The sequence below is a fragment of the Thermosulfuriphilus sp. genome, assembly GCF_054026695.1.
In genome coordinates, this window is record NZ_JBPMLP010000040.1 from 1 (window position 1) to 56,552 (window position 56,552).

At 51.4% G+C, this 56,552-nt stretch carries 54 protein-coding genes and 1 tRNA gene (1 of these 55 running past the window's edge); 26 read left to right on the forward strand and 29 right to left on the reverse strand.

Annotated features, from left to right (window positions below; translation table 11 throughout):
- From ACXJJX_RS06165 to ACXJJX_RS06175, 3 genes are all read left to right on the forward strand, one after another.
- Positions 1 to 184, forward strand: a 184-nt coding sequence (locus ACXJJX_RS06165) for a hypothetical protein (protein WP_456433217.1), incomplete at its 5' end; no start/stop codon positions are given.
- 1,200 nt (positions 185 to 1,384) lie between these two features.
- Positions 1,385 to 2,578, forward strand: coding sequence for a pyridoxal phosphate-dependent aminotransferase (locus tag ACXJJX_RS06170; RefSeq protein ID WP_456433219.1), 1,194 nt, complete (start codon positions 1,385 to 1,387; stop codon positions 2,576 to 2,578).
- Positions 2,579 to 2,589: 11 nt separating this feature from the next.
- Entirely contained in the window at positions 2,590 to 3,861 is a 1,272-nt protein-coding gene (locus ACXJJX_RS06175; RefSeq protein ID WP_456433221.1) for a phenylacetate--CoA ligase family protein, read from the forward strand.
- An 8-nt stretch (positions 3,862 to 3,869) separates the two neighbouring features.
- Here ACXJJX_RS06175 and glgP read toward each other — a convergent pair whose 3' ends face one another.
- On the reverse strand, positions 3,870 to 6,413 hold the full coding sequence (gene glgP / locus ACXJJX_RS06180) for an alpha-glucan family phosphorylase (protein WP_456433223.1): 2,544 nt from the start codon (positions 6,411 to 6,413) through the stop codon (positions 3,870 to 3,872).
- A gap of 161 nt (positions 6,414 to 6,574) precedes the next feature.
- Between glgP and ACXJJX_RS06185 the strand changes: the two genes are divergently transcribed.
- The 4 genes from ACXJJX_RS06185 to hemA all read left to right on the forward strand — a co-directional run bounded on the left by ACXJJX_RS06185 (position 6,575) and on the right by hemA (position 11,294).
- A complete protein-coding gene (locus ACXJJX_RS06185) occupies positions 6,575 to 7,060 on the forward strand; it encodes an FmdE family protein (RefSeq protein WP_456433225.1) in 486 nt (161 codons plus the stop codon).
- A gap of 292 nt (positions 7,061 to 7,352) precedes the next feature.
- Positions 7,353 to 8,810, forward strand: a complete 1,458-nt coding sequence (locus ACXJJX_RS06190) for a two-component system sensor histidine kinase NtrB (protein WP_456433227.1) — start codon at positions 7,353 to 7,355, stop codon at positions 8,808 to 8,810.
- 314 nt (positions 8,811 to 9,124) lie between these two features.
- The gene (gene ccsB, locus ACXJJX_RS06195; protein WP_456433229.1) at positions 9,125 to 9,952 is read left to right on the forward strand and encodes a c-type cytochrome biogenesis protein CcsB; all 828 of its coding nucleotides are present in this window, start codon (positions 9,125 to 9,127) and stop codon (positions 9,950 to 9,952) included.
- A complete protein-coding gene (gene hemA / locus ACXJJX_RS06200; protein ID WP_456433231.1) occupies positions 9,933 to 11,294 on the forward strand; it encodes a glutamyl-tRNA reductase in 1,362 nt (453 codons plus the stop codon). The genes ccsB and hemA overlap by 20 nt, the downstream gene beginning before the upstream one ends.
- Here the strand turns inward: hemA and ACXJJX_RS06205 are convergent.
- Positions 11,291 to 11,701, reverse strand: coding sequence for a single-stranded DNA-binding protein (locus tag ACXJJX_RS06205; protein ID WP_456433233.1), 411 nt, complete (start codon positions 11,699 to 11,701; stop codon positions 11,291 to 11,293). The two genes, hemA and ACXJJX_RS06205, sit on opposite strands and share 4 nt — an antisense overlap.
- 130 nt (positions 11,702 to 11,831) lie before the next feature.
- Between ACXJJX_RS06205 and ACXJJX_RS06210 the strand changes: the two genes are divergently transcribed.
- The 8 genes from ACXJJX_RS06210 (at position 11,832) to ACXJJX_RS06245 (ending at position 19,258) form a co-directional block, all read left to right on the forward strand.
- A complete protein-coding gene (locus ACXJJX_RS06210; protein WP_456433235.1) occupies positions 11,832 to 12,461 on the forward strand; it encodes a bacterio-opsin activator in 630 nt (209 codons plus the stop codon).
- 20 nt (positions 12,462 to 12,481) lie between these two features.
- On the forward strand, positions 12,482 to 13,465 hold the full coding sequence (locus ACXJJX_RS06215) for a cobalt-precorrin 5A hydrolase (protein ID WP_456433237.1): 984 nt from the start codon (positions 12,482 to 12,484) through the stop codon (positions 13,463 to 13,465).
- A 14-nt stretch (positions 13,466 to 13,479) separates the two neighbouring features.
- Positions 13,480 to 14,214 (forward strand): precorrin-3B C(17)-methyltransferase, encoded by a 735-nt coding sequence (gene cobJ, locus ACXJJX_RS06220; protein ID WP_456433239.1) that lies wholly within the window; start codon positions 13,480 to 13,482, stop codon positions 14,212 to 14,214.
- A 4-nt stretch (positions 14,215 to 14,218) separates the two neighbouring features.
- Positions 14,219 to 15,193: an SPL family radical SAM protein gene (locus ACXJJX_RS06225; protein ID WP_456433241.1), complete on the forward strand. Its 975-nt coding sequence runs from the start codon at positions 14,219 to 14,221 to the stop codon at positions 15,191 to 15,193.
- A gap of 11 nt (positions 15,194 to 15,204) precedes the next feature.
- Entirely contained in the window at positions 15,205 to 16,239 is a 1,035-nt protein-coding gene (gene hrcA, locus ACXJJX_RS06230) for a heat-inducible transcriptional repressor HrcA (RefSeq protein WP_456433243.1), read from the forward strand.
- A gap of 114 nt (positions 16,240 to 16,353) precedes the next feature.
- Entirely contained in the window at positions 16,354 to 16,932 is a 579-nt protein-coding gene (gene grpE, locus ACXJJX_RS06235) for a nucleotide exchange factor GrpE (protein WP_456433245.1), read from the forward strand.
- A 30-nt stretch (positions 16,933 to 16,962) separates the two neighbouring features.
- Entirely contained in the window at positions 16,963 to 18,903 is a 1,941-nt protein-coding gene (dnaK, locus tag ACXJJX_RS06240; RefSeq protein WP_456433247.1) for a molecular chaperone DnaK, read from the forward strand.
- A gap of 58 nt (positions 18,904 to 18,961) precedes the next feature.
- Entirely contained in the window at positions 18,962 to 19,258 is a 297-nt protein-coding gene (locus ACXJJX_RS06245; RefSeq protein WP_456433249.1) for an HU family DNA-binding protein, read from the forward strand.
- A 4-nt stretch (positions 19,259 to 19,262) separates the two neighbouring features.
- Here ACXJJX_RS06245 and rlmD read toward each other — a convergent pair whose 3' ends face one another.
- The 10 genes from rlmD to ACXJJX_RS06295 all read right to left on the reverse strand — a co-directional run bounded on the left by rlmD (position 19,263) and on the right by ACXJJX_RS06295 (position 27,938).
- Positions 19,263 to 20,588 carry a 23S rRNA (uracil(1939)-C(5))-methyltransferase RlmD gene (rlmD, locus tag ACXJJX_RS06250; RefSeq protein ID WP_456433251.1) on the reverse strand — a complete coding sequence of 442 codons (1,326 nt, stop codon included), beginning with the start codon at positions 20,586 to 20,588 and terminating at the stop codon, positions 19,263 to 19,265.
- The gene (locus ACXJJX_RS06255) at positions 20,588 to 20,923 is read right to left on the reverse strand and encodes a MerR family transcriptional regulator (RefSeq protein ID WP_456433254.1); all 336 of its coding nucleotides are present in this window, start codon (positions 20,921 to 20,923) and stop codon (positions 20,588 to 20,590) included. The genes rlmD and ACXJJX_RS06255 overlap by 1 nt, the downstream gene beginning before the upstream one ends.
- Positions 20,913 to 21,206: an HU family DNA-binding protein gene (locus ACXJJX_RS06260; RefSeq protein WP_456433257.1), complete on the reverse strand. Its 294-nt coding sequence runs from the start codon at positions 21,204 to 21,206 to the stop codon at positions 20,913 to 20,915. The genes ACXJJX_RS06255 and ACXJJX_RS06260 overlap by 11 nt, the downstream gene beginning before the upstream one ends.
- Positions 21,203 to 23,599 (reverse strand): phenylalanine--tRNA ligase subunit beta, encoded by a 2,397-nt coding sequence (pheT, locus tag ACXJJX_RS06265; RefSeq protein WP_456433259.1) that lies wholly within the window; start codon positions 23,597 to 23,599, stop codon positions 21,203 to 21,205. Before pheT ends, ACXJJX_RS06260 begins: the two co-directional genes overlap by 4 nt.
- 3 nt (positions 23,600 to 23,602) lie before the next feature.
- Entirely contained in the window at positions 23,603 to 24,613 is a 1,011-nt protein-coding gene (pheS, locus tag ACXJJX_RS06270; RefSeq protein ID WP_456433261.1) for a phenylalanine--tRNA ligase subunit alpha, read from the reverse strand.
- A gap of 9 nt (positions 24,614 to 24,622) precedes the next feature.
- Complete coding sequence (gene rplT, locus ACXJJX_RS06275) at positions 24,623 to 24,979, reverse strand: 50S ribosomal protein L20 (RefSeq protein ID WP_456433263.1); 357 nt, start codon at positions 24,977 to 24,979, stop codon at positions 24,623 to 24,625.
- A 14-nt stretch (positions 24,980 to 24,993) separates the two neighbouring features.
- Positions 24,994 to 25,200, reverse strand: coding sequence for a 50S ribosomal protein L35 (gene rpmI / locus ACXJJX_RS06280; RefSeq protein WP_456433265.1), 207 nt, complete (start codon positions 25,198 to 25,200; stop codon positions 24,994 to 24,996).
- Positions 25,201 to 25,204: 4 nt separating this feature from the next.
- The gene (gene infC / locus ACXJJX_RS06285) at positions 25,205 to 25,735 is read right to left on the reverse strand and encodes a translation initiation factor IF-3 (protein ID WP_456433267.1); all 531 of its coding nucleotides are present in this window, start codon (positions 25,733 to 25,735) and stop codon (positions 25,205 to 25,207) included.
- 19 nt (positions 25,736 to 25,754) lie between these two features.
- A complete protein-coding gene (thrS, locus tag ACXJJX_RS06290; RefSeq protein WP_456433269.1) occupies positions 25,755 to 27,668 on the reverse strand; it encodes a threonine--tRNA ligase in 1,914 nt (637 codons plus the stop codon).
- Positions 27,669 to 27,863: 195 nt separating this feature from the next.
- Positions 27,864 to 27,938, reverse strand: a tRNA-Val gene (locus ACXJJX_RS06295).
- 176 nt (positions 27,939 to 28,114) lie between these two features.
- Between ACXJJX_RS06295 and ACXJJX_RS06300 the strand changes: the two genes are divergently transcribed.
- From ACXJJX_RS06300 to ACXJJX_RS06310, 3 genes are read left to right on the forward strand one after another with little or no spacing between them, the layout of a single operon-like run.
- Complete coding sequence (locus tag ACXJJX_RS06300) at positions 28,115 to 29,170, forward strand: mechanosensitive ion channel family protein (protein WP_456433271.1); 1,056 nt, start codon at positions 28,115 to 28,117, stop codon at positions 29,168 to 29,170.
- A 44-nt stretch (positions 29,171 to 29,214) separates the two neighbouring features.
- A complete protein-coding gene (locus ACXJJX_RS06305; protein ID WP_456433273.1) occupies positions 29,215 to 30,984 on the forward strand; it encodes a phosphoenolpyruvate carboxykinase in 1,770 nt (589 codons plus the stop codon).
- A gap of 5 nt (positions 30,985 to 30,989) precedes the next feature.
- On the forward strand, positions 30,990 to 31,385 hold the full coding sequence (locus ACXJJX_RS06310) for a hypothetical protein (protein WP_456433275.1): 396 nt from the start codon (positions 30,990 to 30,992) through the stop codon (positions 31,383 to 31,385).
- Between the two features lie 3 nt (positions 31,386 to 31,388).
- On the opposite strand, the gene ACXJJX_RS06315 is transcribed toward ACXJJX_RS06310, so the two are convergent.
- On the reverse strand, positions 31,389 to 32,576 hold the full coding sequence (locus tag ACXJJX_RS06315; protein ID WP_456433277.1) for a dicarboxylate/amino acid:cation symporter: 1,188 nt from the start codon (positions 32,574 to 32,576) through the stop codon (positions 31,389 to 31,391).
- A gap of 238 nt (positions 32,577 to 32,814) precedes the next feature.
- Between ACXJJX_RS06315 and ACXJJX_RS06320 the strand changes: the two genes are divergently transcribed.
- A complete protein-coding gene (locus ACXJJX_RS06320; protein WP_456433279.1) occupies positions 32,815 to 33,531 on the forward strand; it encodes a PEP-CTERM sorting domain-containing protein in 717 nt (238 codons plus the stop codon).
- Here ACXJJX_RS06320 and ACXJJX_RS06325 read toward each other — a convergent pair.
- From ACXJJX_RS06325 to ACXJJX_RS06390, 14 genes are all read right to left on the reverse strand, one after another.
- Positions 33,494 to 34,048 (reverse strand): RNA methyltransferase, encoded by a 555-nt coding sequence (locus ACXJJX_RS06325; protein WP_456433281.1) that lies wholly within the window; start codon positions 34,046 to 34,048, stop codon positions 33,494 to 33,496. The two genes, ACXJJX_RS06320 and ACXJJX_RS06325, sit on opposite strands and share 38 nt — an antisense overlap.
- Positions 33,993 to 34,781, reverse strand: a complete 789-nt coding sequence (trmD, locus tag ACXJJX_RS06330; protein WP_456433283.1) for a tRNA (guanosine(37)-N1)-methyltransferase TrmD — start codon at positions 34,779 to 34,781, stop codon at positions 33,993 to 33,995. The genes ACXJJX_RS06325 and trmD overlap by 56 nt, the downstream gene beginning before the upstream one ends.
- A 6-nt stretch (positions 34,782 to 34,787) precedes the next feature.
- Positions 34,788 to 35,318, reverse strand: a complete 531-nt coding sequence (gene rimM / locus ACXJJX_RS06335) for a ribosome maturation factor RimM (protein ID WP_456433285.1) — start codon at positions 35,316 to 35,318, stop codon at positions 34,788 to 34,790.
- 3 nt (positions 35,319 to 35,321) lie between these two features.
- Positions 35,322 to 35,561, reverse strand: a complete 240-nt coding sequence (locus ACXJJX_RS06340) for a KH domain-containing protein (RefSeq protein ID WP_166032651.1) — start codon at positions 35,559 to 35,561, stop codon at positions 35,322 to 35,324.
- A gap of 52 nt (positions 35,562 to 35,613) precedes the next feature.
- Positions 35,614 to 35,883, reverse strand: coding sequence for a 30S ribosomal protein S16 (gene rpsP, locus ACXJJX_RS06345; RefSeq protein WP_456433288.1), 270 nt, complete (start codon positions 35,881 to 35,883; stop codon positions 35,614 to 35,616).
- A gap of 24 nt (positions 35,884 to 35,907) precedes the next feature.
- On the reverse strand, positions 35,908 to 37,245 hold the full coding sequence (ffh, locus tag ACXJJX_RS06350; protein ID WP_456433290.1) for a signal recognition particle protein: 1,338 nt from the start codon (positions 37,243 to 37,245) through the stop codon (positions 35,908 to 35,910).
- Between the two features lie 34 nt (positions 37,246 to 37,279).
- Positions 37,280 to 38,134, reverse strand: coding sequence for a class I SAM-dependent methyltransferase (locus tag ACXJJX_RS06355; protein WP_456433292.1), 855 nt, complete (start codon positions 38,132 to 38,134; stop codon positions 37,280 to 37,282).
- 43 nt (positions 38,135 to 38,177) lie between these two features.
- Entirely contained in the window at positions 38,178 to 40,076 is a 1,899-nt protein-coding gene (locus tag ACXJJX_RS06360; protein WP_456433294.1) for a heavy metal translocating P-type ATPase, read from the reverse strand.
- Positions 40,066 to 41,874: a DUF6178 family protein gene (locus tag ACXJJX_RS06365; RefSeq protein WP_456433296.1), complete on the reverse strand. Its 1,809-nt coding sequence runs from the start codon at positions 41,872 to 41,874 to the stop codon at positions 40,066 to 40,068. Before ACXJJX_RS06365 ends, ACXJJX_RS06360 begins: the two co-directional genes overlap by 11 nt.
- On the reverse strand, positions 41,867 to 42,256 hold the full coding sequence (locus ACXJJX_RS06370) for a YraN family protein (RefSeq protein ID WP_456433298.1): 390 nt from the start codon (positions 42,254 to 42,256) through the stop codon (positions 41,867 to 41,869). The genes ACXJJX_RS06365 and ACXJJX_RS06370 overlap by 8 nt, the downstream gene beginning before the upstream one ends.
- Positions 42,204 to 42,872, reverse strand: coding sequence for a ribonuclease HII (gene rnhB, locus ACXJJX_RS06375; protein ID WP_456433300.1), 669 nt, complete (start codon positions 42,870 to 42,872; stop codon positions 42,204 to 42,206). The genes ACXJJX_RS06370 and rnhB overlap by 53 nt, the downstream gene beginning before the upstream one ends.
- A gap of 2 nt (positions 42,873 to 42,874) precedes the next feature.
- Entirely contained in the window at positions 42,875 to 43,222 is a 348-nt protein-coding gene (gene rplS / locus ACXJJX_RS06380; RefSeq protein WP_456433302.1) for a 50S ribosomal protein L19, read from the reverse strand.
- 66 nt (positions 43,223 to 43,288) lie between these two features.
- Complete coding sequence (locus ACXJJX_RS06385; protein ID WP_456433304.1) at positions 43,289 to 44,209, reverse strand: D-alanine--D-alanine ligase family protein; 921 nt, start codon at positions 44,207 to 44,209, stop codon at positions 43,289 to 43,291.
- Positions 44,196 to 44,741 (reverse strand): HD domain-containing protein, encoded by a 546-nt coding sequence (locus tag ACXJJX_RS06390; protein ID WP_456433306.1) that lies wholly within the window; start codon positions 44,739 to 44,741, stop codon positions 44,196 to 44,198. Before ACXJJX_RS06390 ends, ACXJJX_RS06385 begins: the two co-directional genes overlap by 14 nt.
- 482 nt (positions 44,742 to 45,223) lie before the next feature.
- Here ACXJJX_RS06390 and dnaA point away from each other — a divergent pair, with 482 nt between their 5' ends.
- From dnaA to ACXJJX_RS06405, 3 genes are read left to right on the forward strand one after another with little or no spacing between them, the layout of a single operon-like run.
- Positions 45,224 to 46,570, forward strand: a complete 1,347-nt coding sequence (gene dnaA / locus ACXJJX_RS06395) for a chromosomal replication initiator protein DnaA (RefSeq protein ID WP_456433308.1) — start codon at positions 45,224 to 45,226, stop codon at positions 46,568 to 46,570.
- Complete coding sequence (locus tag ACXJJX_RS06400) at positions 46,548 to 47,918, forward strand: FAD-binding oxidoreductase (protein ID WP_456433310.1); 1,371 nt, start codon at positions 46,548 to 46,550, stop codon at positions 47,916 to 47,918. Before dnaA ends, ACXJJX_RS06400 begins: the two co-directional genes overlap by 23 nt.
- A 44-nt stretch (positions 47,919 to 47,962) precedes the next feature.
- On the forward strand, positions 47,963 to 48,178 hold the full coding sequence (locus ACXJJX_RS06405) for a hypothetical protein (protein WP_456433312.1): 216 nt from the start codon (positions 47,963 to 47,965) through the stop codon (positions 48,176 to 48,178).
- Between the two features lie 2 nt (positions 48,179 to 48,180).
- Here ACXJJX_RS06405 and ACXJJX_RS06410 read toward each other — a convergent pair whose 3' ends face one another.
- Positions 48,181 to 49,134: an FAD-dependent thymidylate synthase gene (locus tag ACXJJX_RS06410; RefSeq protein WP_456433314.1), complete on the reverse strand. Its 954-nt coding sequence runs from the start codon at positions 49,132 to 49,134 to the stop codon at positions 48,181 to 48,183.
- 225 nt (positions 49,135 to 49,359) lie between these two features.
- Between ACXJJX_RS06410 and ACXJJX_RS06415 the strand changes: the two genes are divergently transcribed.
- Genes ACXJJX_RS06415 through ACXJJX_RS06430 form a run of 4 tightly spaced genes read left to right on the forward strand, consistent with a single transcriptional unit; the run spans position 49,360 to position 54,351 of the window.
- Positions 49,360 to 51,174, forward strand: a complete 1,815-nt coding sequence (locus tag ACXJJX_RS06415) for a chloride channel protein (RefSeq protein WP_456433316.1) — start codon at positions 49,360 to 49,362, stop codon at positions 51,172 to 51,174.
- The gene (locus ACXJJX_RS06420) at positions 51,171 to 53,093 is read left to right on the forward strand and encodes a two-component system sensor histidine kinase NtrB (protein WP_456433318.1); all 1,923 of its coding nucleotides are present in this window, start codon (positions 51,171 to 51,173) and stop codon (positions 53,091 to 53,093) included. The genes ACXJJX_RS06415 and ACXJJX_RS06420 overlap by 4 nt, the downstream gene beginning before the upstream one ends.
- A complete protein-coding gene (locus ACXJJX_RS06425) occupies positions 53,071 to 53,388 on the forward strand; it encodes a hypothetical protein (RefSeq protein ID WP_456433320.1) in 318 nt (105 codons plus the stop codon). The genes ACXJJX_RS06420 and ACXJJX_RS06425 overlap by 23 nt, the downstream gene beginning before the upstream one ends.
- Positions 53,389 to 54,351, forward strand: a complete 963-nt coding sequence (locus tag ACXJJX_RS06430) for a PAS domain S-box protein (protein WP_456433322.1) — start codon at positions 53,389 to 53,391, stop codon at positions 54,349 to 54,351.
- Here the strand turns inward: ACXJJX_RS06430 and ACXJJX_RS06435 are convergent.
- Positions 54,309 to 56,552, reverse strand: partial view of a M16 family metallopeptidase gene (locus ACXJJX_RS06435; RefSeq protein WP_456433324.1) — the 3' portion only. It continues 408 nt past the right edge of the window; the window shows 2,244 of its 2,652 coding nt (coding positions 409-2,652); its start codon lies off the right edge, out of view — the gene reads right to left on this strand; its stop codon occupies positions 54,309 to 54,311. The genes ACXJJX_RS06430 and ACXJJX_RS06435 overlap by 43 nt on opposite strands.

The window sequence follows — 56,552 nt, forward strand, 5'->3', positions numbered from 1 at the left end:
AGCCGCGGAAGCGCTGAAAGATCTCCTGCTTTATAAAGGCGTAGTCAACCGAAATAAGAAGCTATTACTCGAAGCCTTTAATCTCTTTCTTGAATCTAAAGGGCTCAGTTTGCTTGAGTGTTTCCTGTGTATAAAAGCACGAAAACAGAAAGGGAAACTTTTGACCTTTGACCAACGGTTGTAACAGAAATGTCCTCAATTCTAATAGTATTATTATTGAGGACCTGATGGCGAATGGATTGGTCATCTGGGATGGTGGCAAGCCCAAAGGTGGACGTGTCAGACCAAAAATATCCGGTAAGAGTGTCGCCGAACGTGTTCTGGAGGATCGGCGGTGAACTTAATCAGGCGGCTAAAATTATTGGTTTTCCGTTGTTAAGTTAGGAGTAACCAATGCCCCTGAATCCGGTTCAGTTTGGTAAGAATGTTATAGATCAGTTTGGGCGTTATTTGCTTACCACCTTTCCGGTGGCTGCTCCCGGGCTTCGTCAACAATTCAAGGAAGGGCTTTCCTTTGGGCTCGGTGGAAAGGAGCGGCTGGCTAAGGGATATATACTTAAGCTGTCCGTTTGTGGAAGGCCCGACGCTAAGAGAACTAATTGCGGACCCCTCTCTTGATTTGCATCCGGCTTTGGCCGGGACTTTCAACTTCGAGAGGCTTTACAAACACCAGGGACCGAAGAAAACCTTCCAAGGCTTCCCGAGCCCCGGCTTTATAACCAGAGCCGAGCTTTTAAAAGCGCAAAAGCCCGGGTATGTGCTTCCTCTTCCCTGGGAAGAATGTTTTTCGCAAGCTTCGGAACCCTTTGGCCAGCGAGACCGAGATTGAAATGGCTTGCGGAGGAACACCATATATTTCGTCTGTCTCGGAGAGCTTGGGGCCAGCCAGGATGGAGGTGTCCCACACAACACCAAGCCTCGGAAGAAAACTCATGGGAAAAACAACCTCTTTTTACTACATTCTCTGGGAGGTGATCAGGGGCGTTGTCCGGTAAGACCTCACCTTTCATTTCTCCCGGGATGATAAAAAGGACCTCGTAGCCATATGCTTTTTCGTAGATCTTTCTAAAAGCCTGCTTCAACTTCTGGTGGAAAAAGCCTTTTGGACCCTTGGGGCCGCCTCCATCCAGGCGGAAAAAACGTTAAAAATGTCTAAAATGTCTTCCTTTTGTTCATTAGACTTCCTTTGTGACTCGATAATCCGGCCAGGCAGCTTATGGAATGATATGGAGGCTAGTTATTATGAAGTGGTATCTCGGCTGGTGTCGGGTATATAAGGTAGGCTCTCGGGAAAGGGGGTTTAGAGAATTCTAGGGTCCATTGACAATTAAGATCGCCCTGAGTAAAGGCTTTGCCTTAAAAGGTCTCTTAAGAGGAGGAAGAGATGGTCATCTCCCAGCAGATCGTAAATTATCTTGAGGGCTCTTCCTGGATAAGGAAAATGTTTGAAGAAGGGGCCCGGCTTAAGAGCCAATATGGCCCAGAGGCAGTCTGTGATTTCAGCCTGGGCAACCCGGATCTAAGCCCTCCGGCCGATTTCCTTCTGGCCCTAAAGGAGGTGGCTCAGGAAGAAGGGCCAGGCATCCACGGTTATATGCCCAATGCCGGATATCCCTTTGTCAGAGAGGCTATGGCTCGGAGAGTTTCCGAAGAACAGGAGCTGGAGACACCGGCCGAAAACGTGGTCATGACCTGCGGGGCTGCCGGAGCCATCAATGTGGTCTTTAAGGCTATCCTAGAACCGGGGGACGAGGTCATCTTTCCGTCTCCCTTTTTTGTAGAATATCGCTTTTATGTGGAAAATCATCAGGGCCATCCCGTTCCTGTGCCCACCAAGGCCGACTTTCATCTTGACCTTGAGGCTCTGGATAAGGCCATCACTCCTAAGACCAGAGCGGTGCTTATAAACTCTCCCCATAATCCTACAGGTCAAGTCTATGATTCTGAAGAGCTAAAGGGTCTGGCGAGAATCCTGGAAGAGGCCAGCAGACGTCATGGAAGGCCTATCTTCCTCCTCTCAGATGAGCCGTACCGGCGCCTTACCTTTGACGGCTTCAGCCCTGTGGCCTTGTTTCCCCTCTATCATCAGACCATCGTTATAAACAGTTTCTCTAAAGAACTATCTATTCCGGGAGAACGTCTAGGTTACTTAGCCCTTCATCCTGAGGCCGAAGGGGCTCAGGATCTTATGGCTGCCTTTATTCTGGCCAACAGAATTCTGGGGTTCGTCAATGCCCCGGCCCTGATTCAGCGAGCAGTAGCCAGATGCCCTCAGGCCGCCATTGATGTGGGGATTTATCAGCGCCGGCGTGACCTCTTCTGCGAGATCCTTGAAGAGGCAGGATATGAGTTCGTCCGCCCCCGAGGAGCCTTCTATGTCTTTCCCCGGACTCCGATAGAAGACGATGTTGCCTTTTGTCGTCTTCTGGCTGAAGAAAAGATCCTAGCAGTCCCCGGGCGAGGTTTCGGGGCTCCAGGGTATATGAGGTTGGCCTTCTGTGTAGATGAAGCCGTTATCGAGCGCTCTCGAGAAGGATTCAAAAGGGCCTTGGAGAGAGCCAAAGCCCTAAAGGCATAAGGAGGGCCGTCGTGTATCAGCAACGTCTGGAATGTCTGGGCCGAGAGGAGCTAGAGAATCTTCAGCTCAAAAGACTCCGTCGAACCCTCAGCCACATAAAAGAGAACAATCAGTATTACTTTGAACAGCTAGGAAGGCCAGATCCGGGAGAGATTAAATCCTTAAAAGATATTCAGGAATTCCCATTCCTTACCAAGGATGATCTCCGTCAGGCCTATCCTTTTGGGCTTGCCTGTGGCCGTAAAGATGAATTTGTCCGTTTTCATATGTCTTCTGGGACCACTGGAACCCCGGTAATTAACCCCTTCAGTCGAGAAGACGTTGAACAGTGGTCTGAGGTTATGGCCCGCTGTCTTTCAGCCGCTGGCCTCACCCACAAAGACGTCCTCCAGATCACCCCCGGTTTTGGCCTCTTTAATGGAGGCTTTGGTTTCCATTATGGAGCAGAAAGGATCGGCTGTTTTGTCATCCCCATTGGTCCTGGCCGGACCTTGATGCAGCTTAAGTTTATGAAAGATTTTGGGACTACGGCTCTAGCAGGGATATCATCTTATCCCTTGCGGATCATCGAGGTAGCCCGGGAAGAAGGCTTTGATTTCAGACAGACCAGATTGCGGGTGGGGATCTTCGGAGCCGAGGTCTGGAGTGATGAGACCAGAGGATTCATTGAAAAAGAAATGGGCATAGAGACCTTTGACATCATCGGCATGACCGAGACAGGGGGGGTCGGGTTGGGGATTGATTGTCAAGATCACTCCGGGATCCACATCTGGGAGGACCATTATCTGGTAGAGATAATCGACCCTGAGACCGGTGAAGTCGTCCCTAATGGAACCGAGGGGGAAATGGTTATCACCACCCTCACCAGGCAGGGACTTCCCCTTATCCGTTATCGTACTCGGGACATTACCCGAATAGTTTCGCGGAGTCGCTGTGCCTGCGGGAGGACCCACCTTAAAATCGCCCGCATCAAGGGTCGAACTGATGATATGCTCAAGGTAAAAGGGGTCAACTTCTATCCTCGACAGATCGAGGAAATCCTCATGAAACATCCAGAGGTTCTTCCCAATTACCTGATCACTATCGGAAAGGTGGCCGGCAAAGATCAGGTCGAGGTGACTGTGGAATCATCCAGGCTCGATGAAAGCCTTAAAAAGAGATTGGAAGAAGAGATCTATAATTTCCTAGGATTCCACGTTGAGGTCAGACTCTTAAGCCAGGGAGAACTCCCCCGGGGTCCAGGTAAGGCCGTAAGGGTAAGGTTCATTAAAGAGGAAGAGTAGAAAATATCTCAAATGGGACACATCTTTCTTTCTAACCAGAGAATATGGTTATCATCCAGGGGGATAATCGCCCCAGGAAAAAAGGGAATAATCCTCGGGGTGTAATGGTCTGGCGGCCGGTTAGTTTTAACCCGGGCCGTATAAAGATAGCTATTTACAAAACCTAAAAGGGTCCTCTCTGGAGTCATGGGCCAACGCTCTGGCTCTCCATCTTCTTCTTCGGGTTCGGCATATAACTCCACTTTTACGGCCTCTTGGTCCATCTCACCCAGATAAACTTGCAGACGGAAGAGATAGCCATCCTCGGTTTTTTCCATTTCTAGTCTTCCAAAATGAAGTTTGGGCCAGTTGCATTGAAGATGTTGACGCCAGTGCTGAAGTTGGACCCCAAATTGTCCTCCTTTGGTAACCCTCTCCCGCAATCTTTGGGCCGCCGGGAGATAGAACTTCTCGGTATATTCCCGGAGCATGCGGTTGGAAGAAAAACGAGGGGTTAGTTTGGCCATGCTGGCCCTCACTTTGGCTACCCAGGCCCTGGGAATCCCCTGATCATCACGATCATAAAAGCTAGGAATGATCTCTTCCTCCAAGAGCCGATAGAGCTCCTTAGCCTGGACTGCATCGGCCTTATCTGGATCAAGCCTCTCGTCTACATTGGGCAGAGCCCAGCCGACCTCAGGGCAATAGCCCTCTTCCCACCAACCGTCTAGTACCGAGAGATTAAGACCACCGTTCACCAGAACCTTCATTCCACTGGTACCACAGGCCTCCCAGGGGCGCCGAGGGGTGTTGATCCAAAGATCGACCCATTGGACAAGTTCACAGGCCACGGTCATGTCATAATCGACCGCAAAGACAGCCCGCCCCTGAATCTCTGGCCGGTTGAGAAATTCGATCCAGTCGCGGATCAGCCTCTTGCCGATTGCATCCTGAGGGTGTGCTTTACCAGCAATGATTAGTTGTACTGGCCTTTCTTGACTGGTGAGGATTCGCTGAAGACGATCCTGATCATAAAGGAGCAGGTTGGGGCGCTTGTAGCCGGTAAATCTCCTGGCAAAGCCAATAGTAAGGGTGTTGGGATCAAGGAGATGTTTACAACGCTCTAGAGTCTTTTCCTCGAGCCCCAGGGCCAGACGTTGTTTTATCATCCGCCGGCGTATAAAGGAGATGAGCTTAAGACGGCTGGCACAACGAAACTCCCAGAGCTCTTCATCACTTATCCTGGAGAAAGCCCCTTCAAGGTCTTCAGAGATTCCCAACCAGAAGTCCTCACCACAGGTTTTAGCCCAGATAGGGTGAGAACAGTTTGAGTCCCAAGAGGGGACATGGATACCATTGGTTACATAGCCGATAGGGACTTCCCTTTGAGGCCAATCCTGAAAGAGAGGCTGAAAGATACGCCGGCTGACTTTACCGTGGAGGTGACTGACCCCGTTTATTATCCCACAGCCACGCACGGCCAGATAGGCCATATTGAAGGGCTCTTCCTGATCTTCAGGGTTGGCCCGTCCCAAGGCCATGAAATCCTCTACGGAAAGATCCAACATCTCGGCATAAAAGCGGGCATAGGGCATAAAGATATGAGGGCAATAGCGATCAAAGGCTGCCCCCACTGGGGTGTGGGTAGTAAAGATGTTACCTACCCGAGTACAGGCAAGGGCTACCTGAAAAGGCTGGCCATACTTCCTCATAAAGGAACGGGCCCTCTCTAGGACGGCAAAACCTACATGACCCTCGTTGAGGTGCATAATCTCACAGTTGAGGCCCGAGGATTCCAGGAGCTTCCACCCCCCCAGCCCGAGGACTATTTCCTGCTGAAGCCTGGTCTCCTCACCGCCCTCATACAACTTGCCGGTTATGCCTCGGTCGCCAGGGGTGTTTAATGGGTCATTACTGTCGAGAAGATAAAGTCTTACCCGGCCTACCTTCACCTCCCAGACTCTGAGGATAAGCTCTCTTTGGGGCAACATGACCTGAATCCTTAACCAATCTCCTCGTTTATCCCTCACCGGGGTGATGGGCATCATGGTGGGGTTATTGTAAAGGAAGAACTCTAGCTGATTTCCGTTGGCATCCAAAGCCTGACGAAAATAACCCTGATGATAAAGGAGCCCTATCCCTACCACCGGTAGCCCTAAATCACTAGCGGTCTTGAGATAGTCTCCAGCCAGGATACCTAGGCCTCCGGAGTAAATTGGTAGAGACTCCCCCAATCCAAATTCCATACTCAGATAGGCAATAACCCCCAAGGCCCCCGCCCCATAGGTCTCTTCGAACCAGCCCGGTTTACTGACCACTTCAGCCCTCTTTTGGAGTTGTTCCTCTAGGAGCTTGAGAAAATCCCGGTCTTCGGCCAGCCTATCTAACCTCTCCTGACTAACCCGTCCCAGGATAAACCAGGGATTGCGGGTCCAGGCCCAGAGGTCAGGATCAATATATTGCCAAAGAGGCTCAGAGAGATGACACCAATTCCAACGCATATCCAGAGCAAGATCGATCAGAGGCTTAAGAGGATCGGGCATTATCCGAGGCAAATATTGACTCGGATGCATGTTATCCTCCTAAAAATTCAATTTTTTTGACCAATTTAGAAATTTCTCTCTATAAAGAGAGATTATTTATTCAAAATGATGAAATCAACTATTTTAAAATTTAGTTATCCAGGTATTTATTTATTGGCATCTTTTTTAAAAACATGTTACGAAAATTTCTTATGATATGGGTTCCTCTGGAGCTTAAGGTCTTGGCAGAAAAAATTGGACTTCTCTGCCCTGAGGTAGCTATTGGTTGGAGGGTAGGGGATTATTTTCGTCGGAGATTAGTTGCTTGGGGAGAAAAGATTAAAGAACACCGGATAGTCAGCTACAATACCTCAAAGAGCGCAGAGACCCTCTGTTTGATGGGATTCAGACTCCAGATCGAAGATCTTGGAGAACACGTCTACAGCCTTTGCCGATCAGATGGTAGCCCCAGGCTGATGATTTCTATCCGTCTGCGTCACCTCCTGCCGGAGGTGGGTTTTAGAGAGCTTGAGGAAAAAATCATAAATCTTCAGGCCGGTCCGGAAGAAAGACAAAAGTATCTTTTGGCCTTGGATCGCTGGGTCTCTCAGATCATCTTGGCCTCTGACCAAGAGCTTTTTAAAAAAGAAGGAGGCCAGGAGTATAGCCCCTACCAAGGGGGAGAACTAAATCCTTAAATTAAAATAGCCCCAAAAAGAAAGTTTTAGGCTAGGTCATAAACCGCGCCCTTGGTTCTGGTTCCTCTTAGGTGAAGAGATTGAAGCCAGCGAATTAGGAAAAAAAATTCCCACCACGAAAAAAAATCCCCATATAACTGGTAGATTTTGGTAGTAAAACGGCCTTAATCGTCCGTTTGGAGTGGCAAACAAATTGCTAATCTTGCCGAGACAGAGAAAACCTGGCTAATTAAGCAATTAGGTTTTCTTTCGGGCTTTTGAGCCCTTACTAGCTTGGGGATGGTATATTTTTATGTTCCAAAACGTCTATCCTAAAATATGTAAAATTTTTTCCACTCAGCCTGATCCGGCTGTGGGGCTTGACCTCCAGAGAAAGGTTCTCTTTATAAATGCTGCTGCTCAAAATCTGAAAAGAGAGGGTGATAACTGCCATCAGATCCTCTTTGGCCGGAGCACCCCTTGCTCCTTCTGCCCCTTGGAAGAGGCTCAGGCTAAAGAGAAGGCCCGCAGGATAGTCTCCAGTGACTGGGGGGACTACGATCTTTGGCTCTATTTACTCGAACCAGATGAAAGAATCTTTGTTTGTTCTATCCGGGATATCTCTCCTATAGAGGAACGGGAGAAGAGGCGCTATCTGGCCAAAAAGATGGAAGCTCTTTCTCGTTTTGCAGGCAATATTGCCCATAATTTCAACAATCTTTTGGCAGGAGTATTGGGGCAACTGGAACTGCTCCGAGAAGAGGGGCTCTCGGAGGCCGCCCAAAGGAGGCTTAAACAGATTCTAGACGATCTTCGCCAAGGTGCAGAGCTTACGGACAAGCTCTTGACTATCGGTATGGGCCAGCCCATAGAGGTAAAGCTTGGAGATATCAACCAGGACATCAAGGCTCTGCTGGTAGTTATCAGGGATCTTCTGCCAGAAAGAATTCGCCTTGAAAGTAAACTTGATCCCCAGCTTCCCTCCATCCACTACGACCGTCTAGCCCTGGTTCAGATCCTTCTTAACCTTATTAGTAACGCCGTGGATGCTATGCCCCAAGGAGGCACGGTCACCGTGTCCACCACGCTCTGGAACTCTAAGGTGATTGTCCTTGAGGTCCGGGACCAGGGATCTGGTATTCCGCCTGAGGTCCAGGAATTTGTCTTTGAACCCTTCTTTACCACCAAAAAGGACCAAAAGCGTTCGGGGCTTGGCCTTTCTATGGCCTATTCCCTGGCCGCCTCCATGGGGGGCCAAGTTGAGCTGGAAAGCACTCCAGGGCAGGGTAGCACCTTTAGGATACTGTTTCCCGTAAGGAGAAGGACGGTCTCTGCCCCTAAAGAAAAGAAAATCCAAGAGGCCTGCCGCATTCTCGTGGCTGAAGAAGATACTTACATTCGCAATCTTCTCAAAGAAGCCCTTCTTCTCCATGGCTATGAGGTTGAGGTGGCAGCCAAAGGTGAAAGGGCCCTTGAGCTAATAGAGAAGAAGGTCTCGGGCTTTGATATTTTGATTGTTGATCTGGACATGGCCGCTATGGGAGGCTTGAGGATTATCGAAGAGGCCCTGGTCAGATCACCTCGAGCCCACTTTATCGTCATAAGTGGGCATGAAACCGGTATCTCCATACCCAAAATAGGTCAGAGAATTCATTTTCTCCAGAAGCCCTTTCATCTTAAGGAGATCCTCCAGATCGTAAAAGAAGTCTGGGAGAGGAAAAAAGAGGAAACTACCCAAGAAGAGTCTCAACAGAAGCAGTATAATCACTGAGCCTCGGGCGTATCAATAAACTCATCAACTTCCAGGTTTCTCATAGGGATCCATGCTGCCGTGTCTGGTTATTCCTCTTCTTATTAGGGAACGCAAAGCGTTATGCTCCTACCTTTCCAGACCAAAGTTTATTTCTCCAAGGGATCATAAAGATGGCCACTCTAGATTCGGAAGGGAAGGGCTCAGGTTCTGGGTTGCCATATTTCTTGTGTCTACGAGGTGCGAGGTGCATTATTTGCCTTTGGTCGGGGTAGGGGACTTCCAGATTTCGGGTCCTTGTTTTTGGTCGTTGTTGCTGCTAAGTTTTGGCCATTATGGATCTTTTTCTCTTTCGGGTCTCCTTGGTGGCCTACCTTTTGGCCACGGCGGGTCATTTAGTCTATATTGTTACCCTGCGCAAAGATGCGGCCAGGGTGGCCAATTGGGTCCTGGCTGGGGGGTTTTTGATCCATACGGCCTCTATGGGCCTTAGGTGGGCGGAGGCCGGCTACCCCCCGATTACCAATCCCCATGAGGCCTTTTCCTTCTTCAGTTGGGCCCTGGTTTGTGCTTATGGCCTCCTTTATTTTCGCTTCAGGCTCCCGGTGTTGGGGGCCTTCGTCATTCCCATTGTCACCGTCTTTATGATTCTTTCTTCTCTGGCCCCGGCAGAGATATTGCCTTTGCCTCCGGCCTTAAAGAGTCTCTGGCTTCCAGTCCATGCCTTTATTTCCCTTTTGGGCCATGCCTTCATGGCCATCGCCTTTGCCTCGGCGGTGATGTATCTGTTACAGGAGCGTGAGATCAAGAAGAAGAGGCTTGGGGCCATCTTTCGCAGGCTTCCTTCCCTTGATGCCCTGGATGCCATAAACTACTGGTCCCTTAAGATTGGGTTCCCTTTCATGACATTGGGAATTATTACTGGTAGCCTTTGGGCCGAAAAAACTTGGGGGGCCTATTGGAGTTGGGATCCCAAAGAGACCTGGAGCCTTATTACCTGGTTTCTCTATGCGGCCCTTCTCCATGAACGTCTGGCGGTAGGTTGGCGCGGGCGACGGGCGGCTATTCTTTCGGTAGTCGGTTTTATGGCCCTCATTTTTACCTTTTTAGGGGTAAATTTTCTCCTTGGAGGAGAACATTCTTATGGGCGCTGGCCAAGCTAAGGCAGAGATTGCCATCTTGGGCCTCAATCACCGGACGGCTCCTATAGAGGTCCGGGAACGCTTGGCCTTTGCCAACTGTGGGGACGATCCCTTAGAGCTTCTAAGGCGCCTTGATGGCCTGGAAGAGGTAATTTTTCTCTCTACCTGTAATCGGGTAGAGGTCATCTTTACGGCCTCTTGTCCTGAGAAGGCCACTGAAGAGATCAAAGATCTTTTTTCTTCGGCCAACCAGATCTCTCGGGAGCTCTTTGAGCCTCATCTCTATTTTCTGCGGGGCCAAGAGGCCGTGCGCCATATCTTTCGGGTAGCCTCAAGTCTTGACTCCATGGTTTTGGGAGAACCCCAGATACTGGGGCAGCTCAAAGAAGCCTATCGCCAGGCGGCCACCCACCGCACGACAGGGGTCATCCTCAATCGCCTTATGCACAAAACCTTTTTTGTGGCCAAAAGGGTCCGGACAGAGACCGGTATTGCCAGCCATGCTGTTTCTATAAGTTATGCTGCGGTAGAGCTGGCCCGGAAGATCTTTGGTAATCTCTCAGATAAGAGCTGTCTGCTTATTGGGGCTGGGGAGATGGCTGAACTAGCTGCTCAACACCTTTTGGCTCAGGGGGCTGCAGGGATTACAGTTGCTAACCGAACCTTTGAACGAGCGGTAGAGCTGGCTCAAAGGTTCCGTGGCCAACCAGCCAGGCTTGAGGAGGTCGCTGACTGGCTCCTAAAGGTGGATATCGTCATCAGTTCTACAGGGGCTCCCGGTTATATCATCACTTATGATCAGGTCCGGGGGATAATGCGGCCTAGGAGGATGAGACCCCTTTTCTTCATTGATATTGCTGTTCCTCGCGATATTGAGCCCGAAGTCAATAAGATAGATAATGTCTATGTCTACGACATTGACGATTTAAAGACCGTTGTCGAAGAGAATCGTAGCCAACGAGAAAAGGAGGCTCTCAGGGCTGAGAGGATCATCGAAGAGGAGATCCTTAAGTTTTACACCTGGCTTGAGGGGCTGGATGTGGTCCCGACCATAAAATCCATCCGGGCCAAGGCAGAAGAGATCAGAAGGCGGGAGCTGGCCAAGACCCTGGCTCACATTGGAAACCAACTTTCTCCTGAGCAAATTGAGGCCATAGAGATCCTTACCAGTTCTATCGTTAATAAAATCCTCCACGATCCGATCATCTTCCTTAAAAACCGTTATCACCAAGACGGGAGCTTGGTAGTGGATATGGCCCGGAAGCTTTTTAACTTAAACGGCGACCGGCCCCTTAAACCCCTTCCACCCTTAGTGCGCTTACGGGCCAAAGAAGAAGAGTCAGAAGTGGAGTCTTCCGGCTAGAAGGGAATATCATCCTCGTCTGCCGGAAGATCAACCGCTTCCTCAGAAGCAGGCTCGCCAGGGGCTGTCCCCCGGGAGTCAAGCATCTGCATGGTGGTGGCTACTATCTCTGTGGTGTAGCGGCGGACTCCTTCGCGGTCTTCCCATGACCTAGTCTGAAGTCGCCCCTCAATATAAACCTGTCTTCCTTTAGAGAGATATTCACCACAGATCTCTGCCAACTTCCCAAAGGCGACGATCCGATGCCACTCGGTCCGCTCTTCTCGTTTCCCATCTCGGCTGGTCCAGGTCTCGTTGGTTGCTAAACGAAAGGTGGCTACAGCCGTGCCTTCGGGAGTGTATCTTATCTCTGGATCGGCTCCTAGGTGCCCGATGAGAATGACCTTATTGACACTTCCTCTTCCCATAATTCCCCCTCGGATCTATAAGGATGTGGTTAGCACGTTACCAATAGCTCCTGAGCCATGCAAGTTGACCTCTAGGGGAGTCGCTTTAATTTTTGACTTAGAAATCTTGAAAGGGGAAAGGGGGTGGATTATGCCGGTGGTCATCCAGCCAGAAGAGATCAAGACTTTTGACCCTGACGGGCTGACGATTAGGGTCTTTCTTAAGGCCCTGGAGATCTTGGGAGGACCACGCAAACTCATCTATTACCGCCACCTTACTTGGCTTACCAGTTTGATGGAGGCGGCCTACGCCGTGGTTTTGTCAGAAGAGGCCTTTAAGACCGAGGATGATATTGCGGAGTTTCTCGGTCTAACCCGTCAGACTGTGCGCAATATCCTTCGAGCTGATCCCAATTTGGTAATGAAAAAGATCTCTGGAGAGCTTGAAGAGAAAGATCTCAAGGCCCATACCGCCGGGGGGCTAGCCCGTCTGGCCTATGAGGAGATAAAAAGGGGCAACGAGGCCCTGATATTTTTCTCTCAGGTCATTAAAGAGGTAGCTGATCTGGGAATTGGCTGGCCGGCCGAAGTTTTGGCGCGGATAAAAGGCCTTGATTTTCCTGTTAAAAGCGCTCTTTTGGCCGAACGTCTCAGGGGGCTAACGGTCAAGGGGCAGGATCTAGGCATCCTGATGATCTCCTTGGGGCCGGAGATCAAAAATCCCCGTGAACTTCTTCATCTTCTGGCCGAAAAGTTAAAAGAAAGGACTATTTCTTCCTGAATTGAGGTTTTTATCTGAAAATGTTCATTGTCTATGTCACCCGGGCCGGCCGGGAGATGGCCCACAAGGTGGCCTCATTTAGTGAAGAGGCCCAGATCTTTGCCTACAGCGAAGGAGCGATAGCTGAGGCCTTTCTGAGGCGAAAGCCTCTGATCTTTATCGGAGCCTCAGGCATTGCTGTCCGGGCCATTGCTCCCTACTTACGGGATAAATACAGAGATCCACCGGTTCTGGTGATCGATGAAGCCGGTCAATTTGTCATCAGCCTTGTCTCAGGCCATCTCGGCGGGGGGAATGAACTGGCCCAGGAATTGGCCGCCTTTCTCAAAGCCACCCCTGTGGTGACTACAGCCTCTGATGTCCGGGGGCTCCCGGCCCTGGATGTCTGGGCTAGGTCCCAGGGTTTGGTGGTAGAGAACTGGTGGGCCATGCGCTGGGCTCAATCTCTTCTGGTCCAGAGACGATCTCTTTTGGTCTACAAGGAGGTCCCCGGCCTTGAGCTCCCCCTGGGTCTTGAACCCACTGCCTGGCCAGAGACAGCCCAGGTGGTCATCTCTTACCGGATGGGCCTGGGTAGAGGCTGTTCTCTGAGGCTTTATCCCAAAGTCTTAGGTATAGGCATAGGTCTTAACCGGGGAACCGGTGGTGAGGAGATCGTCTCGGCCATTGTGAGCGTCTTTGAGGAGGCCGGGCTTTCCCTCGCCTCTGCCGCTCTTTTGGCCTCGGCCTGGGTTAAAAGGGATGAGCCTGGGCTTAAAGAAGCAGCCCAGGTCCTTGATTTACCCCTTTCCTTCTTCGACAAAAAGGATCTCTCCTCGGTAGCGGTAAAGAACCCTTCGGCAGTGGTAATGGCGACCATCGGAGTGGCTGCGGTGGCCGAACCCTGTGCCCTTTTGGCCACTGGAGCCCGGGAGCTCTTAGTCCCCAAAGTCAAAGTGGGCAACGTTACCGTGGCCGTGGCCGTAGCCAAGCGGCCTCTTCTTGTCAGAACCAAGGCTTCTTAATATCTTAGTCTTTTATGTCGGCGAAGATCTACGTAGTAGGCCTGGGATCAGGTTCCCCAGAAGAGATGACTTTGGCTGCCCGAGCGGCTCTGGAGCGGGCCGAAGTTATCGTTGGCTACCATACCTATCTTGACCTTATTGCTCCCCTCATCTCTGGGAAGTTCGTCTTTGGTAGCGGCATGCGTCAGGAGATCAAACGCTGTCTTAAGGCCCTGGAGTTTGCCTCTTCTGGAAAGACAGTAGCCGTGGTTTCAAGTGGTGATCCAGGGATCTACGGGATGGCTGGTCTGATTCTGGAGCTTGTTCGTTCTCAGGGGGTCGAGATGGAAGTGGAAGTGGTAGCTGGGATCCCGGCCCTTTCCTTCTGCGCTGCTCGTCTGGGGGCCCCTCTGATGCATGATTTTGCCGTCATCTCCCTCTCGGATCTCTTGACTCCCTGGGAGCTTATCCTCAAACGCCTAGCGGCTGCAGCTGCTGCGGATTTTGTCATCGTTATCTATAATCCCCGCAGTAGTAAACGCCAAAGGCACCTCCTGGCGGCTAGAGAACTGATCCTGGAGCACCGTCTTCCAGAAACACCGGTGGGCGTTGTTCGGGCCGCCGGTCGCCAAGGAGAATTCGTAGAGATTGTCACTTTAGGGGAACTTGATCCCTCTGGGGTGGATATGCAAACAACCTTGATCGTGGGCAACTCCCAGACCTATATCTGGGAGGGGCGAATGATTACCCCTCGGGGATATCGACTTTAAGGTCTTGAGGCTGGTCCTCGTCGAAAAGAAGACTTCTGTCCTGAGACGACCTGACTTTAGATGCCTTAAGGCCGGCTTAGGGATTAACGTCACCCGAGGCTGTGGCCACGCCTGCCTTTACTGTTACGCTAGAGCCTTTCCGCAGGCTCCAAAGGATGAAGTCTGGCTTTACACCAATCTTCCCCGACTTCTAGAAAAAGAGCTTTTTTCTCGGGTCCAACGGGGCCGGCTTCCCCGCTGGGTGGCCTTTTCTACCGCCTCTGATTGTTTTCAGCCCCGGGAGGAAATCCTGGAGGTTACCTACCAGACTATGGCCCTGCTTTTAAGGTACGGTGTGGGGGTATCTTTCCTTACCAAAGGATCCATTCCGGAGAGATTCTGGAGGCTTTTTAGGGAGTATCGATCATTGGTGAGGGGCAGGGTAGGTTTGGTGACGGTAGATTATCAATATTGGAGGATTTTTGAGCCGGGTACTGCTCCTCCGGCTAGAAGATTGGCCGTTATAGAGCGCCTGTTAGAGGATGGTCTGGAGGTCTCGGTTCGAATAGATCCGATTATCCCCGGCCTTACTGACAGCCCTGGGATGATCGAACAACTTCTTAAGAGGCTGGCAGGCCTCGGGGTAAAGGAGGTCTCGGCGAGTTATTTGGTCTTGCGGCCGGGAATCAAAGAGGTGCTGGCCAGTGGGCTTCCCAGGGGGCTCTGGTCAGCTATCAGGGGCTATTTCTGGGGGCAACCATGGCAACGGGTAATCACCTCGGCGATGACTAAGTTGGTTAAGCCTATGGTTCGGGTTAGGGGCTACCGGATCCTTAAGGAGATAGGGCGTCTTTACGGAATAAAGGTCAGGGTATGCGGCTGTAAAAATCCTGATCTTCCCTTTGAATCCTGTAATCCTTGGCCGGTGCTCGGCGAGAGTGGTCCCCGGCAACTTTCTCTCTTTACCCCTTCCATTGACAGGTCCCCAGAGGGCCATTAGTAAATTTACTGATGATGGAGACCATAACAGTCCAGATATCAGAAAGGGCTCATAAGATCCTGTCAGCAGTAGTGGAGACTTATGTCCAGACAGCCGAGCCTGTTGGGTCGCGTCTGGTGGCCAAAAGGCCAGAGATTGGTTGTTCACCGGCTACTGTGCGCAATATAATGGCTGATTTAGAGGAACTGGGGCTCCTTTATCAGCCCTATACCTCGGCGGGCCGGGTGCCCACTGAGGCCGGGTTTCGGTACTATATTCGTTTTATTCTTAAATTTAGGCGTCTCAGCTCGGAGGAGGCCGAGACTATTGAGGAGACCCTCTCCAGCCAGCCCATTGAGGACATCACGGCCCTTCTGAAAGGGGCCAGCCGGCTTCTTTCAGAACTCTCCGGTCATACGGCGGTGGTGCTCTCTCCGCGGATGGGTCTTGAGAATCTCCGCCATGTGGAATTTGTCCGTCTAAAAGAAGGCACGGTGCTCGTTATCTGTGTAGGGGAGACTGGTCAGGTTCAGAACCGTCTCGTCGAGCTAAACGGTGACGTCTCTCAGGAGGCCCTGGACCGTTTTGCCCGATATCTAAACGAAAAATTAGAACGCCTATCTCTCCTTGAGGCTAGGGATGAAATCCTCCGGGAGATGGAAGAAGAGAAGAGGCTTTTTGAGGGTCTCTATGAGGGTTTGGTCTCGCTCAAGGCCGCTGAGGAGCTCATTGTTGAGGGTAGCACCAGGCTCCTAGAACATCCAGAGTTTAAAAGGATGGAAAAGCTGCGGGCGGTGCTTAAGGCCCTAGAGGAGAAGACCGTCCTCATTGAGATCTTGGATAAGTGCTTTACCGCCAAGGGGGTCCAGATCTTTATCGGCTCTGAAAGTAGCCTTGGCGATCTTAAGGACATCGGTCTGATCGTCTCTCCTTACCTTAAGAGCGATCACCCGGTGGGATCTTTGGGCATTCTGGGACCTATGCGTATGGACTATGCCCGGGTGGTCCCCTTGGTCGAATACACGGCCAAGGTTCTAAGCCGCCTTCTGGACAAGTTAGCCCTCTAGTCTTAACTTTTTTGCCGGCTTAAAAAAAAGAGCCTTTAAAGGAGGCCTAAAGGTCGAATTTAACGGCCAAAAATGGGAAAGGTTCATCAACTATATCGGAAAGGACCACCAGCTATGAGTGAGGTTAAAAAGGATCAATTCCAGGAGAAAGAACCCCAACAAGAGGCTTCCGGGGCCGAGGCCCCTTCTGCTCCTCAGGAGGAAGGTTTTGAAGAGGAGCTTCAAGCGGCCAAGCTTGAGGCCAAAAGATACTACGATCAGATGCTCCGTCTGGCGGCAGAGCTGGAGAATTTCAAAAAGCAGGTTCGGCGCGAAAAGGAAGAATATGCCAAATACGCCCTGGAAGGTTTTGTCCGCGAGCTTTTACCCTTTGTAGACAATCTGGAGAGGGCCCTTGAGCACGCGGGCAAGCAGGCCGATATTGACAGCCTCGTTCAAGGTATTGAGCTAACCCTTAAAGGCTTTTTGAAGACTCTGGAGAAATTTGGTCTCACCCAGTTTGAGGCCGCCGTGGGTGAGACATTTAACCCGGAGATCCACGAGGCCCTTATGGTTGAAGAGACCCACGAACACGAAGAGGGCTCGGTGGTCAGGGGGCTTCAGAAGGGTTATCGTTTACATGAACGGGTCTTGCGGCCGGCTTTAGTGGTGGTAGCCAAAAAGCCCAAAAATAAGGATTCGGATCGAAAATAACAAGAATTTTAATATCAGGAGGAAGGAAAAATGGCAGAAAAGAAAGATCTCAATAAGGCCATCGGGATAGACCTAGGGACGACCAACTCCTGTGTGGCCATAATGGAGGGAGGAGAGCCCAAGGTTATAGTCAATCAGGAAGGCCAGAGGACCACCCCTTCGGTGGTGGCTTTTACTGACAGTGGTGAGATCCTGGTGGGCCTTCTGGCCAAACGTCAGGCCATTACCAATCCGGAGAACACCATTTTTGGCATCAAGCGTCTGATGGGGCGCAAGTTTAATGATCCCATGGTCCAAGAGTGGATGAAGCGGGTGCCCTATAAAATAGTTGAAGCTCCCAATGGGGATGCCCATGTCGAGGTCCGAGGCAAGCGTTATAGCCCTCCGGAGATCTCGGCCATGGTTCTCAGGAAGATGAAGCAGACTGCAGAAGACTACGTGGGCCAAGAGCTCAAAGAGGCGGTTATCACCGTACCTGCCTATTTTGATGACTCCCAGCGCCAAGCTACCAAAGACGCTGGTCGAATTGCCGGCATTAATGTCTTGAGGATCATTAACGAGCCGACTGCGGCCTGTCTGGCCTACGGACTAGATAAGAAGAAAGAAGGACGTATTGCTGTTTTTGATCTGGGTGGTGGCACCTTTGATATCTCCATCCTGGAGATAGGCGAAGGAGTCTTTGAGGTTAAATCTACCGCTGGAGATACTTTCCTTGGTGGTGAAGATTTCGATATGCGTCTGGTGGACTACATTGCTGATGAATTCCAGAAAGAACATGGCATTGATCTCCGCCAGGATCGGATGGCCCTTCAGAGGCTAAAGGAGGCGGCTGAGAAGGCCAAAATAGAGCTCTCTACAGCCATGGAAACCGAGGTCAACCTCCCCTTTATTACCGCTGATGCCAGTGGTCCCAAACACCTGGTGATGAAGATCACCAGGGCCAAGCTGGAGAGTTTGGTGGAAGACCTTATTGCCAAGCTTGAGCCTCCTTGTCGGCAGGCCCTGAGTGATGCTGGCCTTACGGCTCAAGATATCGACGAGGTTATCTTGGTCGGGGGCATGACCAGGATGCCCCGAGTCCAGCAGAAGGTCAAAGAGATCTTTGGCAAAGAGCCGGCCAAAGGGGTTAATCCAGATGAGGTTGTGGCCATGGGAGCGGCCATTCAGGCTGGGGTGCTTAAAGGGGAGGTCAAAGATGTCCTCCTTCTCGACGTGACTCCCCTTTCTTTGGGGATTGAGACCCTAGGAGGGGTCTTTACGGTTATCATTCCTCGGGGCACGACTATCCCCACCAGAAAAAGCCAGATCTTTACCACTGCTGCCGACAACCAGACCTCGGTGACTGTCCACGTGCTCCAGGGTGAGCGTCCTATGGCGGCAGACAACAAGAGTATCGGGCGTTTTGATTTGGTGGGCATTCCTCCAGCCCCCCGGGGCGTGCCCCAAATCGAGGTCACCTTTGATATTGATGCCGACGGTATCCTTCACGTTACAGCCAAGGATCTCGCTACAGGCAAGGAACAGTCCATCGTTATTCGGCCTTCTTCTGGCCTTACGGAGGAGGAGATTGAACGCATGGTCAAAGAGGCCGAAGCCCATGCCGAGGAGGACCGGAGGAAGCGGGAACTTATTGAGGCTCGCAACCAGGCCGACACTTTGATCTATTCTACAGAGAAATCCCTCAACGAGTTGGGAGATAAGGTCGATCCGGGCCTGCGTCAGGAGATTGAGGAAAAGATCAAAGAGTTGCGTCAGGCCATGGAGGGCAATGATCCGGCGGCTATTCGTCGGGCCACTGAGGCCCTCACCAGAAGTAGTCACCGCTTGGCAGAGATGATCTATCAGAAGACGGCCCAGGAAGGTGCCGCCGGGGGGAGCTCCCAGGCCGGAGAGGCTCCCTCAGGAGGCTCTGGTGCCGGAAAGGCCGGTGGAGATGAGGTCATCGATGCCGACTTTGAGGAAATGAAGTAGTCCTTAAGATTCAAAAGGGCAGGGTAACCCCCTGCCCTTTTTGGTCTAATAGAAGAAGATGAACAAGTCTGATCTCATTTCCAAACTGTCCGAAAGGTCCGGTATCCCCCGTAGAGAGGTCCGGGAGGCAGTTGAGGTTATCCTAGAGACCATTGCGAAGGCCTTGGAGAGAGGCGAGGGGCTGGAAATAAGGGGATTTGGCTCCTTAAGGGTCAGGCAGCGGTCCGGCTACCGAGGCCGCAATCCCAAGACCGGCGAGGCCATTCAGGTAGAGGCTAAAAAGGTCCCCCTGTTTCGATGTGGTAAAGAACTCAAAGAGGGACTCCGCACTCTCAGGTCTGGGGACCTATCTTGAGAAACTACGCCTTCTTTTTCTTCAGGACGGTCACGGTCTCTAAATGAAACGTCTGAGGGAACATGTCGAAGGGCTGAACATGGTCGACTATATAGCCGATCTCTTTAAGAAGTTTGAGATCCCGGGCTAGGGTCGGAGGATCACAGGAGACGTAGATAATCTCTTCGGGGGCTACATCTGGTAGGAAGCGGACAACCTCTTTGCAGCCTGACCTAGGCGGATCGAGGACCACGGTTTCAAACCGTTCGGTCTCTTTAGTCAACTGCCAAAGACACTCAGCTGCCGAGAGTCTCTCAAGGCGAATTCTTTCCAGCCCCCACAGCTGACGGTTATCCAGGGCATCGGCAATGGCCCGATCGTCAAGATCAACCCCCATGGCTCGTTTAACTTTAGTGGCCAGCGGGATGATAAAATTGCCCATGCCGCAGTGAAGATCAAGGACACTTTCGCTCTGGACCAGATCCATGACGTAGCTGATCAGTTTGAGATTGACCGGCCAGTTGGCCTGAGTGAACACCTTTGGTGCCGCCACAAAGGCGTAGTCTTTGGTCAGGCCCAAGGTCTTGCCCGGGACGGGGAAGAGCCTTCGGCCTCGATAAGAGGCTCCTTGGGGGAAAGGGCCTTCGGGAAGGGGACCCCTTAGCCAATAAAAGAAGGCCTTCAGCTTCGGAACCTCGCCCAATAACTCCTCAATGGTCTCTTGACTAGGTCTGAGTTTTAGCCAAGCCAGAAAGACGACTTGGCCTTCAGCTGGGCTGACGGCTAGGTCAACCCTCCTGGCCACCTGGGCTATTCGCAACCAGGCGGCAGAGGCTCTCAAAGCCTCAAGGACCTGGTTGATTTCTTCTCTGGCCAGCAGACACCTTCTAACTGGTACCAGTTGATGGGAGCGCCTCTTTAGAAAACCAAGGGCCCCGGTCTCTGGCTGGACGTGGAACTGGAGTTTGTGGCGATAGGAGAGGGTGTGAGGGGAGGGGATAATCTGGCGGACCTTTTCTCGAGGAAGATGGGCGATTCTTTCCAGGGTCTCCTTAAGGATCTTTTCCTTGAGCTCAAGTTGGGCCTCATAGGAGATGTGTTGCCACTGGCACCCTCCACAATGGGGGATATACTCACATTGAGGAGAGATGCGCCAGGAAGAGGCCTTGATAACAGTCTTGGGTCTTCCCAGGGCGTAGTCTCCTTCCAGGCGATAGATCTCGGTCTCGATCTCTTCGCCCGGGAGGCTGTCGGGAATGAAGATTATTCGACCATCGGAGAGTCGTCCCAGACCGTCGCCACCATAGACAAGTTTTTCAATCCTTATTCTCTCTTGTCGTTTAGCAAACATCAGTCCTTATCAAGGAGTCTTTTGAGCTCCAGGAGCTCCAGTCTGATTTCTCTAATCAGATCCTTAGGGGGAGATTTTTTCTCTTCGGTAAGCTTTCTACGGGCCCCAGAGATGGTGAAACCCTCTTCGTAGAGGAGCTTTTTTATCCTGAAGATGAGGTGGACATCCTTTTGGCGATAAAGCCTCTGGCCAGCCACTCGTTGAGGACGAATCTGACGGAATTCCTTCTCCCAATATCTTAAGACGTGGGGTTCGATCCCGGTGATCTCGGCCACCTCACCGATGCGAAAGTAGGCTTTATCCGGGATCTTGATTTCTTTGTCATTAGCGGGCATTGAGGTTTTTACGCAGGGTAGGGCTCGGCCGAAAAACTACTGTTTTTTGATCTGGTATCTCGATAGTCTCTCCACTTCGGGGAGAGACTCCCCGTCGCCCCCGGCGTTCATAAGGTTCAAAGGTACCAAAACGAACAATCTTAACCGGTTCTCCGATGATGAGGGCCTCCTTGATGAGTTCGAAGATCTCATCTACTACCCTAGTCATGCTACGGACTGAAAAACCAAGGGTGTTATGAAGATGCTGGGCCAGTTCCTTTTTGGTCACGGTTTTATTCTTCATCTTATTCGGGCCTTGAATTCCTTAAGGATCTTTTGGGTAAGTTCTTCCTGAATGGAATTTACCTCTTCATCGGTCAACGTCCGGTCCGGAGCCCGATAGATAAACCTAAGACCTAATGAACGATACCCCTGAGGAATATTTTTCCCTTGATAGACATCAAATATAAAGACCTCTTCCAGATAAGGAATCTCCTGCCCCTGGACAAAACGAAGTATGTCTGCGGCCGGAATGGTTTCGGAGATGACGATAGCAATATCCCTGCTCGTAGCTGGATAACGGGGCAGAGGACGGAAATGTCGTCCTTCGTCCCAGAGGTCTAATAGGTCTTCAAACGAGATCTCAAAGACATAAAGAGGATCTTTAAGGTCCAGATCCTCACGAAGGGCCGGAGATATTTCACCTAGGTGCCCCCAACCCCTCTCCTTACAGATCATCTCCAAGGAGATCCCAGTCCGAAGATATGGCTCAGAGGAGTGAGGCCGAAATTCGACTTCAATTCTCAAGGCCTTGGTCAAGGCTTCGACAAGACCCTTGAGGTCAAAAAAGTCCAGCATTCTAGGCTGTTCGTGACAAGATTCAGGTCTGGAGATACCAGTGATGAGACCGGCGATCATCAGTCGTTCTTGGGGGAGATCCTGCCCTACATCTATAAAGACTTTCCCGATCTCAAAAAGCTTAAGATTGGAGTTGCCTCGAAAGATATTTCTTTGAGCAGTCTCCAGAAGTCCGGGGATAAGGCTCGGCCGCATGATGGCCTGGTCTTCAGAAAGAGGATTTAAGATGCGGACTACCTGCCGACGGGGATCATCTGGGGGGAGTCGTAAGAGATCAGGCCAGCGCATCGCTATGAAGCTGTAAGAGATGATCTCTGAAAGACCTAGACCCGTAAGTATTTGCCGAAGCTTTTGGAGAAGACGCCAGGACCGTTCTGGAGCCTCGACCTCAAGAGAGGCCTTGGGTAGAGTCGTAGGGATGAGGCCGTAACCGTAGAGTCTGGCTACCTCTTCTACCAAGTCGGCCTCAAAGGAGAGATCGTTCCTGAAACTTGGCGGTTTGACCCAAAGGATCTCTCCTTCTCGGCGGACTTCCATCTGAAGACGCCTGAGAATCCCGTCAGCCAGCTCCAGATCAATATCTTCTCCTAGAAGGCGCCGGATCTCTTTAGCCTTTAAGGGAATGGCCTTTTTCTCTACTGGTCGGGGATAAACGTCGATTCTTCCGGAGACAATCTCTCCTTTAGCCAGCTCACCCATAAGGGCGGCTGCCCTTTCAAGCCCCAGGATAACCCCTTCGGGATCTGTTCCCCGTTCGAACCGATAGGATGATTCGCTGGAGAGCTTGAGCTTCTGTGAGGTCCGACGGATGCTGGTAGGGTTAAAACAGGCGCTTTCGATAAGAACATCCCTGGTCTCTTCCGTAATCTCGCTCTCAGCCCCTCCCATAATCCCAGCAATGGCTACCGGCCGTCTGGCATCGGCGATGACCAGAGTCTCTTCATCAAGACGTCTCTCGATCCCGTCCAGGGTTACGATAACCTCCGTCGGTCGGGCCCGACGGACGACGACCTTGGAGCCTTCAAGATATCGAAGATCAAAGGCATGGAGAGGTTGCCCAATCTCAAAGAGAACATAGTTGGTGACGTCAACAATATTATTTATAGGCCGTATTCCTACGGCCTTAAGCCTTCGTTGGAGCCAAAGGGGTGAAGGACCAATCTTTACCCCCTTGAGGATCCTGGCAGCATAGCGATAACAGAGCCCTGGTTCCTCGATGGTTATCTCCACAAGATTGTTGATCTCTGAGCCTAAAGGGGGCTCAGGGAGGGGAGGAAGCGTTAGGGGAGAGTCGAAGATGGCCGCTATCTCTCGGGCTACCCCTAAGATGGAAAGGCAGTCTCCCCGGTTGGGAGTAATGCCAATCTCAAAGACGGGGTCACTAAGCCCTAAGGCCTCCTTGAGCGAGAGACCAGGGGCTAAATCTTCAGACAAGGACATGAGACGATCCCTTTCCTCTTCCAGGCCGATTTCGGCAGCCGAACAAAGGATGGCCTCAGAGGGCTCTCCCCTGATGGTGGTCGGAACAACCTCCTCACCATTGAAGAGGATAGCTCCCGGGAGGGCCAATGGAGCCTTAAGACCTCTGGCCACATTAGGGGCCCCGCAGACTACCCGGTAGGTCTTCTCCCCTCCATGGACCAGACAGACTGAAAGAGATTCAGCCTTCGGATGAGGGAAGACTTCGAGTATCTCGCCGACGATGATCTTTTCTAGATAATCATAGACCTCTTCAATTCCCTCGACCTCAAGACCGGCCATGGTCAGGGCCTCGGCGATCTCCTCTGCAGAGGCATCTATATTGACGAACTCTTTAAGCCAAGAATAGGGTACCAACATGACCTAAAACTGCTCCAGAAAACGCCAGTTGTTTTCGAAAAAGAGCCGGATATCATCAATGCCATACTTGAGCATGGTGATCCTTTCCACCCCCAGACCAAAGGCAAAGCCAGTCCACTCTTCGGTATCATAACCTACACTGGCAAAGACATTGGGATGGACCATACCTGCTCCCAAGACTTCTAGCCATCCTGTCTGACCGCAGACCCGACAGCCATCGCCTCCACACATGACACACTGGATGTCAATTTCTGCCGATGGTTCGGTAAAGGGGAAAAAACTGGGGCGGAAGCGAACAGCTGTCTGGGGTCCAAAGATCTGGTGTATAAAATGGGTCAGAACACCCTTAAGATCTGCAAAAGAGACGTCCCGATCCACCATAAGCCCTTCTACTTGGTGGAACATAGGCGTATGGGTAACGTCGGAATCACAGCGATAGACCTTCCCAGGGGCGATAATCCTCAAAGGGGGACGTCTTTTTTCCATAGCCCGGATCTGGATGGGAGAAGTATGGGTCCTAAGGAGGACATTTTCGGAGATATAAAAAGTGGCCTGCATATCCCGGGCCGGATGGTCCTTGGGAATATTTAGGGCTTCAAAATTGTAGTAGTCTAGTTCTACTTCTGGTCCTCTCTCGATGGTAAATCCCATCCGGACAAAGATATCGCAGATCTCTTCCATGACCTGGGTGATAGGGTGGAGATGCCCCAAAGGATAGGGACGCCCTGGTAGAGTGAGATCAAGCCCAGGTACCTGAGAGGCCTCAATCTCTTTAAGTTGAGTCAGGCGCTGTTTTATACTGGCCTCGAGCTCCCTTTTGGTCTTATTGGCCAGCCGGCCCACTGTTGGACGAAGCTCGACCGGAAGATCCTTTACGGCCTTGAGTATTTGGGTAAGGAGCCCTTTGCGGCCCAGATATTTGACTTTTATGGCCTCAACAGCTTTGGAATCCGGGGCCTCAGAGAGTTCCCTTAAGGCCTCAGCCCGTAGGCTTTTAAGCCTTTCTTCGTCCATAGGACAAGCTTATTTCAGATGAGCTGAGGCTACTGATACCAGCCGGCTGAAGACCTCAGGATCAGTTACCGCCAGCTGGGCTAACATCTTGCGGTCTATCTCCACTCCAGCCTTCCGGAGCCCGCCCATAAATTTGCTGTAAGAGAGTCCATTGAGCCTGGCTGCCGCCCCGATCCTTATCTGCCAGAGCCTTCGGAACTGTCTTTTACGTTGCCGTCGGTCCCGATAGGCATAGGCCATGGCTCGTTCCACAGTCTCTTTGGCCCGACGGAAGTTCCGACTCCTGTTCCCCCAATAACCTTTGGCCAGTTTGAGAATCTTTTTGTGTCTTCTCCTGGTCTTATAACCACCTTTGGTCCGTGGCATCTCTTATCACCTCGCTAGAATTTATAGGGAATAAGAACCCGAAGGGATTTCTCATGACTTTTGTCCACGACGGTGTCTTTAAGAAGGCGCCTTTTGCGCTTGCGGTTTTTTTTGCGAAGAAGGTGGCTCTTGCCTGCCCTAAAGTGGATTATCTTGCCGCTTCCAGAAACCTTAAAGCGCTTGGCCGCGGCCCGTTTGGTTTTAATTTTGTTCTTGGCCATGAAATCACCCCTTTTGCTCTTTTATTGGACCAAGGATCATGATCATCTGCCGCCCCTCCATCTTGGGGGTCTGCTCAATGCGGCCGATATCCGAAACCGCCTCGACAATTCGATTCAATACCTCTCGGCCTCGATCGATATGGACGATTTCTCGCCCTCTGAACCAGAGCCTCACCTTGACTTTGTTTTTCTCCTCCAAGAACCGACGAATATGCTTAATCTTTACCGCCAGATCGTGTTCATCGGTTTTAGGGCGGACCTTTATCTCTTTTACTTGGATGGTGGATTGCTTCTTTTTAGCCTCCTGGGCCTTTTTATTTTGCTGGTACAAAAACTTACCATAATCCATTATCCGGCATACAGGAGGTTGGGCCTGGGGAGCAATCTCTACCAGGTCCAGGTCGTGCTCTTGAGCAATCTCTAAGGCTTGGGATAGGGGAACGATCCCTATTTGTTTACCGTCGGCCCCAATTAGCCGGACTTCCCTGGCTCTGATCTGTTGGTTGATCCGATAACGTTTAGCGTCTCCTGCCACCGCCCCTTCCTTTGTTCTTTCAGATAGCCTTTTTGGCGGCTATCTCTTCTTTTAAACGATCTATAAAGCTCTCTACACTTAAGGCCGAAAACTGTTCTCCGCCCCGGGTGCGTATACTGACCGAACTCTCTTCAACCTCTCGGTCACCAATTATCACCATATAGGGGATCTTTTGCACCTGGGCCTCGCGGATTTTATACCGCAATGTCTCATTTCGGAAGTCTTTTTCTACACGAAGACCAGAAGCACTAAGTTTAACCCAGATGGACTCGGCATAAGGGATGTGGCGATCGGCCACAGTTATTACCACCGCCTGGACCGGGGCCAACCAAAGGGGGAAGGCCCCAGCATAGTGTTCCAGAAGAACGCCGAAGAAGCGTTCCAAAGAGCCCAGAAGGGCCCGGTGGATCATGATCGGACGATGAAGCCGGCCATCTTCGGCCATATAAGAGATGTCGAATCTCTCAGGGAGATTAAAATCCACCTGGATGGTGGAACACTGCCAAGAACGGTCAAGAACGTCTTTTATTTTGATGTCTATCTTAGGTCCGTAGAAGACGCCCTCACCAGGGTCTATCTCATAAGGCAGTCCTTTGGCCTCCAGAGCCCCCTTCAGGGCCTCGGTGGCTCGTTCCCAATTTTCTTCCGTACCCACAAACTTCTCTGGACGGGTAGAAAGGTAGATATCGTAGCGGTCAAAGCCAAAGACCGAGAGCATATGGACGGTAAAATCAAGAAGGGCAAAGATCTCTGAACCCAACTGATCAGGGCGGCAGAAGATGTGGGCATCGTCTTGGGTGAATCCCCGTACCCGCATAAGACCGTGGAGGACCCCACTTCTTTCATAGCGATAAACCGTTCCCAACTCACACCAACGAAGGGGAAGCTCTCGATAACTGCGGCGCCGGCTTTTATAGACAAGGATGTGAAAGGGGCAGTTCATAGGTTTTAGTTGGTACTCGACCTCGTCAATCTTCATTGGGGCAAACATGTTCTCAGCATAAAAGTTCAGATGACCGGAAACTCTCCAGAGATCACGTCGGGCAATGTGGGGAGTGATAAGAAAGGAGTAACCATGGCGGAGATGCTCATCACGCCAGAAGTCCTCAATAATTTTGCGCACTAAGGCCCCTTTGGGATGCCAGAGGATAAGCCCCGCCCCCACCTCTTCTTGGATGGAGAAGAGATCCAGATCTTTCCCTAGACGACGATGATCCCTTCTTTTGGCTTCTTCTAGCCAGTTTAGATATTTTTTGAGATCATCCTTGTGGAAAAAGGCCGTTCCATAGATGCGCCAGAGCATCTTATTGCGTTCATCCCCACGCCAATAGGCTCCAGCACAGGAGAGAAGTTTAAAGGCCTTGATCAGACCGGTATGGGGAAGATGCGGTCCCCGGCAAAGATCAACAAAATCTCCCTGACGATAGACCGAAACCCTTTCTTCAAGAAGTTCCTTAAGGATCTCGACTTTGTAAGTCTCTCCTTGCTTTTCAAAGAAATCAATGGCCTCTTCTCGGGACATCTCTTCCCGGATGAAAGGATGGCGTTTTTTAATAATCTTTTTCATCCGGGCTTCAATGGCTTTAAGGTCTTCTGGGGTAAAGGCTCGCTCGTAGTCAAAATCGTAGTAAAAACCCTGCTCAGTAGCCGGCCCAATGGCTACCTTGGCCTCGGGAAAAAGCTCTTTTACGGCCTGGGCCATCACATGGGCACAAGAATGGCGCAGAATTTCTAGGCCTAAAGGATCATCGGCAAAAACAGGTTCGATGACCCCCGAATCCTTGAGGACCGAAGAAAGATCAACCAATCGGCCATTTATTCTGGCGGCCACCAGAAGCCGGTCCTCCTTGAGAAGCCTTTTTAAGGCTTGGTGGGCAGTTATCCCGGGCTCAGCCTCTATCTTTTCTCCGGTGGGCAAAGAGATTTCGATCATTACTTAACCAAGTTATGCGCCCCACTCTCCCGACCCTTCCAGAGTTTGGACCAGATTCCCCCGGGCCCGAATCAAGGCAGGAGGTGGAAGGGGGCAATTCTGGGGCCTCCTTTTAGCAGGAAGCCCCTTTTGCCTCAAGGCCAAAACTAAAAGACCTTGTGGAGGTAGCTCCACAAGGCCCTGACGTTTCTTAGATGGTAGGCGCGGGCGGTTTCGAACCGCCGACCTCTGCCGCGTCAAGGCAGCGCTCTCCCGCTGAGCTACGCGCCTTTAGGTAAGGCTTGAAAATATCAAAGCCTCCAAAAGGTGTCAAGAAGCCCTTTGGAGGGATTTTGGGGAGGGAATGATCCACTTGGTGTGGATCTTTTGCCATTGACAGGGGCTTTATTTAAAAAGATTATCGAAAAAGCCTATAGGCAGGATAACTTCATAAGGGGTCTGTTAGGATGAAAGAATTAGTTCGTTCTGGTCTCTATGGGGGCGCTCTTTTGCTCTTCTCCGTTGTCTTGGCCCTCCTGGTTCATAGGATTATCTTTGCCCTCCTGGAAAGGATCAGTCAGAAGACCGAAAGCCCCCTTGATGACCTTCTACTCAGACATCTTAAGAGACCCTCCCGTCTACTTTTGCTCATTATGGTTCTTTTTCTCGCCTTAGCCTTTATTCCCTTTCCTCAAGGACGTGTCTCTGAGGTCCGACACGGTCTGATCCTTCTCCTCATTGCTTCTCTGGCCTGGTTTTTGATTGAAGGGGCCCTGTTTTTGGAAGATTTGATCCTTATTCGCTATCCACTAGGGGTTCGGGATAATCTTTTGGCCCGGAAGATCTACACCCAGGTAAGGGTGATTAAACGAATTGTCATCGTTCTTTCCATATTTTTGGCCTTTTCTCTGGCCCTTCTTACCTTTCCTCGTATCCGTCAGATTGGGATAAGTCTTCTGGCCTCGGCTGGTCTAGTCGGACTTGTTTTAGGCATGGCTGCCCAGAAGACTCTGGCCAGCCTAATTGCCGGTTTTCAATTGGCCATTACCCAACCTATTCGGATTGATGATGTGGTCATCGTTGAAGGCGAGTGGGGGCGGGTTGAGGAGATAACCCTTACTTATGTTGTCGTCAGAATTTGGGACTTACGAAGGCTGATTGTTCCCATAAGTTATTTTCTCGAACGTCCCTTTGAGAACTGGACTCGGGTTTCGGCCGATATTCTCGCCACCGTTTATATCTATGCCGACTACAGCCTGCCGATAGGGCCAGTGCGAGAGGCGCTTTATCGGATCCTTAAAAGCTCCCCCCTTTGGGATGGCAAGGTCTGGGGGCTTCAGGTAACAGAGGCCACCGAGAAGACCATAGAACTTAGGGCCCTTATGAGTGCTGCGGATTCGTCTTCGGCCTGGGATCTGCGCTGTGAGGTCCGAGAAGGGCTTATTGCCTTCATCAGAGACAAATACCCCCAGTGCCTTCCCCGGATACGGGCCGAGGTGGGAGAAAAAGGACAAGGAGTTTAAACTCTAACTTGACTTTTGGCCCGGCCAGGATAATTTCAGCCTCCATGAAAAGACCTTATGCCATTGTAAAGAACCGGATCCTGATAAACACGGCCCTTCTTTACTGCGACACCCTGGAGAAACTTCTCCGTAGCGTCCTCTTTGAGGATATTGTCTGCCGTTATCTTCGTCGCCTCAAATCCCGGACGCCCAAACGATATGAGGAACTTTCCTTGGCCCTGGGGGCAGATGGTGACGAGAACGGCCTTCTGGAAAAGATACTAACGCTTTTGAGGATGTTGAGTACTAACCGGGCGGAAGAACTCGTCAATCTGAGCCCAGCCTTTGCCTCAGCCTTAGAGAGGCGCTGCCTGCTGAGGGAATTTGTTGAGGGCCTTTATGATTACTGGCGACACTTTGAACGTTATTTGGTCCTTCCGGCCCCTAGTGGAACTAAGGCCCCTCAAGCAGACCTCTATCATTCCCAGTTTGTTACCATTAACGAAGAGTTGAAGATGCTCATTCTCAGGCTCTACCGGACGGTGATTACCAATCTTACCGGAGAGTCCATCAGGGTCTATAGGCAGTTGCCAGCAGCTACCAATCTTGGAGTCCTCACCGAGAGGATTGATTGGGACATTCCCGGGAAGGAATATCAGGGACTTTCTGAAGTTCCCTTCATCCGCTACGTACTTTTTGAACCACCAATAATCTTTTATCCCCGTCAAAACAAACGTCGGGGAGCCTTTATTGAACTTTTTGAAAATCCCTTAAAAGGCCTTAAGCTCTCCTCTGAGGAGTGGTTCTGCTATCCAGCCAAGGTTGGACGGCTGACCATTTTTATTTTTTTTCATCGAGATTTTGCCTCCTTGGGTTTTTCTCTTTCTAATCTTTTTGAGCTGGCCGATCGCAGTGATATCTCTGGCCAGCGTCCAGATGCGGTGTTGGTCTTCGGAGGCCCCCCAGTGGGCCAGGAGGGTATCTCTTTCTTCTATGAAGATAAAGAAAGTGATTTCGTTGTTGGTTATGTTGTCGGAAGTGAGGCTGCTGACTACTTTGGCTACCTTAAGAAGACTACCCTTACCCTCCATAACCTGATTATGATCAAACGTGGCTGTCTTCCTCTTCACGGGGCCGGGGTTCACATTGAGCTCAAGGATGGTTCCGCAGCCAATCTGATCATTGTTGGCGACTCTGGTGCCGGAAAGAGTGAAACCCTTGAGGCCTTCCGCGTTTTAGCTGAGGATCATCTTAGCGAAATGATCATCATCTTTGATGACATGGGCTCTCTGGATGATACGGGAGATGATGTTCTCTGCTATGGTACAGAAGTGGGGGCCTTTTTGCGGCTAGATGATCTTTCTCCAGGATATGCCTTCTCTGAGATAGACCGGAGTATATTTATGAACCCTCACCTTACCAATGCCCGAATCGTTATTCCCGTAGCTTATTATCATCAGGTGGTGATGGGGCATCCAGTTGATATCTTCCTTTATGCTAATAACTATGAACAGGTGGATCGGGAGCGGCCGATCATTGAATTCTTTCCTGGTCCGGAAGAAGCCCTAGGGGTTTTTCGCTCCGGGGCCCGGATGGCCAAGGGCACTACCGATGAAAAGGGGCTGGTTCACTCCTATTTTGCTAATCCCTTTGGGGCTCCTCAGCGAAAGCCCATTCATGAAGCCTTGGCTAAACGGTTCTTTGAGGCCATGTTCAAAAGAGGCATTCGAGTGGGACAGGTGAGGACCAGGCTAGCCATCGATGGCTATGAGCAGGATGGTCCTCTGGCAGCAGCTGAAGCCATCTTTGATCTAATAAAACAGACCAGTAGATAGGCCTTATGGGCCCCAAACATGCCATTCCCCGACCCTTTCCGCGTTGGGTTCCGTGGGCGGCCTTTGCCATCGGCATTACGGCCTCGGTGTCTTATCGCCTGATCATTGTGGCCAAACACCTTGATCCAGCCTGGATCAGACCACTCTGGTATGTGGCTGTCTGCGGGAATTCATTATTTTTCTTGTATCGCTACATCATCAGCCAGCGAAGGCAGAAGGTGGTAATCGAGAGGGGAATCCTTGAGAAGCTCAAAAATGGCTGTTGTCTTTCTCCTGAAGACTGTCAGGCTGTTCGCTATCTGGTCTATAGCACCGTGATCACCAAGGAGAAGTGGAACTACTTTGTCATCTTTGCCTCTACAATCTTGGCCATCCTTTTTGATCTTCTCTGGCCCGGATAGTCTTCAGGAATCTGCCAATCGGCTGATTATCCGGGCTCCGATAAGATCTCCCCAGACGTTGATAGCCGTGCGGAGCATATCCAGAAAACGGTCCACTGCCAATATGAGCCCTATTCCCTCAAGCGGAAGCCCCACGGCCTGGAGGACCATGGTCATGGTGACCAGCCCCGCACTGGGAATGCCAGCAGCCCCAATTGAAGCCAAAGTGGCTGTAAGGAAGATGATGACCTGTTGGGAAAAACTGAGATCTATCTGGTAGGCGTTGGCTATAAACATGGCTGCTATAGCCTCATAGAGGGCGGTGCCATCCATGTTGATGGTCGCCCCTAAGGGCAGGACAAAGCCGGCCACCTTCTTGGGGACCCCGGCCTTCTCCTCGGCCACTTCCAGGGAGATGGGCAGAGTGGCCGAACTTGAGGCCGTAGAGAAGGCCACCAAAAGGGCCTCCCTTACAGAGAGGAAATACTGCCAGGGGTTTGTCTTCCCTAAAAAAGCCAGCAGGAGGGCCAAGGTGAGGCCAGCATGAATACAGAGCCCGGCGGCCACTGTCAAGGCATACTCCCAGAGGTGGAATATGGGAGCCAGCCCCTTTTCGGCGACAATGTTGGCCACAATCGCCATTACTCCCAGGGGAGTGAGTCTAATTATGCCCCGTATGAGGGCAATCAGGGCGTCATTTAGGGCCTCAAAGAAAGAAAACAGATTTTCGCGTTTGGACTTTTCCAGACTCAGGGTGGCCAATCCAAGGATCAAGGCAAAGAAGATGATCGGTAGAACCTCTCCCTCTGCAAGGCTCTTTACCGGATTAGCCGGGACAATTCCCAGGATGAGATCACGCAGGCCAAAGGACTGAAAGGCCACCTCGCCTGCTCCATTGAATTTTATCTCCCCTCCAGGCCGAGCAATGTTTACCAGGATAAGACCAGTGGCTACCGAAAGAGAGGTTGTAGCCAGATAATAAACGGTCGTCTTGCCTCCTATTTCTTTTATCTTCCGGATCGATCCCAGGCCAGAGAGGCTGATAAAGACCGAGGCAAAGATGAGAGGGGCGATAATCATCTTAAGGAGTCTCAAGAAAAGATCTCCTACCAACTTGATAGATGTGGCCACTTCAGGGAGCCAGTGGCCTAAAATGAGCCCCAAAAAAATGGCCAAAAGGGTCTGATTCTCTACTGAACGTAAGGCTTTCATCCCCAAAGGGCTTAACACAGGTCAGAGGGCCAAAGAAAGCCCCCAAGATAAACTTCTCTTGATTACTAAGGGTTTGAAAAAAAAATTCCTTCCCAGAGGGAAAACTTTTTCCATTAAAAATTGGGTATTCAATTTAGATAAAATTGTTTTTTGTCGCTAATCTAGGAAGAATTTTATGTAAATTTTGGATCCATTTTTGCATTTCCTATTTAAGGAAGTTGGGGTTGGGGGTATAGAGATGAGGTCTATATTTAAAATTCTTGGGGGGACAGTGCTCCTTTTCCTCCTGAGCATAAGCCCGCTTGAAGCCTATCATCTCAAATTTCACGCTCAGACAGATGATGGCTATCATGTCTCAGCCTGGGCCAAGGCCTACCTGGATCCTGATTACAGCCTTCACATTATCCTTCACAATACAACCCTGGTGGATTCTGGGCCGGCGGCCATAACTGCTATCTTCTTCCAGTATGAAAACGAGGTTGATATCTCTTCGGTGGAGCTCTGGGCCGAGGGGGAGGATTTGGTCGGTCAGGGATACTGGGGCTGGGATTACGATTATACCCAGGGATGCCATCCGCCAGGAGGTGGGGGATGGCGTTTCGATTTTCTGGCCCAGACAAGGTGGGGTATTAGATATGGTCTGATAAACCCTGATTATCCAGATCCCCCTCAAAGGCGTTATTTGACTCCGGCGGAGCTAGTAGTCAAGTTCAGTGAGGATCCAGGGGCTCTTTTTATCGGTGAGGGTATTGGGCTTAAGTTTCAGGGAATCTGTAGTGATAAATGTTGTGGTGGCCATGGTGGACACTGCTGTTGCGATGACAGCGAGGTCATCACCCTGGATCCCATCCCCGAGCCAGCCAGCCTTGTCCTTTTGGGTACTGGGCTTCTAGCCTTGGCCGGCGGAGGGAGGAGGCTTAGGGACAAGGTTTTCCCAAAAGACGGTCCAAGATAATGGCTGCGGCGGTCCGTACTGAAAGATGATTGTAGTCTGTGGGGCCACAAATTGGTTCGAGGATATAGTCGGCCCGTTTAAAGACTATGGGAGCCAGTCCAGAAGCCGTTCCCAGAATAACAAGAAGGGGATCCTTTAATCTCCGGGCTTCCTCAAAAGTAAGGGTAATCCTTGGGGGGTTGGCTCCAGTGGCGATCGTTCGGGGGGGATCGGCCTCCTCAAGTTTGATCTTCTCTAAGGCCTCCTGGAGGCTTCCTGCTACCCGACAAAGGGAAAGGGCTTGGCAGCGATCTGGATTCGCCTCACCCCCACGGCCTCGGGTCCAGTAATCAATAATCTCCTTGGCTAAGGCCTGTTGGTCAGACAGCGGAGTGATGAGAAAAAAGCTTCTAACCCCATAGGTCCGAGCCGCACGGGAGATGTCATGGATATCGAGATTGGTAATTGATGAGGTGATGGTTTCACCCTGACGATTGATCACCGGATGATGGACAAGGGCTAGGTGTATCCGGGACATCTTCTTCTCTCCAGCCTAGTCTTTTGAGAATCTTACGGTCTTCAGGAGAAAGAGGGGCTTTTTTAAGAAGATCTGGTCGCCATTTAAGAGTCTCTCTAAGGGCTTCTTGCCTTCGGTACTGGGTAACGGCTTGATGATCCCCCGAGACAAGGATCTCCGGGACAGGCCAGCCTTTAAAGACCCGGGGTCTAGTATATTGAGGATACTTGAGGAGTCCATCGCTGAAGGAGTCCTTCCGGGCAGAGTCCGGATGGCCGAGGACCCCAGGGACAAGACGACTTATAACCTCAATGATTACCAGAGCAGCTACCTCTCCGCCAAACAGAACATAGTCTCCGATAGATAGTTCTTCGTGGACACAGTGAATCTTAATGCGTTCATCAACACCTTCATAACGACCACAGATAAGAACAAGCCTTTTCTTCTCGGCCAGTTCTAGGGCCACTTGGTGATTGAGAAGCCGGCCCCTAGGACCAAGGAGGATGATGTATGGCGGGGGAGGGGCCTTTTTAAGGGCCTCCAGGGCATAAAAAATGGGTTCAGGCTTCATGACCATGCCTTCTCCTCCCCCAAAGGGGCGATCATCGGTCATGCGATGTTTGTCTCGGGCATAATCTCTGATATTTATTAAGTTGATCTGAATTAGTCCTTTTTCAACGGCCTTGCCGAGAAGCCCCACCTTAAGAGGAGATCGAAAATATTCGGGGAAGATGGTCAGGACATCAAATTGCATCTTGGGCTACTCCTGAGTCTCAAGGAGTCCGGGAGGGGGGCTGATCCGCATCTTTTTGGCTGTAAGATCGATCTCAAGGACTATCTCTTTTATGGCCGGGATAAGATACTCTTTACCCTTTTCAGTCCTTACGACATAAAGGTCATAGGGACCTATTGGCCAAACAGCCTTAAGAAGCCCCAACCTCTCTCCAGTGTCTAAAAAGACCTCAAGGCCTAGGAGCTGGTGGATGTAGAACTTTCCCTCTTCAGGTGGGGGTAGATCGCTTTGGGGATATAAGATTTCTTTTCCAACTAAGGACTCGGCTGCCTCTCGATCCTCTATGCCTTTAAACTTCAAAAGGAGGCCCCGCCTCCCTGGGGCAAACCTCCCCTTTTCGACCAGGAGTTCCTTCAATTTGCCGTTTTGGCAGATGAAAAAACGCTCCAGCTGGAGCAGATCTTCTTGGTCGATTACATAGGCCAATACCTTGACTTCACCACCTAGCCCATGGGCCCGGACAATCCTCCCTAAGGGAAGGAGCCCTGTTTTGCCCATAGGCTACTCGATGATTTCAAGAACGGCCCGTTTCTTAAGCTTCGTGGAGGCGGCGCTGAGGATGGTCCTCATGGCTCGGGCTGTTCGCCCCTGCTTGCCAATGACCTTGCCCAGATCCTCTTTGGCCACTTTGAGTTCGATAACCGAGGTCTGCTCTCCTTCGATCTCGCTTACCTGGACCTCTTCTGGCTTGTCCACCAGGGCTTTGGCGATGTGCTCAATGAGCTCCTTCAACTTTCCCATAGATCACCTCCGTCGTCGTTCTCCACGAAGCCAAATATAAGCACAAATTTGGCTAATTGGTAGCCATTTCTTTGATCTGCTTGAGAATTCCCGACTTTTTCAGGAGACTCCGGACGGTATCCGTGGGTTCAGCCCCTAAATCGAGCCATTTTTTGACCTTGGCAGGATCAACCTTGAATTCATAGGGATCCTTAAGGGGATCATAGTAACCCAAGATTTCAAAAAACTTTCCATCTCGAGGGGCCTCAGAATTGGCGGCTACCACTCGGTAAAAGGGACGCTTCTTGGCCCCCATGCGCATGAGTCTGATCCTGATGGCCATCAGACGACACCTCCTTTAGATCTCTTAAAATGGAAAGGCTCCGGGGCCAAAAGGAAGCCCCCGCAGGCCCTTTTTCTTGACTCTTTTAAGCATTTTCTGCATCTGATTGAAGCTCTTTAACAGACGATTGACATCCTGAACACTGGTTCCTGAGCCGCGGGCAATCCGCCTTTTACGACTAGCGTTCAGGATGCGCGGATTCCTTCGTTCCTCCGGGGTCATGGAGTTGATTATGGCCTCCATGCGGACAAACTCTTTTTCATCAACTCCGAGGTTGTCAAGATTTTTGAGTTTGTTCATCCCGGGAATCATTGAAAGGAGTTGGCTTAAGGGCCCCATTTTTTTTATCTGACGGATCTGATCCCGTAGATCTTCAAGGGTAAAGGCCTCTTTGCGAAGCTTCTCCTGAAGCTCGAGTGCCTTTTTCTGATCGATGGTCTCTTGGGCCTTTTCAATGAGGGAAAGTATGTCTCCCATACCCAGGATGCGATTAGCGATCCGGTCAGGAGCAAAGATCTCTAGCGATTCAAGTTTTTCTCCGGTACCCAGGAATTTGATGGGTTTTCCCGTTACCGCTCGGATTGAAAGGGCCGCTCCTCCACGGGCATCACCTTCCATCTTGGTGAGAATCACTCCGGTGATCCCTATGGCTTCATCAAAGGCCTTGGCCATGTTAACGGCATCCTGGCCGGTCATGGCATCGGCCACGAGGAGGATCTCTAAAGGGGAGATGGCGGCCTTAATCTCTTTGAGCTCCTCCATCAGGGTCTCGTCTATGTGGAGCCGACCAGCTGTGTCAACAATGGCAATGTCTCGCCCCAAGGCCTTAGCCTGGACCATGGCCAAACGGGCAATCTCTGGAGGGCTTTGTCCAGCCTGGGGTTCATAGACCGGGACATCCAGAGAACGCCCCAAGGTCTTTAGCTGTTCGATGGCAGCCGGCCGATAGATATCGGCCGCTACCAGATAGGGATTACGTCCCTTTTTCTTAAGAAAACGGGCCAACTTGGCAGCGGTGGTCGTTTTACCTGAGCCTTGTAGCCCCACCATCAGGATGGCTAAAGGAGTAGGGCCAGAGAGATTCAAGGGGGACAGCTCCTCCCCTAAGGTCCTGATCAATTCTTCATGGACGATCTTTATAACTTGCTGGGCCGGAGTGAGGCTTTCCATAACCTCAGCCCCCAGGGCCCTTTCTTTGACCCGGGCGATAAAATCCTTGACCACCCGGTAGTTGACATCGGCCTCAAGGAGGGCTAGACGCACCTCCCTTAAGGCCTGATCTATATCGGCCTCGGAGAGCTTTCCTCGGCCCTTGAGCCGCTTGAAGGCCTGGTTGAGCCTTTCGGTTAGATTTTCGAACATGACGGCGGCAAACTACTCAATAGGATGAGAGGTGTCAAGCAGACTTATCTACCAAGACAAAGCCGATCCTTACCTTGGTCTCGGTCCTAATTATTCCGTTGTCGGCCTTTTGGGCAAGTATTTCCCTGACTATCTCTTTGTCCTTCTCTTCAAGTCTGCCATCTGCCTCAAGGCGCCAGAGCATGTGATTAATTTCGGCCTCAAGAGGTCTTTTTCGCACCCAGAGTCCTTTGAAAAGACGACACTCAGGAGCTAGCCCCAAGCTATAGAAGAGGTTGAAGTGGTTGATCACCGTGGCCCTAAAGGGCTTTGGGGGGCGGCCAAAGATAGCTTCGTGAACTTCCCGATAAAGCAGATTCTCTCTTAGTCCGGCCCAGTGGACTAGAGCCACAAAACGTTCAGATAGCTCGAACATCCTCTCCACAGTCTCAACAAAGTTGAGCACCGGGGTCATGGCGGCAAAGGTCAGATGAAATCTTCCCTCCGGCTGGTAAGAGAACCAGTCGGCCTCGATCACCTTAAGGTTTTTGATCCCCAGTCTTTGGGCCTTTTTTTGGAGACAGGCCAGCATTCTAGGAGAGACATCAATGGCTAGGATTTCGGCCACTTTAGGGGCCATTTTTAGAGTGTAAGGGCCGGTCCCACAGGCAATCTCTAAGACTCGTCCTTGGGGTATCAGGGCCCCTCGCTTCTCCAGGGTGGAGATAATCTCCTGGAGCATGCCCTGATAAAAGCTACAGGTCTCAAGATCATCATAATCTTGGGCCAGTCGGTCCCATTTTTCAGGCTTAAGCCAAGGATCTGGTCCCTGATAACGGCGCAGGCGCCCCCACCAAAACTGGGGGGTAAAAACTTTATCTTCTCCTTGATGGCAGCATCTTTGGGCCATGATTTAACTTTAGCAGAAAGACCTGAGGCTGTCGCTCCAGGTGTTAGGTGGCCTCTTTTCGTCCTACCCGCAGGCCATTGGCCACGGCCAGCAGCTCCGTGGCCTCATGACAGAAGACGGCTCCGGCAGCACTGATGACGCCCAAGAGGGCCAAAGGGATAAGGATCACCAATATGGCCAGGGAGAAGACAATGTTTTGGCCACTGATCGTTTGGGCCTTTTTCCCCAATCTTAGAGCAAAGATGATCTTGCTCAGATCGTCACCCATTAGGGCCACGTCTGCGGCCTCTATAGCGGCATCGGTCCCAGCTGCTCCCATAGCGATTCCCACCGTGGCCCGGGCCAAGGCTGGGGCATCGTTTACTCCATCACCTACCATCGCTACCGGTCCGTAGCTCTTTTCGAGTTCCTCAACGGCCTTGATCTTGTCTTCTGGACGCAGATCAGCCCTTACCTCATCAAGACCGAGTTCTTCGGCAATGGCTGTGGCCGCCTTTGAGTGATCTCCGGTGAGCATAACGGTTTTTAGTCCCATGTGACGGAGGCTTTTTATAACCTGAGGGGCAAGGGGTTTGATCTCATCCCTGAGGGCAAAGGCTCCTAGAGCCTTCTTACCCCGGGCCACAAGAACTACTGTTTTGCCCTGGGCCTGTAGACTTTCTACCCCAAGGTCTTTTGAAACTTTGATGCCTAGTTGTTCAAGGGCTTCAGGACGTCCCAAATAGACAATCTGCCCGGAGACCCTGGCCTTGACTCCAGCGCCAGGGAGGGACTCAAAATCTTCTATCTCCGGCAATCCGAGCCCCCTTTTCTCAGCCTCGGTTACAATAGCCCGGGCCAAAGGATGTTCAGAGAACCTTTCTAAGCCAGCGGCCAGGGCCAAAAGAGCCTCTTCGTCCAACCCCAAGGTTTTTATCTCCGTGACTACTGGTCGGCCAAGGGTTAAGGTCCCGGTCTTATCAAAGGCCACCACCCTTATCTTGCCTAGATTCTCCAGATGAATTCCCCCCTTGATCAAGACCCCTTCTCGGCCGGCTCGGCCAATCCCAGCAGCAATGGCCACCGGGGTGGACATAACTAGGGCACAAGGGGCCCCGGCCACCAGAAGGACAACGGCCCGCTTAAGCCAGGGAGCAGGATTGTCGCTGAGAAAAATGGCCCCAAGGGCCATGGCCCCAGAGGCAAGGAGGACCAGGGGCGAATACTTGGCTCCAAATCTTTCGATAAAAAGCTGGACCTGGCTTTTTTGTCTCTGGGCCTCCTCTACCAAATGGATTATCTTGGAAAGGGTGTTATCTTCAAAGGTGGTTGTGGCCTGGATTTTGAGCGCCCCTGTCTGGTTTATTGTCCCGGCAAAGACCTTATCTCCGGCTCCTTTTTTGGCCGGAAGGGGCTCCCCGGTGACCGCAGATTCATCGATATAAGAGTTTCCCTCAAGGATAAGGCCGTCAGTAGCAATGCCCTCTCCAGGGCGGACTAAAAAGACCTCTCCAACCCGGATTTCTTGGGCTGGAATGAGAATTTCTTGGCCCTGGCGGATAACCCGGACCTCTTTGGGGGCTAGTTTGAGCAGTTCCCGGATAGAGGCCTTGGTCCGGGCATAGGTGTACTCTTCGATCCCCTCGGCTGCTCCATAGAGAAACACCAAAAAAGCGGCCTCATCCCACATGCCCAGGGCGATAGAACCACCAGTGGCCCCGAGCATGAGGACCTTGATGTCTATCTGGCGTTTCCTGAAAATTCCTTCAAGTCCCTCCCGCATCCAGTGGATGCCTCCGAGGACAATGGCCAAGAGATAGGCAATTCGTTCTATCTCCGGGGAAACGAGTCCGGAGTGGGCCGAGAGAAAGGTCAGGGTTGAAATGGCCCCGGCTATCAGGGCCGCTTTAAGAGGCGGGTAGTGCCACCAAGGGCCTGAAAAGATCTCCTCTCTATCCTTCACTTAAGTCCTCTACCACTACCAACTGGATGTAACGGGGATGTGGAGGATGGCTAAGATCGACAAAGGCAAATTCTTCCTCCAGGAGATCAAAGACATAATCTAAAAAGCGGACTATTGCCTCTTGTTGCTCCGGTTCACCAAGGGCCTCAAAATTTTTAAGTACCTCAGCTCTAATACTCTCAGGGACCAGCAGACGCCCCTTATCTTTCTCCAGAAGCCTTTGGAGAAAAGGAAGCCAGTCTTTGTAAGGCAGGGGCTCAAAGATAAACTTCCCTTTCAGGAGCCAGTTAGCTACTCCGGTGGCCAAAAGGGCACTCCAGGTCAGATCATTAGGTTCAGTGATGTTGGTCTTTTTGAGGAGGAGTTTCCCCCTCCAGTCCCTGGGGTGACCAAAGATTCGGGTAAGGATCCCTGAGAAGACTTCTATTTCTTCTAACCGCTGAGTCGTCTCTTTCACCTCTGAAAGCCTCCTGAAGGGGCGCATCTCCTGGTCTGTCCCCAGGGCCTTAAGATCAAAATAAAGAATCTCTTGGGGACGGTTTCTGGTTAAGGCCTCAAGGGTGAGTTGATAGGGCTGATCAAGGTGAAGGAGGAGTTCCTTAAAGCCTTGACTCTCTATGATTCTTAAGGCCCGGATCTTAAGACCTCTTAGACGGGTATGGGCTAGTCGAAAAAGGTCCTCCAGGAAATATTCCTCAAGTAGTCCCCGAGCCTCTTCGATATCCCCTCCAGACAACTCTTCCAAAGCAATATTCAGATAGGCTTCAGCCTTTTTGATGGCCCTTTTGATCTGAGAAGGGTCATCCAGGTTGATCTCATCGGTCATCAGGACCTTGTTGACCACCCAGGCAAGCTCTCGGCGTAGGCGCTCAAACTGCGCCCCGTCGGTAATACGGGCCAGAGCTAAGGTGAGAAGATCCTCTGTCTCCATGTATACGACTGGCAGAAAAGCTGGAGGAGGAAGCTCTTCTGTGGGGGGGGGAAGATGGCGTCGTTCTACCCGCCGCATCTGCCGAGGGGTATCCAGCCGGGCATAGATGTCTAGGGCCTCAAAAAAGTCGGGGATACCGAGATCAGCCAAGCGCCCTTTTCTCCAACGATAGGCCCTCTCCAAAACCTCTGAGGGTAGCTCCCAGAGGAGAGACTCCATCAGGTTTCGGTACTTCTCGGGGGAGATTTCCATCAGTATCTGGAGCAATCTCATAAAAAGGGGCTCGAGTTTCTGGTTGCGAAATTCCACAAAATAGGTGTCATCCAGGCTAAAGGGCGGGAGTTTATCACGGGCCTCCATAAAATCGGTATCATCAGGACGTTTTTCCACCCGAAGGAAGAGGTTCATCGTCGCCGCTAATAGATCTTCGTCGACTCCCAGGAGCCACTGGGCCACCTTGTCCTCTGAGACCTCAAAGAGGATCAGTAGCCAGCTAACTATCCTTTGGGGCACAAGTCGATCTTTATGCCACCAATCAAGGTCGAAGATAAAGGTAAGCTGTTCCTGACTGGCCATAGAGATAAGGCTGAGGGCATCCTCAGGGCCAATGGCCTTGATGGTCCAGAAAAGTTCCTGGGGGGGGATCTTCTGAAGGAGTTCTGGAGCCCTCTGGGAGAGAAGAATTACTTTTTGACGAAGCTCCCAGGGGGCGGTGAGGACCACCTCTACCTGTTCAAAGAGTGGCAGACGGTTGAAGATCTGTTCGGCCTCTTGAGGGGGAAGCTTGAGAAGGGTCTCGGCCAAGGGGGCCCGAGGAGGAAGGGCCCGGCTTAATATTCGTTCGCGGCTAGAGTTGACTTCAGTCATTGAGGGCGTCTCCAAAGGCATTTTTTAGATGTCTTAAACTGGGGCCATCTTTTCCCCAAATAATAGTAATGACGTCAAAGCGGACAAGGTTTTCAAGTCTTCTCTGCTCTTTGAGCCACTTTAGGGCCATTCGACAAATCCGCTTCTGTTTCTCCAGGGTGACTGCCTCCTCCGGAAGCCCCCGGCCGAGGGATCGTCTGGCCTTGACCTCTACAAAGATGATCGTTTCCCTCTTCTGAGCAATGATATCTATCTCTCCCAGAGGTCCCCTATAGTTGGTGGCCAAGATCTGATAGCCTCTGGCCTTAAGATAAGAACAGGCCAAGGCCTCAGACCGAGACCCCAAAGAGTGGATGGTCTTTTTCTTCTTGGGAGAGGACACCCCGAAAACTCCGGCGATGTAGCGGACAAGGACCGTGATGGGCCAAGGCCAGGCGATGCTCCTTGGTGCCATAGCCTTTGTTTCGGGCAAAATTATACTGGGGATAATCCTGATGGAGGCGGGCCATGAGCTGATCCCGGTGGACCTTGGCGATGATAGAGGCGGCCCCGATGGAAAGACACCGGGCATCCCCGTGTTTGATGGCCCTTTGGGGACCGGGCCAGTCTATACAAAATGGGCCATCAATTAAGAGGAAATCAGGCCTTGGATCCAGAGACTCTACGGCCACCTTCATAGCTAAGAGCGAGGCCTTGAGGATTCCGTATTGATCTATATCTTCAGGGCCAATCTCGGCCACTGCCCAACAAAGGGCCCGGGAGATAAGCATCCTGTAAGCCCTTTTGCGGGCCTCTGGACTTAAGGCCTTGGAATCATTGATGAGTTTTAGATGACTCTCTTCCTTGAAAAGGGCCTCTGGAAGGATTACCGCTGCAGCTACTACCGGGCCGGCCAAAGCTCCCCGGCCGGCCTCGTCCACCCCAGCCACAAGACGATAACCTGCCGTCCTGATCTCTTGCTCAAGCTGTAAACGGTCGGCTAAAGAGGCCGAGCCCACGTTTAACGACGCTCTTTGATCCGGGCCTTTTTCCCGGAAAGTTGTCTCAGATAGTAAAGCCTTGCCCGACGGACCTTACCATGCTGGACGACCTCGATCTTTTCTATCCGTGGGGAATGAAGGGGGAAGGTCCTCTCTACTCCAACGCCGTAAGAGACCTTACGGACGGTAAAGGTGGCCCCTGTACCCGAGCCCCTTTTGCGGATAACTACCCCCTGGAAGACCTGAATACGTTCTTTTTCTTCCCCCTCGGTGATCCTCAGGTGGACCTTGACAGTGTCTCCTGGGCGAAAATCCGGCAGGTCCTGTCTTAAATATCGACTCTCTATTTCTCGAATTTGCGGTAACATAATATGGCCTCCTTAGTTTAAGGACTTAGAAGAGCAGACCTATTTAACATATAAGATCAATACTCCTCAAGGGCTTCGGTCCCTTAAGGCCAAAGAAATTAATTTTTCTACCAAGGCTGGAAAGTCAAGGCCGGCTACTTTAGCTGCCAAGGGCAGAAGGCTCGTTTCAGTCATTCCGGGGATAGTATTGGTCTCCAGGATATAAAGTCTTCCGTCTTCGGCCAAGATGAAATCACTTCGGCTTACGTGGCGAAGCCTTAAGATCCTATGGGCTTTAAGGGCGGCCTCCTGGACCTTTAAAGCCATCTCCTCAGGTATTTGGGCCGGGCAGATCTCCTTTGTGGCTCCAGGGAGGTATTTGGCCTCGTAGTTAAAAAAGGGATAATCAGCTCCAGGGATTATCTCTACTATTGGCAAAGGGGTCTCGTCGAGGATGCCACAGGTGAGCTCCCGACCAGAGATAAATTCCTCCAGGAGGATCTCATTGTCGATTTCAAAGGCCGTCTTCAGAGCTGTCTCCAAGGCCGCTTCGTTCTCAACAATATTAAGACCAATGCTCGAACCCTGGGTAGCTGGCTTGACCACTAGGGGAAAGGAGAGCCCAGGATAGGGAGGCTGATCCCCCCGGCTGACCTTTAGGGCCTTAGGTGTGGTGAGACCAGCCAACTGATAGAGCTCTTTAGATAAAATTTTGTTCATTGCCAGGGCGCTTCCCAGGACCCCAGCTCCCTGATAAGGAAGCCCTAAGAGATCAAGGAGCCCCTGGATGGTACCGTCTTCACCACCTCGTCCATGAAGGATGATCAGGGCGCAGTCAAACCTTGGGGCCTGGGCAACCAGACGCTCAAGATCCCGAGCAGGATCAAAGCGACTGACTTCGTAGCGTTCTTTATCCAAGGCTTCGTAGACGGCAGCCGCTCCTTTGAGAGAGACCTCCCGCTCCCTGGAAATCCCTCCGGCAATAAGGGCCAACCTAATCCTTTTCAATTTCGGCCACCTCCTCTGGGCCAAAGGCAAGGCGGGAAAAGATCCTCTCTTCAAGCTTCCTGCTGAAAGCCTCCTGGTCTTTTATTCGTTGGAGGCTGGCTTCATCCCGACCGTATCGTCGGAGCAGATCAGTAAAGCGTTCTCCAAGCTCTACAATCCGGTCATGCATGACCCGCTTGTCAGCATAATAGACGATTTCGGCCTCATCAATTGGGGCCTTTGCCGGCCGGGGCCTTAAAAATATATGCTCTTCAACCACCCTGGCGACCTCAGGATAGCCCAACTCCCTCAACCTCTGGGCGGCACTAAGGGCATGGTTTTCTCCGGTGATGAGGCTTTGATGTTTAGTGAGGTCATGGAGGAGCCCAGAGACCTCAAGGAGCCCGAGATCAAGGTCTTCTCCGGCCTGATTAAGGGCTCTTCCCAGGAAAACTGCTACCTGGGCCACCTTTTGGCAGTGCCGCTTGATATGTTCTGGGACCCCGAAGTGGTCAAGGATCTCCAGGGCCTCATCTAGTTTAGGAACCTTCATCTTTGGCTCATCGACCTTTAGCCTCAGGAGATGATACCCCGTTTCCCTAAAGGCTCAAGGCAACTCTGCCCATTGAAATCATTTTAGGAACAAATCAATTGATGTTTATTCGCTACCTTGCCCCGTTAGCAAAAAATATCGTTTAGTTCTACTGTTGGATGTCATTAGTCATCCTTTTTTCTCTAAACAAAAAAGAGCGAAAAATTAAGATTATTTAAAGTCCGTCCTTGTTGAAAAAGTCATTTGTGACACCCAATATATTGAAATTATTGGATTTTTTAAGCATAGCTTTTTTTCTAGATTATTCGTGGGGCTTTGGGACTTAGCGCTCTCTAAGCTTTGGGATTTTCGTGAAATGTCCTTCTGTTGAAAATGAGAGGGTTCTTTACTCAAAATCGCTCTTAGTCGCCTTTGACAGGGGGCCATAATGGTTTTAAAGCTTGGGGCCATCCTGCTAGAGGTGAGTGTTCAGGAGGTCGCTGATGCTGCGAGGCGAAGAGATAAAGGAAAGACTCAAAGGAATTGTTTCTGAGGCCGGCTACCGCCTCTGGATTGAACCCTTAAGCTTTGACATCCCTGAAGAAGGAGCGGTTACCGTAGTCTGCCCCAATCAATTTGTGGCCAACTGGGTTGCCGAAAACTATCAAGAACAAATCCAGGAAGTTATCCAGACTCTTGGTCGAAAGGGGATTGAGTTTCGCATTCGGGAAGAAGAAAGGCCAGATGAAAGGCAGCTCCTTCTCCCTTACGATCCCGGGCGTCTCCTCGGACGGCGGCTCTGTGACCGTTACACTTTTGAGGAGTTTGTTGTCGGGCAGTCCAACTATTATGCTTATTCGGCCTGTTATGCCTTGGCTCAGGGAGATCCGTCTTCTAGTCGGATAATCTACCTTTTTTCCAAGACTGGTCTCGGCAAGAGTCATCTCTCCCAGGCCATAGGTCATCATATCCTTCGTCAGAATAGAGACCTTCGGGTCTGTTATCTTACGGCTCAGGATTTTACTAATCAGATGGTCCGAGCTATCAAGACCAACACGATCGACCGTTTTAAGGAAAGGTTCCGCCAGGGCTGTGATGTTCTCCTCCTCGAAGAGGTCCATTTTTTAACTGGTAAGGACTATACCCAGGCAGAGTTGGCTCTGACCCTGGATTATCTTTTTGATGAGAACAAAGCGGTCATCTTTACCAGCACCGCTGCCCCTAGGGAGATTCCCAAGATCCAGGAGTCCCTGCGCTCAAGGCTTTCTGCGGGTCTTATTACCTCGATTAACCCTCCTGATTACGAAACTAGGGTCAAGATCATTGAGCGAAAGGCGCGGCGTCAGAAGACCGTCTTGTCAGAAGAGGTCGTTCACTATCTGGCTGGGGCCCTGACCGGTGACATCCGGCAGATAGAGGGAGCCATTGTGGGCTTGCTGGCTCGGGCCAGTCTCCTCAAGCATCCAGTCAACCTTGATCTGGCCAGAGAGGTTGTCAGAGAGTTAGTGGGGGATCGTCGCGATGTTACCAAAGAGAGGATTATCGAGCTGGTGTGTCGCTATTTTCAGGTCAGCCGGGAGGAGCTAAAGAGCCCTTCACGACGGCGACGTATAAGCTATCCTCGACAAATGGCAATGTATCTCTGCCGCAAGTTTACTGGGGAGACTTTTGAGGCTATTGGTCGGATGTTCAACCGGGATCACGCTACAGTGGTCCATGCTGTGAACTCCATCTCTCGTCGTTCCCGAAAAGAGCCCAATACCAGATACCAAGTGGAATATCTCTGCCAGCAGATAGAGGATTTGATTGGTCGAGGAGGACAGCCCCGTGTCGTTACCCAAGCCGGCTAAGGAGGCTCTTAAAGATCTTCTTGGAGACCGGTTGACTCTAGCTGAGGCAGATCGGGTTGCCTATTCTTATGATGCCTCAGGCCTTGAGAGCCTGCCAGCTGGGGTCTGTTTCCCGGAAACAACCGCAGAGGTGGCCGGAATCCTTCGAATCTGCTGGGAGTATGGGATCCGGGCCTTGCCGCGGGGGGCCGGTAGTAGCACTACGGGGTCAGCCGTGCCTCTGGAAGGGGCTTTAGTGGTAAGCTCAGTGCGCCTTAACCGCATCCTGGAGATCTCCCCTCCGGATCTTCTGGCCGTAGTTGAACCAGGGGTGGTGGTGGCCGATCTTGATCAGGCCCTGGCGAAAAAGAGGCTCTTTTATCCTCCTGATCCGGCCAGCCTGGCCTTTGCGACCATCGGAGGCAATATTGCTACCTGTGCCGGTGGCCCTCGGGGCCTTAAATATGGGGTCACCAGGGACTATGTCTTAGCCTTAGAGGTGGTTCTGGCCGATGGGACCATCCTCTCTTTGGGAACCAAAACGGCCAAGACCGTAGTGGGCTATGACCTTACTCGCCTTCTGGTTGGCAGTGAGGGAACCTTAGCCTTTGTTACCAAGGCGACCCTCAAGGTCCTCCCCAAGCCAGAGGCTATGATTACCGCCCTGGCCGCCTTTGAGGGCCCTTTTGAGGCGGTTGGGTCCTTAAACAGGCTTTTGGCCTCGGGAGTTCTGCCCCGGACAGCCGAATTTCTTGATGATCTGTCCATTTCTGCCCTTGCAGAAAGGCTTCCCTCGGCAGCGGCCAGGGCTAGGGCCCTGCTTCTCATAGAACTCGATGGATCTAAGGAGGCGGTAGAGGCAGACCGAGAAAGACTAAAAGAGGCCCTTTCTAAGGCCCGATTCTTGTTTGTTGCCGAAACACAGCAGCAGAGAGCCTCTCTCTGGGAGGCCAGACGGGCCCTTCCTCCAGCCCTAAGGCGTCTTCGTCCCTGTAAGAAAGGGGAGGATGTGGTGGTCAGACGTTCTCGTCTGGCTGATCTGGTCTCTTTGGTCATTAGGCTTCGCCGCAAGTATAATCTCCCTATTCTCTGTTTTGGCCATGCTGGAGACGGCAATCTTCACGTCAACATCCTCTTTGACGCCCGGGATCCTCAGGAGAAGGACCTAGCCGAGGCTGCCCGTAAGGATCTCTTTGAGGCCGTGGTGGCCATGGAAGGGAGTATCTCTGGAGAACACGGGATAGGGCTGACAAAGATGACCTATCTCCCCCTGGAGATATCCCCCCGGGCCATCTCCCTCATGAAGGGAATAAAAAAGGTCTTTGATCCTCGAGGAATCCTCAATCCTGGAAAGATTTTTCCGCCCTAGATCTTTTGTTCAATCCCGGCCAACAGATTTCCGAAAAGAAATCTATGAAGGCAAGGATCCCCATCAAAGAGATAGATGAGGCCGGCCGCAGTGTGGCTGTTAAGGTTCGCAAAGAGGTGGTTTTCTCCTGTGAGGCCTGCGATCGCTTTGAGTTTGGCAAAGATGGTCAGTGTATCCACTGGGGTCGGTCAAAATGTCCTCTTCTTTCAGCCTTTCTGTTGATAAGCTCCCTTGGGCTTGAAAGGCTTCCTCGGGCTTAAAATCAGGCCTCGGCCTCTAGAGAGCCAAAGATCTCAGGGAATCGATCCTTCAGGTCCTCAAGAAGTAAGAGCATTATCTGACGCATGGATGGATCGGCGGCTTTAGAGGTCCGAAGCCGGAGAATGTGGAGCCACTCTAGAAGGTTGGCGAAGGTAATGATTTCGGTCTTACAGGAGTTAGGCAAGACAGTCCTGGCCGCCTGTGGGGATGAAGTGGTCAAAAGCTGGAGATAGGCCTCTTCGGCCCGCTGACAGGCCTCCTTCCAGATCTGATATTCGGGGCTTCCTTCAGGATAGAAAACAGGCTTAATAAAGGTTACTCCTCCGAATTTTTCGTCTCCATAGCGGCAATAACGTTGCGATTCCTGAAGGTAAGAGGCCACCCGGTGGCGGACAAGCTCGTGGCTGACGGCCCGATTGATGGTAAAGCGGACTAAGAGATAACGATGCTTGACTCGATATTCAATGGGCAGAGAGTCAATTTCCTGGGGGGAGAGAAGGCGCAGTTTGATTCCTTCTTGAGGCACAAGGCCGTGTTTGGGAAGAAGATCCTCAAAAAGAATTGGCCAACGCTGGTGAAGGTCACGGATCAGAGCCTTCATGACCTTAAGGTCTTGCCCCTCTCGAAACATGTCTCTATAGGCCCGAACGTTAGCTGAGAGGAGATATCGACGGCGGTCAAGCTTGTCGGTATTAAAAAAACGCGGATTGCGCTCAAAGAAGCGGGCCATGGTGGACTCGGTATCCACCGAGACCTCGTAGACAAGGGCGGCCATCTCCAGGACGGATTCATGACCTCGCCGGATAATGCCCTCAATGAAGGGGATAGCCGACTCCTTGGTAATCCGGTCTTCACTTTTATAACAAACCCGGCCACATCGCTCTATCTGGGAAAGAATGTCCTGATTCTTAAAATATTCCTCGATGACTTCGAATGATGGTTCGATGATCTTCATGTCCTTCCGAATAACAAAGCCCCTGCCTTCTTGCAAACCCTTTTTAGACTTTGTTAAAGTCTCCCTCGGATTTGAAATCGGGACTTGATAGTGAATTTTTTCCCGGCTTAATCAAGTTTAGACCTGCCTAAGTTGGTCTTCTTCTGGGAGACCCGGGTTAGATATTAAAGGGGGCCTTTTTCTTCGATGGCCTTGACAAAATGATCCTTGGAAGTGGTTTGGTCTATGGCCAGATTCTCGAGTCGGCGCTGGGAGCGGCAGAAAATTCGATTTCGTGGAGCAGGGCGCTGGTTTATTCTCTCCAGCTTAGTGGGGATTTTGGCGGGGCTGGGATCTATCGTTTTTCATCTCCTGATCCACCTGGGTCACCATTATTTTCTGGACTATTTAACCGGTTATCTTCCCCCCTATCCTGCAGGAAGCCCTGAGCTTTTTTCCCCTACCAACCGGCCATTTAATCCCTACATGCTGGTTTTGGTTCCGGCCCTGGGAGGGCTGGCTGCTGGTCTTATAACCAGTCGTCTTTGTCCAGAGGCCGAAGGGCACGGGACCGATGCCGCTATCAGGGCCTATCATCACGAAGAAGGGCGCATGCGGGCCAGGGTGCCTCTGGTGAAGACCATTGCCTCTTTCTTTACCCTGGGTACGGGTGGTTCTGGAGGCGAAGAAGGGCCAATTACCCAGATTGGGGCTGGATGGGGGTCCTTTGTGGCCCAGAGGTTGAAAGTTTCTCCTAGAGAAAGACGAATCCTCTTGGCTGCTGGCATGGGGGCGGGCATCGGATCCATATTCCGTGCTCCCCTGACGGGAGCCCTTTTTGCGGCCGAGATTCTCTATCGGGATACCGAATTTGAGGCTGATGTTCTCATACCCTCGGCCATTGCTTCCATAGTAGCCTATTCTGTTTATTGCATGGTTTTCGGATGGGGAGCTGTTTTCGCAGCTAATGATTATCGTTTTGAAAGTCCCCTTCAATTGGGCCCCTATGCCTTGACGGCCTTTGTCCTCTCTGGGGCGGTGGGCGTTTTTGTTAAAGTCTTCTATGGGTTCCATGATTTTTTTAAACGCCTTGAGCTGCCCGCTTTTCTTAAACCAGCCATTGGCGGCCTAGGGGCCGGGATTTTGGGGCTTTTTATCCCTGATGTTCTTAATTTTAGCTATGGTTTTATCCAAAAGGCCCTTTACAACGAGGTCAGTATGGGGATGCTCTTTGCAGTGGGTCTGGGAAAGATTCTAGCCACGGCCCTTTCTATAGGTTCAGGAGGATCTGGGGGGGTTTTTGGCCCCTCTATTGTTATCGGCGGCTCTATTGGAGGTGGCATGGGGTGGTTCTTTCACCAGTTCATGCCCGATATAGTCCCTGATCCAGCCCCCTTTGTCATTGTGGGTATGGCTGGCTTTTTCGCCGGAAGCTCAAATGTACCGGTGACTTCAGTAGTGGTGGTCAGTGAGATCACTGGATCTTATCACTTGCTGGTTCCCAGCCTTCTTGTCTGTAGCCTGACCTTTTATCTTTGTCGTCCCTGGAATCTCTATCGAGAGCAGGTTCCCAATCAGGTGGCCTCCCCGGCCCACAAAGGTGACTTTTTCTCCGACATCCTAGAGGATATCCGGGTAAGGGACATATTCCGGCCGGAAAGAACCTATGCCGTCATCCCCGAGGACATGACCTTGAGGCAATTTGTGCGTTTCTTCGGCCGTACTGAACAGCATTACTTCCCTGTGGTTGATCGAGAAGGAAAACTGACCGGGATCTTTTCCATTAACGATGTCCGTGGTTTCCTATTGGATCATGATCTCTGGGATCTTATCATCATGAAAGATATCGCCAGAAGTGACGTCATTACTACTAATCCTCTTGAAGATATCAACACCGTGCTTCGAAAGTTCACCATCCGCAATATCGACCAGCTGCCAGTGGTCTCTGAGGAGGATCCGCGGACCTTTATCGGCATGATCAGTCGGCGAGATGTGATTAATTTCTATAATCAGAGGTTAGAAGAGATAAAAAGGCGAAGCCTTTCGAGGTCTGAGTGGTGAACTGGAGCCGGTGGTCCCTTAAGAGACGTTTTTTTCTTCTGGTATTTTCCCTTGTCCTGACCACGGCTTTGTCCTTTGCCCTATTGGTGCGTTTGGTGGTTATCTCTCCCTTGGTGTCCTCCTATCTTGAGAGGGGTCAAGATTTAGGGCGGGCCATCGGGACGGTCATCGGCGAGCACATCTCCGCAGGAGACAAAGAGGCCCTTAAGGAGCTTTTGGTCGCAGAACTCGAGATCTTTCAACGCCATCTGGCCGCCCTTGCCCTTCTGGATGAAATGGGAGAGGTGACCATTTTTGTCTCCCAAAGAGCGGATCTCAAGCAAACCTACCAGGTCGAGGTACCTCTGACCAAGGATGGACATCGACTAGGAACCCTTAAGCTTTTTCTCAAAAAGGGCCACATCGATGCCACCATCTGGCGTCTAGGGCTGATCTTCATTGCGGTAGTTTCTCTGGTCCTGCTTATATTGGTTGGGGCGGTACATGTTTTTGTTCGTTCTATCAGCCGTCCGATTACCTATCTTATGTCTCTGGCTGAAGAGGTTGCTAGGGAGAATTTAAATGTCTTTTCTGATCTGGGCGAGAGGGTCCGCTGTTGGGAAATGGTCTCTTGTCCCAAGAGGGACTGTCCTGCATACGGGCAAGAAGATGTCCCTTGCTGGCTGATAGATAAAACTGGTTGTTTCCAGTGTCCCGAAGGCAGTTTTCCCCAAAAGATCGAATATTGTCGTCGCTGTCCGGTCTATAGAGCTCATGCCGGCCACAACGAGTTGGTTCAGCTAGGCGATGTCTTTAATTTTATGATTCTTCAACTCCGTGAAGGCCGTGAGGCCCTGGAGAGGGCCCGGGCTCTGAGGGAGAGCCTTATCGAAAATTCTCTGGAGGCTATCGTGGCCGCTGATGCCCGGGGTAATATTATTATCTTCAATGAGGCCGCTTCTTCCCTCTTCGGCTATCGTCCAGATCAAGTAATCGGTGAGCTCTGTGTCTGGGATCTTTTCCCTGAGGGGATGTGGGAGGGAATTTCTAATCGCCTCAAAACTGGGCAGACCCGGCTTAAGAACCTTGAGACCTTGGTGGTTACCCGTGAAGGAGAAGAGGTGCCGGTCTGGTTGAATGCCGCTATCCTTACTGATGAGCGGGGAGAAATGGGGGTAGTCTGTTTTATTAAGGATTGGCGGGAGATTCGCTACATGGAAGAACGCCTTCTGGAGACAGAGAGGCTAGCCAATATCGGTCGGGGGGTGGCTCACGTGGTTCACGAGATCAAAAATCCCCTGGTAGCCATTGGCGGTCTGGCCAGAAGGGTTCTAAAGTCTATCCCCTCAGACAATCCCAATGCCTTGAAACTCCGGATTATTCTTCAAGAAATCGAGCGTCTTTTGGCCATGCTTGAAGACATCCGGGATTTTACCAAAGCGACCAAGCTTCACAAACGTCAGGAAGATATCAATATGGTCGTAGAGGAAAGTATTCTTCTTATGCAGTCTGAGCTAACCTCATCCAAGATCGAATTGGTTCTGGACCTTGATTCCAATCTCCCCTGTATCCCTTATGATTTTGACCGCATAAAGCAGGTCCTCATAAACCTGATAGAAAATGCCATTGAGGCCATGCCTGAGGGGGGCAAACTTACTATCAGGACCTATCGGGATAGTCCTTGGGTGGTAATTGTTATCGAAGATACCGGCAAAGGGATTCCCTCCGAGGAGTTAGACAAGGTCTTTGACCCTTTCTTTACCACCAAGGCCAGAGGAACTGGTTTGGGATTGCCTATTTCTAAACGGATCGTTGAGGATCACGGAGGAATCCTGGAGATAAGAAGCCGCCTTGGCCAGGGTACCCGTTGTCTAATCAAGCTTCCCATTCCCATTGAAGAGCATAAGGAGGCCTCGGTTGAGGTGGCTGGCCGAGTTTAATCAGGCCGAAAAGCGCCAACTTTTGATAATGGTGGCCCTCTGTATTCTTTTTGGCGTCCGTTATTATCCCGGAGACCTTTTTCGGACGATAAGGGAATCAGTGCACTATATTGTGGCCTTTTTTTTCTACGGGGGGGCCATGAGTTTTGTGATCTGTAAGATTACCGAAAGAGCTATCAAAAAACCGATCTCTCGCAAGGCAATCATCAAGTTTGCCCTGCTGTTGGCCCTGTTTTTTTCCATTACCGAGGCCCTTCACGTCTATTTCCAGATGGAGGCCAAAAGGGTCCCCTAGATGCCACCTTACATTGTAGTCTTAGCCTTACTTTTCGGGGGCTTGCTACTAGGAGAACTTCTCTTGGTGAGCCGACTCTTCTCTGTGGCTACATCCCTTAAAGACGTCTCTGGCGATGAGCTAATGCCTCTCATGGTGACCTTGGCCGAAGGTCTTAAAAAACAGGCTCTGATCTCCCTGTCCTTGGGCCTTACAGGGGCTGTTGCCCTGGGGGTTTTGTTTTACATATTCAGGGTCGAAAGGAAACGATCCCTGGTTTATGAAAGACGTCTCCGTGAGATCTCTGAACGTCTGAGGGTCTTGGTGGAAGCCTCTCCCAGGTTAGGCATTGTTCGAATTAGGCTTCCGCACGGGGAGTTTGTTGATGTTAACCGGGGAGCCTGTGAATTGCTGGCGGCCTCAAGGGGGGAGCTTTTGGGGAGGAGCCTTCTTGATTTTGTTTACCACGAAGACAAAGAGGCTACGGCCAGGGGACTTTACGCCCTTAAAAAGGGAGAGATGGCCGAGATCGTCTCCCGCTTTGTCTCCGGAGTTGGGCGAATTTTCCCAGCAGAATGGCATTTCTTCCGCCCTAAAGCAGGCTTGGAAGACTCTGAGGCCATTGCTATTTTTACCGACGTTACCGATCGGGAGGCAGCCGAGGCCGAAAGACTACTTCGAGAAAGGCTCCAGGGGGTTTTAGAGATGGCCGGAGCTGCTGCCCATGAAATAAATCAACCCCTTCAGGTCCTGGCTGGCATTGCTTGGCGACTTAAAAAACGTTGTCTTCAGAACCAGGATTGTCGGGATCTACTTAACCAGTTGGAGGAAGAACTGGAGCGCATGATGACCCTTGGGCATAAGATTGCCTCGGTGAGCCGCTACGCCGTCAAGACCTATGTTGGAGATACCCGAATCATCGATCTAGAAGCCGCTGCGAACTACTCCTCTGAAGAAAGCGGCTCGACAGAGACTAAGACATAAAGATCGCCACCAAGGTATTTCCTGGCTGTCTCCATAACCTGCTCTAGGCTGACTTCCTGGATCCTGCGGATGTATTTGAGAGCAAAGTTGTAGCCCAGGCCATAGAGCTCATTTAGGGCCATATCTAGGGCTTGGGCTCCATTGGTCTGGAGACCGATCTCGTACCGGCCAATAAGTCTTTTTTGGGCCCTCTCGACTTCTTCTTTGCTAAGACCTTCGGTATTGAGCTTGTAAATGGCCTGCCAGAGTCCTTTAAGGGCCCGGTCTTTCTTCTCAGGGGCGGAAGCAATATAGAAGGCAAAGCTTCCTGTCCCCAGAAGGGGTCGATAAAAGGCCGTCACCGAATAGGCTAGGGCCTCCTTGTCTCTTAAGTTGCGAAAAAGCCGGCCACTTTGCCCTGAAAGTGTTGCCGCCAGGATGTCCAGGGCAAAACGATCAGGACTCTCAAGGCCTGGGGTGCGGAACCCTAGGAGCAGATGGGCTTGGCCGATTTCCTTGTGAAGGGTGGAGAATTTAGGGGCAGAAAGGGGTAGAGGAGGGCCGGGAGGTTCGGGGGCCTCCTCTTGACCCTGTTGCCAGCCACCGAGGAGTGATTCCAGAATCTCAAAGACCTCCCGGGCCTCGACATCACCCACGATGGCTAAAACTCCCCTTGAAGGTCTGATGAAACGGCGATAGGTCTGACGCAAGGTCTCTCCGGTCAGTTTGGCCACAACCTCCTGGCGCCCCAGAGGAGAGAGCCCATATGGATGCCCCTCAAAAAGAAGACGATTAAACTCTTTCATGGCCAGTTCCGAGGGGTTGTCTTCTGAGGCTCGAATGGCGGCGATTACCGGCCCTTTGGCCCTTTCTACCTCTTCCTCTGGGAAGGTGGCCTGGGTAAGAATTTCGGTAAAGATATTCAGAGCCTCTTTGATGTTTCGGGAAAGAAATTCCCCCTCAAGCCCAACGGTGTTCCTCCCAGAGAATCCACTGAGGCTTCCACCCATGGATTCGATAATTTCAGCCAATTGCCTTGAAGAATGTTTGCTTGTTCCCTTGATCCAGGAGGCCGAAAGGAGCCTGAAGATCCCGTTGGTCTCTTCGGTTTCAAAGCGCAGTCCTCCAGGGAAGACAACCCGAACGGCAAAAGTGGGGACATCCGGCACCTCCCTTACCAAAACAGTCAGTCCGTTTGAAAGGATTCGCCTATAAGTTGGGGCTACGAAACCCCTCTCTGAGGGACTGATCCCTTGGGCGGCTAACTCGGCCTCCTCACTAATCGAAGAAAACCTTTCAAAATTAAGAAAAGTGGCGTCTTGGGGTAGGGCTACTGCTGCCGCCAAATTCTTTGAACGGAAGCATTGTCCCGCCAGCTCTTGGATCATCTCTGCAGTTACCGAACGGACTGCCTTAAGATAAGTAGCCTCGGCCTGGGGATCACCAAGGATGGTTTGGAAGACTCCCAGGCGTCTGGCCTCACCCTCCATAAGTTCCTTGATATAGATAAAGTCACTTTCCACCTTGGTCTTGGCCCGGGCCAACTCCTCTGGGAGGGGAGGACTGTATTTGAGTCGATAGACCTCAGTCAGGATAGCCTTTAAGGCTGCCTCGAGGTTATCTGGCTCAAGACGGGCACTTATCCGGAAAAGCCCCGGCCCTAAAGGAGTAAAGGAATAAGCTCCGATTCCCGAGACCAATCCCTGTTTTTCTCTAATCTTCTGATAGAGGCGGGAGCTCCTTCCTGAACCCAAGATGACGGCCAAGACATCGGCTACCGCAGCCTTCTGAAGGGTGGTCAAAGAAGGCCCCGGAAAGGCCAACTGAAGATAGCCCTCTTGGATGTCTTCGTTGAGGATTTTGAGCCCCTGGGGAGGGGCCTCCCTTTGGGGGACACTAAAGGCGATAGGTTTCTTGTAAGGGGCCTTCCCAAAATAGGCCATGGCCTGGGAAAGGGCCTCTTCGGCCGATACGTCCCCTACAATAACCAGGGTCATGTGGACCGGCCGATACCTTCTTTCATAATAGGAGATAATTTCCTGGCGCCCCAGGGCCTTAAGAGTGGATTCGTAGCCAATTATCGGGCGGCCGTAAGGATGATTCGGATAGGCCAATTGCATCAGGACCCGGGAAAGCTTGATTTCCGGCTGATCCTGACGCATACGCATCTCTTCTAGGATGACCTCCCTTTCACGGTCAATGTCCTGTTTGTCAAAGACGGG

Bases quoted from the DNA above. Each gene is read 5' to 3' on its own strand.
- ACXJJX_RS06170 (WP_456433219.1), top strand. From the start codon at position 1,385: ATGGTCATCTCCCAGCAGATCGTAAATTATCTTGAGGGCTCTTCCTGG.
- glgP (WP_456433223.1), bottom strand. From the start codon at position 6,413: ATGCATCCGAGTCAATATTTGCCTCGGATAATGCCCGATCCTCTTAAG.
- ACXJJX_RS06185 (WP_456433225.1), top strand. From the start codon at position 6,575: ATGATATGGGTTCCTCTGGAGCTTAAGGTCTTGGCAGAAAAAATTGGA.
- ACXJJX_RS06190 (WP_456433227.1), top strand. From the start codon at position 7,353: ATGTTCCAAAACGTCTATCCTAAAATATGTAAAATTTTTTCCACTCAG.
- ccsB (WP_456433229.1), top strand. From the start codon at position 9,125: ATGGATCTTTTTCTCTTTCGGGTCTCCTTGGTGGCCTACCTTTTGGCC.
- hemA (WP_456433231.1), top strand. From the start codon at position 9,933: ATGGGCGCTGGCCAAGCTAAGGCAGAGATTGCCATCTTGGGCCTCAAT.
- ACXJJX_RS06205 (WP_456433233.1), bottom strand. From the start codon at position 11,701: ATGGGAAGAGGAAGTGTCAATAAGGTCATTCTCATCGGGCACCTAGGA.
- ACXJJX_RS06210 (WP_456433235.1), top strand. From the start codon at position 11,832: ATGCCGGTGGTCATCCAGCCAGAAGAGATCAAGACTTTTGACCCTGAC.
- ACXJJX_RS06215 (WP_456433237.1), top strand. From the start codon at position 12,482: ATGTTCATTGTCTATGTCACCCGGGCCGGCCGGGAGATGGCCCACAAG.
- cobJ (WP_456433239.1), top strand. From the start codon at position 13,480: ATGTCGGCGAAGATCTACGTAGTAGGCCTGGGATCAGGTTCCCCAGAA.
- hrcA (WP_456433243.1), top strand. From the start codon at position 15,205: ATGATGGAGACCATAACAGTCCAGATATCAGAAAGGGCTCATAAGATC.
- grpE (WP_456433245.1), top strand. From the start codon at position 16,354: ATGAGTGAGGTTAAAAAGGATCAATTCCAGGAGAAAGAACCCCAACAA.
- dnaK (WP_456433247.1), top strand. From the start codon at position 16,963: ATGGCAGAAAAGAAAGATCTCAATAAGGCCATCGGGATAGACCTAGGG.
- ACXJJX_RS06245 (WP_456433249.1), top strand. From the start codon at position 18,962: ATGAACAAGTCTGATCTCATTTCCAAACTGTCCGAAAGGTCCGGTATC.
- rlmD (WP_456433251.1), bottom strand. From the start codon at position 20,588: ATGTTTGCTAAACGACAAGAGAGAATAAGGATTGAAAAACTTGTCTAT.
- ACXJJX_RS06255 (WP_456433254.1), bottom strand. From the start codon at position 20,923: ATGCCCGCTAATGACAAAGAAATCAAGATCCCGGATAAAGCCTACTTT.
- ACXJJX_RS06260 (WP_456433257.1), bottom strand. From the start codon at position 21,206: ATGAAGAATAAAACCGTGACCAAAAAGGAACTGGCCCAGCATCTTCAT.
- pheT (WP_456433259.1), bottom strand. From the start codon at position 23,599: ATGTTGGTACCCTATTCTTGGCTTAAAGAGTTCGTCAATATAGATGCC.
- pheS (WP_456433261.1), bottom strand. From the start codon at position 24,613: ATGGACGAAGAAAGGCTTAAAAGCCTACGGGCTGAGGCCTTAAGGGAA.
- rplT (WP_456433263.1), bottom strand. From the start codon at position 24,979: ATGCCACGGACCAAAGGTGGTTATAAGACCAGGAGAAGACACAAAAAG.
- rpmI (WP_456433265.1), bottom strand. From the start codon at position 25,200: ATGGCCAAGAACAAAATTAAAACCAAACGGGCCGCGGCCAAGCGCTTT.
- thrS (WP_456433269.1), bottom strand. From the start codon at position 27,668: ATGATCGAAATCTCTTTGCCCACCGGAGAAAAGATAGAGGCTGAGCCC.
- ACXJJX_RS06300 (WP_456433271.1), top strand. From the start codon at position 28,115: ATGAAAGAATTAGTTCGTTCTGGTCTCTATGGGGGCGCTCTTTTGCTC.
- ACXJJX_RS06305 (WP_456433273.1), top strand. From the start codon at position 29,215: ATGAAAAGACCTTATGCCATTGTAAAGAACCGGATCCTGATAAACACG.
- ACXJJX_RS06310 (WP_456433275.1), top strand. From the start codon at position 30,990: ATGGGCCCCAAACATGCCATTCCCCGACCCTTTCCGCGTTGGGTTCCG.
- ACXJJX_RS06315 (WP_456433277.1), bottom strand. From the start codon at position 32,576: ATGAAAGCCTTACGTTCAGTAGAGAATCAGACCCTTTTGGCCATTTTT.
- ACXJJX_RS06320 (WP_456433279.1), top strand. From the start codon at position 32,815: ATGAGGTCTATATTTAAAATTCTTGGGGGGACAGTGCTCCTTTTCCTC.
- ACXJJX_RS06325 (WP_456433281.1), bottom strand. From the start codon at position 34,048: ATGTCCCGGATACACCTAGCCCTTGTCCATCATCCGGTGATCAATCGT.
- trmD (WP_456433283.1), bottom strand. From the start codon at position 34,781: ATGCAATTTGATGTCCTGACCATCTTCCCCGAATATTTTCGATCTCCT.
- rimM (WP_456433285.1), bottom strand. From the start codon at position 35,318: ATGGGCAAAACAGGGCTCCTTCCCTTAGGGAGGATTGTCCGGGCCCAT.
- ACXJJX_RS06340 (WP_166032651.1), bottom strand. From the start codon at position 35,561: ATGGGAAAGTTGAAGGAGCTCATTGAGCACATCGCCAAAGCCCTGGTG.
- rpsP (WP_456433288.1), bottom strand. From the start codon at position 35,883: ATGGCCATCAGGATCAGACTCATGCGCATGGGGGCCAAGAAGCGTCCC.
- ffh (WP_456433290.1), bottom strand. From the start codon at position 37,245: ATGTTCGAAAATCTAACCGAAAGGCTCAACCAGGCCTTCAAGCGGCTC.
- ACXJJX_RS06355 (WP_456433292.1), bottom strand. From the start codon at position 38,134: ATGGCCCAAAGATGCTGCCATCAAGGAGAAGATAAAGTTTTTACCCCC.
- ACXJJX_RS06365 (WP_456433296.1), bottom strand. From the start codon at position 41,874: ATGACTGAAGTCAACTCTAGCCGCGAACGAATATTAAGCCGGGCCCTT.
- rplS (WP_456433302.1), bottom strand. From the start codon at position 43,222: ATGTTACCGCAAATTCGAGAAATAGAGAGTCGATATTTAAGACAGGAC.
- ACXJJX_RS06390 (WP_456433306.1), bottom strand. From the start codon at position 44,741: ATGAAGGTTCCTAAACTAGATGAGGCCCTGGAGATCCTTGACCACTTC.
- dnaA (WP_456433308.1), top strand. From the start codon at position 45,224: ATGCTGCGAGGCGAAGAGATAAAGGAAAGACTCAAAGGAATTGTTTCT.
- ACXJJX_RS06405 (WP_456433312.1), top strand. From the start codon at position 47,963: ATGAAGGCAAGGATCCCCATCAAAGAGATAGATGAGGCCGGCCGCAGT.
- ACXJJX_RS06410 (WP_456433314.1), bottom strand. From the start codon at position 49,134: ATGAAGATCATCGAACCATCATTCGAAGTCATCGAGGAATATTTTAAG.
- ACXJJX_RS06415 (WP_456433316.1), top strand. From the start codon at position 49,360: ATGGCCAGATTCTCGAGTCGGCGCTGGGAGCGGCAGAAAATTCGATTT.
- ACXJJX_RS06430 (WP_456433322.1), top strand. From the start codon at position 53,389: ATGCCACCTTACATTGTAGTCTTAGCCTTACTTTTCGGGGGCTTGCTA.